Genomic DNA, 57,671 nt, shown 5'->3' with positions numbered 1-57,671 from the left:
CACCTTGAAGCCGCGATCAATTTCCGCGAACACGCCCATAACTTGTTGACCGGGCCGGAAAGTCCCTCCTAGCCTTTGATCAGTTTTTGCCGCAGGGCACGACGAGCGCGCGAGTTCCCCGAGATCGTCGTCACTGCGGCGGTTTCCGGGAAATGCCGCTGCTGCGGAAAAGAGAGGTCCATGAGCCCCCACGCGAATATCCAGACCCGACGTAGTGACACCTGCCTGACCACGCTGCTCGCCGAACAGGCGGGTGCCGCACCCCATCGGACGGCCGTGGTCCACGAGGACCGGAGCCTGACGTTCGCCGAACTGCTGGACCAGGGCAGACTGCTGGGGGCCCGGCTCAGGCACGCCGGGGTGACCAGAGGAAGCCGTGTCGGCGTGTTCATGGAGCCCTCGCTGGAACTGATGACGAACGTATGGGGAATCCTCTGGGCCGGCGCTTCGTACGTCCCGCTCTCCCCTGAATACCCCGAGGAGCGCATCGCATACATGATGGCGGACGCCGGGGTGGAACTCGTCCTGACCCAGGAATTACTTGATTCCCGCCTCCGCGAGATATCGCCTGCCGACGTCCGGGTCGTCACCACTGACTTTCTCCATGCGCCGGAGGAATTCGACGGGTGCATTTCTCCGGCGGCGGACGATTGCGGAGCGGCGGGTCCGGAAGACCTCGCGTACGTCATCTACACGTCCGGCAGCACCGGCAAGCCCAAGGGCGTGATGATCGAGCACCGGAGCGTCGTCAGCCAGATGCGATGGCTGACCGAAGCCTGCGGCATCGACGGCGGAAAAACGATCCTCCAGAAGACCCCCCTGAGTTTCGACGCCGCCCAGTGGGAGATCCTCGCCCCCGCCTGCGGCAGCACCGTGGTGATGGGCGCCCCCGGTATCTACCGGGACCCCGAGGCGATCGTGGCCACCGTCCGGCGGCACGGCGTGACCACCCTCCAGTGCGTCCCCACGCTCCTCCAGGCACTGCTCGACACCGAGACCCTCGCCGAGTGCGGCTCGCTGCGCCAGGTGTTCAGCGGTGGCGAGGCCCTGTCCCGCAGCCTCGCCGCCCAGTTCCTCGACACTGTGCCGGACTGCTCGCTCGTCAACCTCTACGGCCCGACCGAGTGCACCATCAACGCCTCCGCCTTCGTCGTCGACCGCACCGCGGTGGAGAACGGCCCCCGGGTCATGCCCATCGGCACCCCGGTCAGCGGCACCACCTTCCACGTCCTGGACGCGGCCGGCCGGCCGGCGGCGGTCGGCGAGGTCGGTGAACTGCACATCGGCGGCATCCAGGTGGCCCGCGGCTACCTCGGCCGCCCCGACCTCACGGCCGAGAGGTTCGTGCAGGACCCCTTCTCCGTCACCCCAGGCGCCCGCCTCTACCGCACCGGCGACCTCGCCCACTTCAACGCCGACGGGACGGTGCAGTTCGTCGGGCGCACGGACAACCAGGTCAAGCTGCGCGGCTACCGGGTCGAGCTGGACGAGATATGCCAGGCGATCGAGACGCACGACTAAGTCCGCAGCTCGGCCGTCCTGCTCAAGGACGACGAGACCACCGGCTTCCAGAACCTGGTCGCCTTCGTGGAGCTGAACCCCAAGGAAGCCGCCCTGATGGACCAGGGCAGCCACGGCGCCCACCACCAGTCCAAGCGCAGCAGGCTCCAGGTCAGGGCCCAGCTGTCGCACGCGGGCTGCCGGGACGCCGCGGACCTGGTCGGCCGCTCGGTGACCCCGCTGCCCGGCGCCGAGGCCAGCCCCGAGCAGCGTGCCCTGGCCTTCGCCCGCAAGACGTACCGCTGCTACGAGGGCGGCCCCGTCGACCGGGACGACATCCTGCGCCTGCTGGCACCGGCCACCCGCTCGGGCGTCGTCCCGCGCTCCCCGGAGAGCCTGACCCGGGCCGAACTCGGCGCGCTCCTCCGCAACTTCGGCCAGTACCTCAGCGACCAGCGGCTGCTGCCCAAGTACGCGTACGCCTCGCCCGGTTCGCTCTACGCCACCCAGCTGTACCTCGAACTCGACGGCATCGGCGGCATCGAGCCGGGCCTGTACTACTACCACCCGCTCCACCACCACCTGGTGCTGATCGGTCCCACCGCGCGGCGGTCCGCGCCGCGGGCGAGGATCCACTTCCTCGGCAAGCACGGCGCGATCGAGCCGGTCTACCGCAACAACATCCAGGAGGTCCTGGAGATCGAGGCCGGGCACATGGTCGGCCTCTTCGAGGAGGTGCTCCCCGCCTACGGCCTCGGCATCGCCGCCGCCGCGCACCGGCCCGCGGTCCTGGAGCGACTCGCCTGCGCCGAGGAGGACCACTACCTGGGCACGTTCGACCTCGTACCGCACGATGCGGAGAGCGGCGCCGACGCGCTGGACGTCTACGTCCAGGCGCATCCGGGCCGGATCGACGGCCTGCCGGCCGGGCAGTACCGGTACGCCGACGGGGACCTGGTGCGGATCTCGGACGACCTGGTGCTCAAGAAGCACGTGATCGCCATCAACCAGCGGGTCTACGAGCGGGCGGGCCTCGGCATCAGCCTGGTCGCCACCGGCCCGGACGCCTGGCGGCACTACCTCGACCTTGGCAGCAAGCTGCAGCGACTGCAGATGAACGGCCTGAACCTCGGCTTCATGTCCTCGGGCTACAGCTCCAGGACCGGCAACGACCTGCCCGCGGCCAAGCGGCTGAACAGGATCCTCACCGACTGCGGACTGCCCACGGGACCGTCGTACTTCTTCGTCGGCGGGCGCGTCAGCGACGAGCAGCTGCGCGGTGAGGACATGAAGGAGGACGTTGTCCACATGCAGGGGCCGGCCGAGCTGATCAAGGAGGACCTCGCCGGACTGCTGCCCCGCTACATGCTGCCCAACCGGATCGTCGTCCTGGACAGGCTGCCCCTGACCGCCCACGGGAAGATCGACAACAAGGCCCTGGAGGCCTCGCGGCAGGCCGAACTCTCGCTGGCCGTACGGGCCTTCGTCGCCCCCCGCACCCGTACCGAGCGCCGCATCCGCGACCTGTGGCAGAGCGTCCTGAAGCAGGAGCAGATCTCCGTCACGGACGACTTCTTCGAGCTGGGCGGCAACTCCCTGCTCGCCGTGGCCCTCGTGAACCGGATGAACAGGACGTTCGGTGGACAGGTTCCGCTGCAGGTGCTGTTCGACGCGCCCACCGTCGAGAAGCTCTCCGCCCGGCTGGATGCCGAGGCGTCGGAGCCCCTCACTCGGCTCGTCCCGCTCCAGCCCGAGGGCACCGGCGCCCCGATCCACTGCTGGCCCGGCCTGGGCGGCTACCCCATGAACCTGCGCCCGCTGGCCGCCGCCCTGGGCAAGGACCGGCCCGTCCACGGCATCCAGGCGCACGGCATCAACCGCGGCGAGGTGCCCTATGGCACGGTCGGCGAGATGGCGGCGGCGGACGTCGAGGCCATCCGCAGCGTCCAGCCCGACGGCCCCTACGTGCTGTGCGGCTACTCGTTCGGCGCCCGCGTCGCCTTCGAGGCGGCCCGGCAGCTGGAGCAGGCCGGGCAGCGGGTCGAGCACCTCTTCCTCATCGCCCCCGGCATGCCGCGGCTGCGCGAGGAGGACACGGCCGGCTCGACGGGCCGGGCGGACTTCACCAGCCGGGCCTTTCTCGCCGTCCTCCACTCCGTCTTCGCCGGCACCCTCAGCGGCCCGCAGCTGGACGACTGCCTGCGCACCGTCACCGACGAGGCCGGCTTCGTCGACTTCGTCACGGGCCGCATGCCCGGCCTCGGTGCGGAGCTGGTCCAGGCCGTCACCGGCATCGTCAAGCGCACCTACTCCCCGACGTACGAGTTCCACGAACTGGCCGGGCGACGCCTGAGCGCCCCCGTGACGCTCGTCAAGGCCAACGACGACGACTACTACTCCTTCGTCGAGCGCCAGGGCACCTTCTCCGTCACGCCGCCCGCCGTGCACCACCTGTCCTCCGGCCACTACGAACTGCTGCGCGAGCCACACGTCACCGCACTCGCCGCACTGGTCAACGACCGGCTGAGCGCCACCGCCAGCTCCCCGCTTCCGGGGCAGATCCCCCCGTCCCACGTCATCTCCCAGGAGGTCGGAGTGCCCCACATCAGCATCAAGCACTTCCCCGTCGCCCTCAGCGAGGCACAGGAGAAGGAACTCCTCGCCGCCCTCACCTCGGCGGTGAGCAATGCCTTCGGCTGCAAGGAGGACGTCGTCTCCATCGCCATCGAACCGGTCGAGCAGGAGGCCTGGCACGAACAGGTCTACGAGCCCGAGATACTCCGCCGCCAGGACCTGCTCCGCAAGACGCCCAACTACTGATCACCGCCCCTCCGGTTCCTGGAAGGAAACCCATGACGACACGCACACCAGGCTCGCATTCCGTCCCCCTCGTCTTCACGGCGGAGGTGGCCGCGGCCGTCGCCGACGGCGACCCGGTGGTGGCCCTGGAGTCCAACGTCATCACCCACGGACTCGCCTACCCGGACAACGCGGCCACCGCCCGGAAGGTGGAGGAAGCCGTACGAGCCGGCGGTGCGGTACCCGCCACCATCGGCATCGACGGCGGCCGGATCCTGGTCGGGATGACCGACGCGGACATCGAGCGCTTCGCCTCCACCCCGGGCATCCCCAAGGTCAGCAGCCGGGACCTGCCGGTCGTCCTCGCCTCCGGCGGCATGGGGGCCAGCACCGTCGCCTCCTCGCTGGTGGCGGCGGAACTCGCCGGCATCACGTTCTTCTCCTCCGCCGGCATCGGCGGCGTCCACCGCGGCGCCGAGACCACCATGGACATCTCCTCGGACCTGATCCAGTTCACCCGCTCCAAGGTGGCGGTGGTCTGCGCCGGTGCGAAGAAGATCCTCGACCTCCGGCTGACCATGGAGTTCCTCGAGACCCACTGCGTCCCCGTCATCTCCCACGGCTTCGACGACTTCCCGGCCTTCTACTGCCGTTCCAGCGGCCTGCGCGCCCCGCACCGGCTGGACGACGAGGCGCTCATCGCCCGTGCCGTGGACACCCACTGGGCCCTGGGCAACCCCGGCGGTGTCCTGATCACCAGCCCCACCCGGGAGGAGGACGCGATCGACGGGGACGACATCGAGGAGGCCATCGCCGCGGCGCTGCGCGGTGCCGAGGCCGACGGGGTGCGCGGGGGCGCTGTGACGAAGTACGTCATGCGTGCCGTGGACCGCGCCACCGAGGGCCGCTCCGCCGCGGCCAACATGGCCGTCCTCATCCACACCGCCGAGGTCGGCGGCCGGCTCGCCGCCGCCCACGCCCGGCTCCGGCGCGAGGAGTCGCAGTGAGCACCACCAGGGATACAGAAGAAAATGAGGAAGCCGTGACACACGTGGCCATGTTCGACCTGGACGGCACGCTCGTCGACTCCCCGCGGGCGATCGTCGAGACGTTCGCCGCCGCCTTCGAGGCGCTCGGCGAGAGCCCCCGGGAGGAGGCGGACGTCCGGGCCACCATCGGCCTGCCGCTGGAACAGGCGTTCGCCAAGCTGCTGGGCGCCCCGCAGGACGACCCCGTCGTCGCCGACGGCGTCGCCCGCTACCAGGAGGCGTTCCGCACCGTCATCCTGCCCCGCGCCCGCTCGCTGGTCTTCCCCGGCGTCGCCGAGGGCCTGGCCGAACTGCGGCGGCACGGCGTGACGTTGACGGTGGCCACGAGCAAGTTCCACCGCAGCGCCGACGCCCTGCTCGCCGCGGCCGGACTGCGTGAGCAGTTCGCCGTGCTGATCGGTGCGGACGACGTCGCCCACCCCAAGCCGCACCCCGAGTCGGGGCTGCGCATCCTCGAACAGCTCGGTGCCCGCCCCGAGGACGCCGTGATGGTCGGTGACACCACCCACGACCTGAAGATGGCGCATTCGGCCGGAACCGGGTCGATCGCGGTCACGTACGGAGTGCACGGCCGGGCGGAGCTCCTGTCGGCCGGGCCGTCCCATGTGGCCGAGACGTTCCCGGAGGTCGTGGCGTACATCCTCGGCATGCTGCCCGGCTCCGGCCTGGTCGACGGGCTGCTGGACGACCGCACGTACCACATCGAGTTCAACGGCCACCTGACCAACCACGTCAAGCACGCGGTGGTCGCGCTCGCCGGTCTCGGCGTCGCGCCGGAGCGGATCAGGGACTACCACGACAACTACATCCGGATGACGCCGTACGGCTGCGCGGTCGAGTCGGCCAGGCCGGCCGGGCGGACCATCGACGACGACAACTGGCTGGAGTTCGTCGGCAAGCGCCAGGACTGGGCCGCCTACTGCGAGTTCTTCGACCGGCGCGAGCGGGAACTGGGGATGCCCGAACTGCTGCGCCGCTACCTGCCGCAGCTGCTGCCCGGCTGGGCCGGAGCGCTCCAGCACGCGACCATCCACCTGGGCTGGGCACTGGCCGCAGGTCACCGCTGGATGGCCATCGAGGGCATCTCCTACCTGGCGTTCTCCTACGTGAGCTGCCATCCCGAGCGCTCGGTCCCCGCGGCCGCACAGGAAGCGGAGACGCCGAAGGACTCGCTGCTGCGGATCGCCCGCCACTGGGAGGCGAACCAGCCGCAGCTCGGCGCACAGGTGGAGAACCTGGTCGGCGAGACCTCGGCCGACATCCACCCGGAGCTGCGCAGGTCCGGCCTCCAGTACCGGATCGCCCGGATGCTCGGCGAGGGCCACCCCCTGATCCACGACGCTCCCGGCTGGATCGAGGGACAGGACCCCGCCGCCAGCTGGGACGAACTGGCCTACGCGGTCACCCTGCTGTACCTGGCGGAGCCGGGCGACTTCCTGCTCCTCCACCTCATCACCGCTCTGCACGCGATGCGGGCCATCTCCGATGCGCTCCCCGCCGAAGAGCGCCCCGGTGTGGTCAAGGCGTACTGGACCGGCATCCTGGGCGTGCTGTTCTCCCGCGGCCACTTCTCCACGCCCGGGAAGCTGACCGCGCTCGACGGCCTCTTCGACACCGCGACGGACGACCTCTCCGACCCGCGCTGGACCCGCGAATGGGACTGGCACATCGCCCGGGCCGTCGAGGAGGAGGAAGAGCACAACCCCAAGCTCGTCCACGTGATGCGCGAGTTGTGGCACCGCACGGGCGGCAGGTCGATCTACCGGGTCGCCGCGGGCCAGTTCACCGCGACGCCGGAGCTTCCGCCCACCTTCGAGCAGCCGCCGACCGACTGACCGCCCTCCCAGCCAAGGACCAGAGATGACCACCGCACTCCGGCAGACCAGCGACGCAGCCGCCTGGACCGGCCCCGCACCCGTCGCCTCCATCGAGCAGTACCTGGGCCGCAACGTCCACCTGCTGCCCCAGACCAACCAGCTCCGCGCCCTGCACACCGTCGTCCGGGACCGGGAGGCCAGCCGTCGAGACTTCGTGTTCCACGCCGGCCGGATCATCCGCCTCCTGACCGAGGCCGCCCTCGACCTCCTGCCCTTCGAGCCGTACGACGTCCGGACCCCGGTCGGCAGCACGTACCGCGGGCTGCGCTTCGCCGACGGGCTGCTCGCCGTGCCCATCGTGCGTGCCGGGGAGAGCATGGAGAGCGAACTGCGCGCGGTGATCCCGGGGATCAGGATCGGCAAGATCCTCATCCAGCGCGACAAGACAACCAAGCGACCGCACCTGTACTACCAGGCGCTGCCCGACGACATCGCCGACCGCCACGTCCTGCTGCTCGACCCGATGCTGGCGACGGGCGGCACGGCGGTGGCCGCCATCGAGCTGCTCCTCGAACTGGGCGTGCCCGAGGAGAACATCGTCTTCGTCAACTTCATCACCGTGCCGGAAGGCATCACGGCAGTGTGCGAGCGCTTCCCCGACGTACGGATCGTGACGTCCGCGATCGAGGAGAGGCTCAACGAGAACGCCTACATGGTGCCCGGCATCGGCGACTTCGGTGACCGCTACTTCGGCACGGACCGCTAGACCCGGACTTCGCGGGCCGTTCTTCTGGGTCTGTGGCCAGCGGATTCGCGTGATGTCGGGGTCGAGGAGGTCGCGAGCGGAGCACAACGGGGGTCGGTCATTCGGTACGGGACGCGCCCTCTTCGTCGTCACCCGCGTGTCCCCCCGGAAGCAGCGGCGCCCGGGCGGCGGGATGCCGATCCGGGGCGCCTCGGGGCAGGCGGCCGGTCATGACGGCGGGGTGTGGGTGAGGGCCCACACCTTGCCGTTCTTGTTGCTGTCCGTGGCGCGCGCCGCGTGGATGCCGCGTGCGCGGAGTGAGGGGGCGACTTGGCGGATACGGGCGCTTGGCACGGCGGGAGTCGTGGGCCGACCGTCGGCGGGGCCTCGCCCGTCGCGGCGCGGTGCCTGATGGAGTCCGGCCATGGTCCCCTGCCGTCTTCCGGGCGGGAACGCGTAGGAAGCGGTCCACTCGCGCAGTGCCCCAGCGGGGACGGGCCTTCCTGGCTCCGCCACCGGCACGCCGAAGCCTGCCCTCTGTGGCGGGCGGGCTCCTTCTGGCAGCGTGCTGTGCACGCCTCGCCCATGCCACATCCGACAGCGATCACATGCTGGACAGCGCGCAGCGGGCTCGGGGTGCGGCCCACGCCGCATCCAGGAGCGCACCGCCGGTGGGCGGTGCCGGCCGCCTGGACCGTTGATCCGGGACCTCTCGCCGTCGCTTGAATCAGCCGCAGTCGGCGGGACACGGGCATTCCGTGGCCTGACGAGCTGCATTTCACCGGTAGGTCTAGTACCCCGGTACCACCCGGCCGTCACTGATCACTCCCGGGTACCACCGGATCCGGCAGTTCGCGGGCTTAGCGTGACGGAGGAGGCGTCACGCGCTTTCGGGCGCCACGATCCGAGAGAGAGAAACCGGATGATCGAGGCACAGCAGCTCACCAAGAGGTACGGGGAGAAGACAGCCGTCGACGGGCTGGACTTCACCGTGAAGCCCGGCACGGTGACCGGCTTCCTGGGGCCCAATGGTGCGGGCAAGTCGACGACGATGCGCATGATCGTCGGGCTGGACGCACCGACGCGCGGCTCCGTCACCGTGAACGGACGGCGTTACGCCCGTCACCAGGCTCCGCTGCAGGAGGTCGGGGCGCTGCTTGAGGCGAAGTCGATCCATCCGGGCCGCTCGGCCTACAACCACCTCCGTGCGCTGGCGCTGACCCACGGCATTCCGCCCCGACGCGTCGACGAGGTCATCGAAGTGGCCGGTCTCGGCAGTGTCGCGAAGATGCGGGCCGGTGCCTTCTCCCTCGGCATGGGGCAGCGGCTCGGTATCGCGGCGGCCCTGCTCGGCGACCCGCAGACCGTGATGCTCGACGAGCCGGTCAACGGACTGGACCCCGAGGGCGTTCTCTGGATCCGGAACCTGCTGACCGCGCTCGCGGCCGAGGGACGCACAGTGTTCGTCTCCTCCCACCTGATGAGCGAGGTGTCCCTGGTCGCGGATCACCTGATCATCGTCGGGCGTGGCCGACTGCTGGCCGACACGACCGTGCAGGACCTGGTGCGCGAGGCGGGCGGCGACACCGTTCAGGTGGCGACGGACGACCCCGCGCACCTGCGAGACGTGCTGGCCGGGCCGGGCGTGGAGATCACCTGCCGCATCGGCTCCGAGGAACTGCAGGTGACCGGCCTGTCCGCCCGTGAGATCGGGTTGAAGGCGGCCGAGCACGGAATCCCTCTGTTCGAGCTGACCACGAAGGCGGTGTCGCTGGAGGAGGCGTTCATGGAACTGACCAGGGACGCCGTGGAGTACCACGGCTCCACGACCGGCGACGAGACCTCCGGGAGCGCGGCATGAGCACCCTCGCGGCAACCCCCGAGACTCCCGAGGCCGGCCAGGCCGAGTCGGCCCGGCCCGCCTACCGGGTGACCGGACGTCGCGTGCTCGCCTCGGAGTGGGCCAAGCTCTGGTCGCTGCGCTCCACCTGGATCACCCTCGGCCTGGGCCTGCTGTTCCTCGTCGCCTTCGGTGTCATCGCCGCGAGCCACTACACGTCGAATCTCGACTCCGGCCGGCACATGGACCGCGACTTCGCCACCGCGACGGCAGTGAGCCTGTCCCTCTCCGGCACGAACTTCGCCCAGCTGGCACTCGGCGTGCTCGGCGTGCTGGTCACGGCGGGCGAGTACTCCACCGGCATGATCCGCTCGACCCTGGCCGCGGTGCCTCGCCGGCTGCCCGTGCTGTGGTCCAAGGCGACGGTGTACGGGCTGGTCGCACTGGTCATGGCGACGGTCGGCGCCTTCGCAGCCTTCCTGGTCGGCAGCCGGATTGTCTCCGGCACGCCCGCCGCCATGAGTCTCGGCCATGCCGGCGTCGTCCGCAGCCTCCTGGGCGCCGGGCTCTACCTCGGCATGGTCGGCGTGATCGGCACCGCGCTGGGAGCGCTGCTGCGGTCCGTGGCCGGTGGCATCTCGGTGCTCGTGGCCGCGCTCATGCTCGTACCCGGGCTGGTCTCCCTGCTGCCCAGCTCGTGGCAGGGCGACATCGACTCCTATCTCCCCAGCCACGCGGGCGAGTCGATGTTCGCCCTGACCCATGACTCGACCTCCCTGTCGCCGGGCGCCGGGCTCCTGGTATTCCTCGGATGGGCAGCCCTGGCACTGGCCGGAGCGGCCTACCGGCTGCTGCGCAGCGACGTCTGAGCGGCAGCCACCCGCATCATGGTCTGATGACCACCGTGACCACCGAAGATCTCACCGGGATGGGGCCGCTGGTCGCCCGGCTCGGCCGGGCCGGCCAGCGGCTTCGGCACGCCGACCGGGCCCGTCCGTGGGTGCTGGACACCGCGGTGGTGGTTCTGGTCCTCCTGCTGTTCTGTCTCCCTGACCTGCTGCACGCGGTCGGCGTGCTCGGCAGGGACGACGACGGCGACGGCCCACGCCGCTTCCAGGTGGCGTTCACCCGGTTGCCCCTGGCGGGCATGCTGGTCCTGCAGGCCGGGCTGGTGCTGCCTCTGTTGTGGCGGCGACGGGCACCCGCCGCCGCCTTCGGCGCCGTCACGGGCGTGTTCGTCCTCCAGTGGGCGCTCGGCGCCGCACTTCGTGCGGACGTCTCCCTCTTCGTCGCCCTCTACAGCCTTGCCCTGCACGGCCGGCTACGGCAGCTTCCCCGGGCATGCGTGGTCACAGCGGGTGCGCTGAGTCTGGTCGCTGCGCGGGCCTCGGCGGCGGTGCCGGTCTGGGACGCGCTCTTCTTCCTGCTCAGCACAGCGACCGCCGCCCTCGCGCTCGGGCTGGTGATCCGCATCCGGCGGGCTCAGCTGGCCGGGCTGCGGGACCGCGCGGCCCGGCTGGAGACCGAACGCGACCAGCGCGGCAGACTTGCCGTCGCGGCCGAACGGGCACGGGTGGCCCGCGAGATGCACGACATCGTCGGCCACAACCTGTCCGTCATCATCACTCTCGCTGACGCGGGCGCCTACGCCACTGCCGCCGCCCCCGAGCGGGGGAAAGAGGCCCTGCACCTCATCAGCGACACAGGCCGCCAGGCTCTGGGGGAACTGCGGCGGGTGCTCGGCGTCCTGCGTGAGGCGGACGGTGTGCCGACCGAGCCCGAGATGAGCCCGCAGCCCGGTCTCACCGACATCGACGTACTGTGCGAGAGCGTGCGCGCTGCTGGCCTGGAGGTCGTCTACCGTAGGGCCGGAGACACCGATGCCCTGGACAACGGTGTGCAGCTGACGGTCTACCGCATCGTGCAGGAAGCCCTGACGAACACGCTGAAACACGCCGGCGCGGGTGCCCGTGCGAACCTGGCGATCGTCGTGGAGGACACGCGGCTGACCATCACCGTCCAAGATTCCGGCCCACTCACCCCGACCGGCCGTCCCTGCACGACGAACGAGGAAGGACACGGCCTGGTGGGCATGCGAGAACGAGCGGCACTCTATGGCGGGCACGTCAGCGCGAGCCCCGCGGGCGTCGGCTGGACAGTACGGGCCGACCTCGACCTGACTCCCCAGGACGGTGCGCGGTGACCACCGTGCTCGTCGTGGACGACCAGCCGCTCCAGCGGTACGGCTTCCGCATGCTCCTCGACTCCGTGCCCGAGACGGAGGTGGTCGGCGAGGCCGCCCATGGGGCTGAAGCCGTGCGCAAGGCCGCCGAACTGCGTCCCGACGTCGTCCTCATGGACGTACGCATGCCCGGCGTGGACGGCATCGAGGCCACCCGCCGGATCGTCGCCGCCGGCGACCGCTCCCGCGTCCTCATCCTGACCACCTTCGACATCGACGAGTACGTATACACCGCCCTGCGCGCCGGAGCCAGCGGCTTCCTCCTCAAGGACGCCCGCCCCGAGGAACTCCTGGCGGGCATCCGGGCGGTCGCTGTCGGGGATGCGGTGATCGCCCCCGCACTCACCCGCCGCCTCCTCCACGAGTTCGCTCGTCTCGTGCCGCCGGGCGACGACGGCTCCGCCGAGGACCTGAGACTGGGCTCTCTCACCGACCGAGAGCGCGAGATCCTCGTCGCCATCGGCAAGGGCTGGAGCAACGGTGAAATCGCCAGCCGATTCGTCCTGTCGGAGTCCACGGTGAAGACCCATGTCGGCCGCGTCCTGTCCAAGATCGGTGCCCGCGACCGTGTTCAGGCGGTCATCTTCGCCTACGATCACGGCCTGGTCCGCCCCCGTGCCGAGTGAGCCGAGGAAGACGCTCCGACGTAGCGGCAGACCGGCGCGCGAGGGTCTGCCGCAAGATTCGTGAGCCGGTCGCGCCTTGTAGCTGCTGATCTTCCGTCGAATGATGCGGAAGTCGCCTCGACATCGCTCCTCGTACGGATGGTGCGGCCGAGATTCGGAGACCGTGCACGAGGTGTGGTCCCAGTTGCAGGAGTTGTCGTTCCCGTGGATCCCAGGTGTCGCCGTCGTGTCCGTGCAGACGGCCGGCGAGGTGATACGCGTCGAGGCCCGATGCACGCCCAGCTGAGTCACCTGCCCGGCTGCGCCCATGGAAGCGAACTACGGCCACCACCCGCTGATGGGGTTCGTCGACCACGGGCCGGGCGGCACGGGTGAACCGGTCGCGACCCTCACCGCGGCCGGACAGCTCGTGACCACCGGCCGCCGGCGCATCCTCCGCCTGGCCCGGCACTGGCCCTGGACCGGTCAAATCACCGCAGCCCTCGACTCGCTCACCCAGCTGCCCGACCCTGACTGACCAGCAAATTCACCGCACAACGCCTGCCGATCCGGCGCCCGCAGCCGCCCCGCCACCAGCTTCGGCACCGGCACCGGCAGCAGCGGCTTATCAGCGACCACAGTTCATCCGACACGACCCTCGGCCGCGGCATTCCCTTCCCCACGCCGGAAACTACGAGCGAACAAGCCGACCGTCACCTGATCAACAATTTCCTCGGGACCTCTGAAGCCGGCGGCATGAACCATGCTTGCACATGGGCGACGTCCCCCTGCCGCGCCCTCCCGGGCAGGCGGACGCCGATCTGCTCCAGGTGCTGTGGTGTCCCTTCGACCACCCAGACCACCCCCACCCCAGCATCGCGCTGTTCTGGCGGTCGGCCGTCGCGGTCACCGATGTCCTCGACACATCCCCCGAGCCGCCCGCGGTCGAGTTCCCCGGCTACCTGCCCAGCCATGCCTCCTCTCGCCGGAGGAGGTCATCGAGCCCCCAACTTCATGGAGCTGAGCAAGGAGCTGCAGGTACAGCTGGCGGACTGGGACAGGTGGCAGGCCGCCGGGGCCGCGGCGGGCAGTTCCTACGCCGTGGCCCCGGGGAGTTCTGCATGAACAAGCTGTCCATCTCTCCCGGCTGGAAGGCCGGTGGCTGGACCCGTTGGCTCTCACCGACCCCGTGCCCCGGACCTGCCTCACGCGCGGCGCCGAGATGGACCCGCTGCTGACCATCGCCTCGACCGAAGGGAAGGGCAGTACCAAGAGCTGGGCCCCCGAAGGGGACCAGGCCAGCGACCTGCTTCCCCCTGGCGTCCGGTCGGCGAACCACACCCGGATCGCCCGTGCCCGAGGCTATGACCTGCAGCTCCACGCCTATCCGGCGTCCCCTGACCATCCGCACGCCGAGCTGGTGCAGTGAGGCGTTGCTGAAGTCTCCACGACCCGTGTACACCGCTTTCCGGGAAGCGGGCGTACGGGAGGGGGAGGCCTTGTCCCCTCTCGTCCCCTCTTCGGAGCGGTGCAGCGAAGGGGTGGTTGCCGCTGTCACAGACGCCGGGCCACGTCGGCGGCGAATGCGCTCATCCAGGCCAGGGCCGAGTTCCAGTTGATGGTGATCTCGTTGAGCGACCAGGCTTCGAGGTTGTCGACGTAGCACAGCTGCGGTGCGCAGCCGTGCAGCCATGACGAGGCGAGGGGGTCCTGGAGGCCGGAGTTCGGCCCGCCGGCGACTGTCCCGACCGGCGGGTTGGGCAGTGTCGCGTCGAAGGACTTCGCGTACCAGCGGCTGTGCTGGTTCTTCGCGTCGTTCGCACCGTATCCGGTGATGTACGACTGCCCGAGGGCGTTGCGGCCGAACAGGTAGTCGAACCCTTCGAAGACGGCGTCGGCGTACGCATCGCTGCCCGTGAGGTCGTACGCGGTGGCGAGGACCACCTGGTTGTTCAGCATCGACGCGTTCGAGCCCCAGTCGTACTTCCCGTCCGACGGGGTGTACGTCTGGCCGAACCGCTCGGCCCGCTGGAACGAGAGGAGACGGTCGGCGGCAGCCGTTACCCACGTCCCGATCTGCGCGTGCTCCGTGAGCCCGTCGCCGAAGCGTGCGAGGTCGAGCTGGGCGAGAGCGGCGACCGAGCCCCAGTAGAACCCGTTCTGGCTGAAGGCGGCTCCGGCCGTGTGGAACCGGCTCGCCCGGACGTCGTCGAGGTAGTTCCCCTTGTTCGTCGTGAGATAGAGCTCGGCTGCCGCCCAGTAGAACTCGTCCGACACGTCGTTGTCGTTGTACGGGCCGCCGCCGATGCGGTCCGCGCGGGGGGCATACAGCGCGGGCTCGGCCCGCGCCGCGGTGTAGGCGCGTTCGGCGGCGCTGCGCAGCCTGGTGGCGAAGCCCGGATCGAACCGCTCGTAGATCCTGGCTCCTTGTGCGGCGACGGCCGCGAGGTTGAGCGTCGCTGCTGTCGACGGGCGGTGCAGCTCCCGCTTCTTCTTGTCCTGATGGGGGAGCATCGGCGGGCCGGTCCAGGACTCGTCGTGCACCTTGTGGTGCACCATGCCGGCCAGCGGTCTGCCGTCCGGCACCTGCATCTTGAGCATGAACTCCAGGTTCCAGCGGGCCTCGTCGAGGATGTCCGGGACGCCGTTGCCACGCTCGGGAACGGCGAGCGTCGAGTCGCCGAGCTGCGCCTGCGAGCCCTCTGCGAGAGCCCGTTCCCACGCGGACAGCAGCTGATAGGTGGCGATACCGCCGTTGACGACGTACTTGCCGTGGTCGCCCGCGTCGTACCAGCCACCGGTCACGTCGAGCGTGTAGTCGCAGGTCCAGTTGTCGACGTACGGTTTAGGTGTCTGGCACGGCACCCGGGTGTCCCCCGTGTTGGGTGAGGAACCGACGTGTCCGGCAGGCCGAGCATACGCGGCTCCGGCGATCGCTCCGTCGATCGCGATGCCGCTGCGGTTGGTGTAGAAGAACCGCATCGAGTCGGTGCGGAGCGCATCGTAGAGATCCGGTCTGATGGCGAAGGAGTGGCTCTCCTCACTGCCGACAGCGAGCCGGAACTCGCCTGTGGCCGAGACGCCGCTGAAGTCGATCCTGTGCACCGAGGCGCCTGCGGAGCCGTCGAAGCCCGCGGGTTCCGTCGTACCCGTCGCGACCGTTCCACCGCCGACTCGCCGCAGCGTCCAGGGCAGCGGATCCGCCGCGGCGGTCGTCAGCGTGGCGTGCTTCGGACCGTTGGGGAGGTATCCGTGCTGGTTCACCTTCACCGCTGGTCCGGTGTCCGGAGCGTAGGCGAACTCCTTTCCGTCGAGCGACACGTCGTCCATGCAGAACTCGTACGGCTCGTCGGCCGCCCCGAGGCGGAACTGCAACTGCGACAGCACATACGCGTCGCTGTAGCCCGTCCTGAACGTGTACTCGTAGTGCTTCCAGGAGTCCCCCGTCGTGAATCCCCTGGCGAAGTACTCGATCTTTCCGGGATTGTCGAACGGCGCGACGCGCACGATGGGGTTCGCCGCTGCGCTCGTCCTCGCGCGGAACCTCAGCGTGTACGAACTTCCGCCAGGCAGATAGATGCTGTTGTGCCCGACGAGAACGTCCCACGGCTTCTCCGACGCCGGGGCATCGACGCAGAAGACACCGCCCTGGACCTTCGGACTCATCCCGGCGTTGACCCACCACGGCTTGAACGTCCCGGTGAAGTTGCTGTTCTGCAGCAGCCTGCCGTCGAGCAGTGGCCGTGGCTGCCCGCCGCTGTAAGCCGGGAGCGTGCCGGCCGGAAGCTCGGGGTGGTCCTGCGGGGGGCCCGACTGGCCGGGCCCCTGTTCACCGGAGCCGTACCGGGGCAGAAGCCAGCCGTCGACGCCCCCTGAGCCGCCGTTGAACAGCAGGAAGTCCGCGACGTGGTCAGCGTCGAGATCGGCGAAGACGCCTGCGGTGCCGGCGAACGCGTCGCCGGAGCGGATGGTGCCGAGTGCTCTCCAGCCGGTCGTCAGGCTCCATGGGCCGCCGGTGTTCTCCCAGGCGAGGACGTCACCCGACACGTACTCGACAAGTACCACGTCGGCGCGGTCGTCGCCGGTAATGTCCGCGAAGGACAGCTCTCCGCTCGGGCCTTCCTGGGGATACCCGAAGTCGATCTTCTTCCAGTCGCCCTCGGAGGGGAAGCCGTGCCCCGTGTTCTCCCACGCGGTGACGTAGTTGAGCCTTCCCTTCACGAGGAGGTCGTCGTCGCTGTCACCGTCGATGTCGACGAACAGCAGGTCTCCGGTGTAGCCCAGGTCGTTCGCGACCGTGCGCGGCTCCGCCCATTGGACCGCCTCGGCAGTGGACTCGTTGCGCCACACACGCATGCTCGCGAAGCCGGTCGGGGACTCGGCCGCGTCGAGGATCCTGACGTAGTCGTCGCGGTCGTCGCCGTCGACGTCGCCGAAGAACACCTGGCGCGGGTCCGCATCGTCCCGCACGGCGGAGTCCGGTGTGACGTCGCCCAGCGCGGACCAGTCCCCCACACCGACGTTCCGCCAGGCCTGGATCCGGCCGCCGGATCCGGCGACGATGCGATCGGCGTCTCCGTCACCGTCGAGGTCAAGGAACCGAGTCTGCGAGCCAGCGCCCGCAGCGTCCGCGACCTCGCCGAGCGGTGCCCAGGATCCGACGCCCCGCTGCAGCCGCTGGAGCGTTTCGAGGAAGCGTCGGGCAGCATTGCCGTTGAGTACGTCGGCCACGGCGCCGAGGGGGTTTCCCCAGTTTCCGAGCTTCGCCGCGTAGCGCCTCAGCGTGGTCTGGGCGTCGGCGACCAACGCGCTGGAGCCGGCGACGGCGAATTCCACCAGCGCTCCGGTGAATGCTCCGGCGAGCGCACCCCAGATCGCGGTGCCCAACGCGGCGCCCCAGACCTCCGCGTCGATCGGCTTCCCGTCCAGAGCCGCGCTCACCAGTTCGCTGACGCCCCCCGCCATGCCCCCGGCCACGGCTGCGCACACCGGTGCGGCCGCAGGCGCACCTACGTTGAACGCGGCCAGGCACAGCGCCCCGGACACGATTCCCGCAGCGGTGGCGGCCAGGCCGGTGACGAACTTCTTCCAGAAGCCGTCCCAGAAACCCGCGGTGCCGATCTCGGCCGTCGGCACCACGAACACGAGGCTGTCGCCGACGGCCCGGACGCTTCCCTCGTACCTGACGTCGTCGGCCGGCTGCTGGTAGTACCCCACGCTGTTCTGCTGGGCTCGACGCGTGAAGAACTCGCTCAGCGAGTGCCCATCGGCCTGGTCGGCCTGGGCGTCGTCGACCACCTGCTGCAACAGTTGCTGCAGCTGCTCCGGCCGGCCGACAGGACCGAAGTCGATGGCGGCCACGAGATCGTCGTCGTTCTGCGCCAGTGAGCGAAGGCTCCCCGCATCGCGCGCGCAGCCCATCCGCAGCGCCGCGCCCCCGTTCTCGGTCGGCTCGGTGGCGAAGGACGAGCCTGCCGCGGAACACCCGGTGCTGTCCGCTGCCGCGGCAGCGACGGGGCGGACGGACCCGACGGCCGTCAGCACCATCGAGAGGAGGAGCGCGACAAGCGCAGCACCCCCGGAGCGTGTTCTTCCTGCCGTTCCTGATCTGAGCGTGCTCTTGGGCACTCCCATTCCCTCCCAGGTCTTGCACACAGGTTCGCGAAGGCGCTTGCAGGGCCCGTCCCTTGGACGGTGCTCTCATCGCCTGTCCGACACGCGGGCACTCGGACTCCGACGCCGCTGAGGTCTCGCGTATGCGGCCCGCCCGCGACGGGGCCCGCGCCACCTCGATGACGGCATCGGTGCCGCCGCCCCATGGAGATCCCGCAGGAAGAGCGGAGCGCACGGCTGGATCGGTCGTTCGGCCACGGAAGAGCCATGTCCACGGAACGCGCACGCGCGTCCGGCGGCGACGAACCGATGCAGCCGTGACTCGGACGAGGCGCCGCCCGGTGCCGCCGGGGAAAGCGGCGGCACCGGAACGGGGGTGACCGCCCGGGGGTGCGGGTGGCGGCCACCCGGCACGAGGCAGCCGGTCCCCGGCCCTCCGCACACGGATCCGGCAGCCGCCCCGTGGCAGGCCCGGCAAGGAGCATGTGGGCGGGCAGGCGAGACCTTCCCTCTCAATAGATCTTGATCCACTCGATCTTGTGCACCCGGTTGCCGGGCTCGGACACGTCGTAGCTGTCCACGACCGGGTTGTAGGCGACCCACTTGCCGGCGCCTATCCGGTACCTGCGCGCATCGCCCTCAAGAGCCTGGAAGCGGAACTCCACCTTGTTGTTGCCCGTGGAGATCCAGTTCACGCCGTAGATGGCCACGTTCATCTCGCCGGCGTTCGCGAAGCAGAGCGTGCCGTGCACTGATTCGATCTTGAAAAAGTCCGTTCTGTTGCCGCACTCCGTCCTGTTGACGGCATGTGCGGGAAGGGCGGTCGTGACGGTGGCCAGCAGTGCCGCGCCGGTCACGCCGGTCAGGCGCAGGATGTGGCTGATCGAGCGATTCTTCACAGGGGCCCCGCAGTTGAGGAGGATATGGATCACCTGCAGAGACGGGACAGCACCGGATCAGGTTGCAAAGAGACGGCAAAGGACATCTCGCGTCGTTCGGCACGGTTCAGGCCGATCCGTCCGGGTGATCCGTTGAGCCTTCCAGCAGGTGTCGAACAGATCTTCTTCCAGTGCGCCGCGGGGGACGACGAACGCGGTGATGTCCGTCGCAGCATCCAGCATGCATCGTCTCGACCCTGCGGGATCAGACGCCCCGCCTGGAGACCCCTCCCCCTGGACCATCAAGTTCCACGGTCAGGTGTCCACCGCGAAGAAGGAGCCTCAGGCCCTGGCGTGCCCCTGCCGGGAGATCGCCTTCAGGGGGCACTCGGTTCAGGAGCAACGACCGGCCCGAGGCCGGACGGGACTGCCCCTGCTTCGGCTGAGCGCGGTTCAGGTACCGGCGACTCGCCCGGGGCCTGCGTCCGCGGCGAAGCGCGCCTGCACGTCAGGGCTGTCAAGGAGTCTTGCCGGGTAGCCGGGTCCGGTCCTCACCGCGACGTCCTGGTGATGCAGTGGTTCACCGCATGAGGAGCAGACGACCTCGGCCTGAGTGTCGTGGCCGCAGGCGGTGTGGTGCATGACCACGGGGATGAGGGGTGATGAACTCCACGCCTGCGAGCACACCGGCGGTCACCATGGAACGCGACGGCCACGTGCTGCTGATGGGCCTGAACCGGCCCGCCAAGCGCAACGCCTTCACCAAGCAGATGCTCAGCGAGCTGCCGGCCGCCCACGGTCTGCTGGAGTCCGACGACAACCTGTGGTGCGCGGTCCTGTTCGCCCACGGCGACCACTTCACCGGCGGCCTGGACATGCTCGATGTCGGCGCCGAGCTGGCCGCGGGCCCGAGTTCGCTCCACGCTCCGGCGGCGCGGGAGGACGGCGAAGCCCATGACGCCCGCCGGAGTTGGCAGACCGTCGGGCGCTCTGTGTCCGACGGTGGGCGGGACGCCTGCCCGTCCGTCGCGTCGGTCGGGCGTCAGTGGGCGATGCGGTAGCGGTGTTCCGGTCGGCCGGTGGTGCCGTAGCGGAGTTCCAGGAGGACCGTCCCCTCCTTGGCCAGGTAGGACAAGTACCGCTGGGCCGTGGCACGGGAGACGCCGGTCTTCTCGGCGGTCTCGGCGGCGGACAGGGCCGTGCCGGCGGCGCGCAGGGCGCGGTGGATCGCGGAGAGCGTGGGCGCGGAGTGGCCCTTGGCCGGGGAGCGGGGCACGATGGGTGGGCGGGCGGCGCTGAACAGGGCGTCCACGTCGGCCTGATCGGCGCCGGTGGCCCGGCTGAGGGCGTCCAGGCGGTCGTGGAGCTGGCGGTAGGAGGCGAGCCGTTCGGCGAGGTCGGCGGACCCGAACGGCTTCACCAGGTAGCCGACGGCACCGAGCTTCATCGCGCCACGCACGGAGGATATGTCGTGGTCGGCGGTGATCATGAGGGCATCGGGGCGGGATTCGCCCTGGTCCTGGCTGAGCCGGCGCAGGATGTCGAGTCCGCTGCCGTCGGGCAGGAAGACGTCGAGCAGCAGCAGGTCCGGGCGCAGCGTGCGTACCGCCGTGAGTGCCTCGGCCACATTCGCCGCCGTGCCGACCACGTCGAAGCCCTCGACCCGCCGCACATACTGACTGTGGATCTTGCCGACCCGGAAGTCGTCGTCCACCACCAAGGTCCGGATCATCGTCTCTCGCCTCCCATGGGCAGCGCCATCGTGAACAGGGCGCCCCGGGGCGCCGGCGTCGTGTCCGGCAGCGGCAGTGCGGCCGTGAAGACCGCGCCCGGGCCTTCGCTGACCGTGACGGTGCCGCCGTGCCGTTGCACCAGTCGGTGCACCATGGCCAGGCCCAGGCCGCGGCGCGCGGTGCCCCGGTCGGGGCGGGTGGACCAGCCGTCCTCGAAAATCGACTCGGCGGTGCCCGGCAGGATGCCCGGACCGTTGTCCGCGACGCGCACGGTGATCCGCGTCCTGCCTTCGGCCACCGTCAGCCGTACCCGGCGCCCTCCCTCGGGGGGCGGGCCCCCAGCCGTGGCGTCGACGGCGTTGTCGAGCAGGTTGCCGACGATGGTCAGCAGCCGGCGCAGATGCGGCGGGTCGGCGCTGAGTGAGGAGTCGCCCGTGAGGACGATCCGCACCCCGCGTTCGGCGGCGACCGTGGTCTTCGCCACGAGGAGCCCGACCATCAGCGGGTTGCCGATGTGCCGGCGCACATCCTCGGTCAGGGCCTGCCCGGAGCGGGCCGTCTCGATGGCGTACGCGTACGCGGAGTCGTGTTCGCCGATGTCGAGCAGCCCGGCGAGGGTGTGTATGCGGTTGGTGAATTCGTGCTGCTGGGCCCGCAGCGCGTCGGTCAGCCCTCGCACGGAGTCCAGTTCGCGCAGCAGGCCGATCATCTCGGTCCGGTCGCGCACGGTGACGACGGCACCCAGTTCGCGGCCGTGCAGGGTGACCGGCATGCGGTTCACGACGAGGCAGTGCTCGTCGGTCAGGACGCTGACGTCCGTGCCGGGCAGGCTGCCGTCCAAAGCGCGGCGCAGCCGGCCGTCGGGCAGCACTTCCTCCAGCCGGCGGCCGAGCGCGGTGCCGAGACCGAGCAGGCGCCGGGCCTCGTCGTTCACGACGGTGATCCTGCCATCGGGGTCGAAGGCTACGACGCCCTCCCGGATGCCGTGCAGCATCGCCTCGCGGTCCTGCAGCAGGCCGGCGATCTCCTCCAGCTCCAGACCGAACGTGGTCCGCTTCAGCCGCCGCGCCAGCAGGTAGGCCGCCGCCGCTCCGAGGGCGGTGGCGATGGCGGCGTACAACGCGAAGCTGGGCAGCTCGCGCCAGAGCTCCCCGAGCACGTCGTGCTCCGGGATGCCCACCGACACCTCGCCGACCAGCGCGCCGGAGGGGCCGTACAGGGGAGCCCGGCCGTTGGCGGACCGCCCGGTCGCGCCCTGGTCGACGCCGACATGCGAACGGCCGTCCAGCACGGTGAGCGGCTCGTTCGTCGGCTCGCCGAGCAGGGCCGGGATGGGGTGCGAGTGCCGTACGCCCTTCAGATCGATCACTACCACGTACGACGCCGCAGACGCCCGGCGGATCCGTTCGGCGACCGTCTGCACGACGTCACCGCCGCCGCCGTACTCCATGGCCTGCTGGATCTGCGGCTCAGCCGCCGTGGTCTGGGCGATCGCCAGCGCCCGCTCCTGGTAGGAGCGGTCGAGTTCGGCCCGTTGCGCGAAGGCGAACAGGACGAAGCCGATCAGGCCGGTGAGCGTGAGGATGACCAGTTGGTTGGCGAGGATCCGCGCGGACAGTCTCCGCTTCCCTCCGCGGCCGATCCGGAGACGGATGGGTGTCACAGGTGCCTCTTCGTCTCGGTCCCTCTTCGTCCCGGTACCTCTTCGGATCCGGTGTGCGTCGTGCCGGTGCGGGGTCGTGCCGGGCAGGCCCCTGCGCCGTACCCGTGGTGGCGCGATTGTGCCTGATGGCCGGGACACTGCCTACCCCTCATCCGCTGAGCAGAACGAGCAGAAGACGGGGTTACGCAACTTTCGCGGGATACCGCGGAAACAGCGACGTAACGGACGGCTGCCTCTAGCGTCTGCCTGGCCTCGACCTGCGAGGAAGGCGAAGGGCAGCGGAGGACGGAGACGGGCGGTGAGGAATCCGCGGGAGATCCGCGAGGACCTCCCTGACATCTCCGGAACCACCCGGATGCAGCCCCGCCATTCCTACGAGGAACTTCGAGGAACTCCGAGAAAGGGAAGGAGGCGGCCCCATGGCTTCGCGAAACGATGTCGCGACCAGCCCGGTCTCCGGTGCGACAGAACGTGCCGACGCACGCATCGAGATCTCCGGGCTCACCAAGCGATTCCTGACTCCTGCAGGTGAGGTGTTCACGGCGCTGCAAGGTGTGTCGTTCACCGTGGAGCCGGGACAGTTCTGCGCCGTGGTGGGTCCCACCGGCTGCGGCAAGTCCACGACGCTGAGCATGGTGTCGGGGCTCGACCGGCCCAGCGAGGGCTCGGTCAGGGTCGGCGGCCGCGAGGTGGACGGCATCACCGACGGCGTCAGCTTCATGTTCCAGGCCGACGCGCTGCTGCCGTGGAAGACCGTCCTCGGCAACGTGCTGATGGGGCCCGTGTTCCGGGGGGTGCCCAAGCAGCAGGCGCTCGCCCGGGCACGGGACTGGCTGCGCCGTGTCGGTCTCGCCGGCTTCGAGGACCGTTACCCGCACCAGTTGTCCGGCGGTATGCGCAAGCGCGTGGCGATGGCTGCGGCGCTGATCAACGAACCCAGGATCCTGATCATGGACGAGCCGTTCGGCGCCCTGGACGTGCAGACCAAGGCGATCATGTCGACCGAACTGCTGGACCTGTGGGAGCAGATACGCCCTTCCGTCGTCTTCATCACCCACGACCTGGACGAGGCCGTGGCGCTGGCCGACCGGGTGGTCGTGATGACGTCCAGCCCCGGCTCGGTCAAGGAGGTCTTCGACATCGACCTGCCCCGTCCCCGCGGCTCCGTCCAGGAGATCCGTTTCCAGCCCCGGTTCATCGAACTCCAGCACCAGATCTGGGACACCCTGCGCGAAGAGGTGGAGCGCGCCTACGCGAGCACCGCAGGAGGCAAGGCATGAGCACGATGTCCACCGCTCCCGTCCCCGCCGTCGCCGACGGCACGAGCGGCTCGCCCACGGCCGCTGCCCGCAGCGCCGCCCGGCGGCGTGTCGCCCAGGTCTGGGCGGGTCGCATCGGCCTCGCGGTCTTCGTGATCGGCGGCTGGCAGGCCTTCACCGCCTGGGGCCTCGTCGACCCGTTCTTCTTCGGACAGCCCTCGGGCATCGCGAAGCGCTTGGTCGAACTCTTCCAGGACGGCACCGGATTCGGGTCCTTCTACTCGAACATCTGGACCACCATCCAGGAGGCGCTCCTCGGCTTCGTCGTGGGCTCCCTCACCGGAGTCGTCTTCGGCGTCGCGCTCGGCCAGAGCCGCTACCTCGCCGATGTGCTGGGCCCCTACATCAAGATGGTCAACGCGATCCCGCGCATCGTCCTCGGCTCGATCTTCATCGTCGCCTTCGGCATCGGCGTGACCCCGAAGATCCTGCTCGCCGCGGTGCTGGTGTTCTTCATCGTCTTCTTCAACGCCTTCCAGGGCGTGCGCGAGGTCGACCGCAACATCCTCGCCAACGCCCGGGTGCTCGGCGCCTCCCAGCTCCAGATCATCCGGCACGTCGTCGTGCCCTCCGCGCTCACCTGGATCATCGCCAGCCTGCACAGCGCCTTCGGCTTCGCCATCGTCGGCGCGCTCGTCGGCGAGGTGCTCGGCGCGCAGAGCGGACTGGGCCTGGTCATCAAGACCGCGCAGAACAACTTCGACCCCAACGGCGTGTTCGCCACGATGCTCGTCATCTCGGTGATCGTGCTCGGTGCGGAGTGGCTGATCGGCAAGCTCGAACGCCGGCTCCTGTCCTGGCGTCCGCCGTCCCCCTCCGAGGCAGCCGGCCTCTGAGCCGCGTTGACCTCAGCACCCCTCAGCACCCCTCAGCCCCGCAGCCGGCTCCAACGCGCCCTCCCTCCGTCACCCCCCGCACCACCCCCTCCCCCGTCTCCCGCTCCCTTCGTCACCCGCTCCCCGCGTCGCCCGTCCCCGCGTTCTGCGCTCCGCGTTCCGCGTTCCAGGAAGACCCGAGGAACCCCGAGGAAGACCGAGCAAGATCTGAAAGGAAAGAGCCGCCATGCTCAAGAGAGCACTCACCGCATCGATCGCCACCGTCCTCACCCTCGGCGCGGCCACCGCGTGTTCCAGCAGTTCAGCAGACACCGCCTCGGGCGGCTCCGGCGGCATGCCGACCGTCAAGCTCATGGTCGGCGGCATCGACAAGCAGATCTACCTGCCCTACCAGCTCGCCGAGAGCCTCGGCTTCTACAAGAAGTACGGCGTCAAGGTCGAGCTGAGCAACGAGGCGAACGGCGGTGTCGGCGCCGACACCGCGATGGCCTCGGGGCAGGTCGACATGGCGGGGGCGTGGTACGTGCACGCCATCGACTTCGTGGCCAAGGGCAAGGGGATCGAGTCGATCGTCCAGTTGTCCGGCGCGCCGGGCGAGCGGGAGATGTGCTCGACCGGGAGCGGCGTGAAGTCGCCCGCCGACTTCAAGGGCAAGACGCTGGGCGTCACCGACATCGGCTCGGGCACGGACACCCTGACCAAGTTCATGGCCGCACAGAACGGCATCAAGGACGACCAGTTCCACCGCATCGCGGTCGGCGCGGGCTCCACCGCCATCGCCGCGCTGCAGAACGGCAAGGCCGACTGTGTCATCACGACGCAGCCGACCGTCTCCGCGATCGAGAAGAAGGGGGTCGGCGCCTCCGCAATCAACCTGGCCACCACCGACGGCGCCAAGGAGACGCTGGGCGGCGCCTGGCCTGCGGCGAGCGTCCTGGCCCGCACCGACTGGGTGAACTCGCACAAGGACACCGTGCAGAAGGTCGTCGACGCCCTCGTGGCCACCATGCACTGGATGGACACGCACAGCGCGGCCGACATCGCGAACAAGCTGCCGTCGTCGTTCACGGAGAACGAGTTGGTGACCAAGGACGACTACATCAGGGCCCTGGAGCAGGACAAGGGCCAGTTCCTGCCGGACGGGATCATGCCGGCCGGCGGGCCGAAGACCGTGCTGGCGACCGAGGTGATGGTGGGCAAGGCGACCTCGTCGTTGGAGCTCGGCAAGACGTTCACCAACGAGTTCGCCCTTGCGGCCAACAAGAAGCTGGGCTTCACCGCCACGACCACCCCGGCCGGGTCCGACGGCTGAGTCGCCGACGCGGACGGGGCCACCCGGGCGCCTGCCGCCCGGGCAGCCCCGTGCCGAGCGCACCGCGGGTCACGAACCGTGGACCACCGTATGCTCACCCCGCCGCCTCGCGAAGGAGACCATGGATGAAGCCCGTCCACACGTCGTTCCTCGCCAGGCACCCCATGACCGCAAGGACCCTCAGGACCCCCAGGTCCCCTGAGACCGCAAGAACCGTAGGAGCCTTCAGGAGCCCCAACGACTCCAGGAACCACAGGACCGTACGGATCGCGAGGACCGATCGGACCGCCTGGGCCGGCCGGACCGTCGTCGCCGCCCTCACCGCCTTCGCCCTGCTGGCGCTGGCCGCCTGCGGCGGAGGGTCCGGTACCGCGACCGCGAGAACCACGGTCAGCGGCGCAGCGCCACCGGTGCGCATCATGGTCAGCGGCCTGGACAAGCAGATCTACCTGCCGGTGCTGCTCGCCCAGGAACTCGGCTACTTCGAAGCGCAGGGTGTGGCGGTGACGCTCGCCGACGTGCCGGCCGGCGTGGAGGCCGAGACCGAGTTGCTGTCCGGGCAGGTCGAGGCGGTGGTCGGCTTCTACGACCACACCATCGACCTGCAGTCCAAGGGCAGGTCGGTGCAGTCCGTGGTCCAGCTGTTGCGAGCCCCCGGCGAGGCGGTGATGGTGCGCGACGACGCGGCGGCCGGCATCAGGAGCCCGGCCGACTTCGCAGGAAGGCGTCTCGGCGTGACCGGGCTCGGCTCCTCCACCAACTTCCTCATGCGGTACCTTGCGGCGAGGAACGGCGTCTCGGCGAGGCAGGCCACATCGGTCGCCGTCGGCGCGGGTGCCAGCTTCGTCGCCGCGATGCGGAGCAAGAGGATCGACGTCGGCATGACCACCGAGCCCACCATCTCGCTTCTGGAACAAAAGGGGCTGGGCGGGGTGCTCGTCGACCTGCGCACCGTGGCCGACGCGAAGGCGGTCCTGGGTGGGACGTACCCGGCGTCGTGCCTGTACCTGACCACGGCGTACATCCGCGAGAACGCGGCGACGGTGCAGAAGCTCGTCAACGCGCTGGTCGAGGCGCTCCACTGGGTCGGGTCCCACACCGCCGACGAGATCACCGACAGGCTGCCGCCCCGCTACTACCAGGACATCGGCAAGGAGGTCTATGCCAGGGCTCTGGAGCACCAGAAGGACATGTACTCGCCCACCGGGTTCATGCCCGCCGACGGTCCGCGGACGGTCCTGAAGGTCCTCTCCGGCTTCGACCCCACGGTCGAGGGCCACAGCATCGATCTGTCCCGGACCTTCACCGATGATTTCGTCGCCCGGGCTTTCTGACCAGTGCCCGGGGGACGGCGACCGGACAGCGCATGGGCGCCCGACCCCCGCGACCGCCCGACGCGCTCATGGCCCGAACGATCTCGAAGACCCCGCACCGAACAGCCAGCCCCGGCAGGACCGCTCCACCGCACTGTTCACCCTCGCCGCCGAACTGCCCGCCGCCATCCTCGCCCGGGTGCTCGGCGTCCATATCCAAATCGCCGTCCGATGGCAGAAGGCATCAGCCGGCGACTGGGCCTCTTACACCGCCGATGTCAGCCCCGTGTCTCGGAGAACCAATGAAGCTACCCATCACCATCCACCAAGCACGGCTCGGATCCACGGAGTTCAAGGTCATCCGACCAGCCCGGCCCCTGGTCCACGCAGTGCTCATCGACCACGATCGGCACCTGGACACCTACCTCGATCAGGACGCCGCCCAGCGGATCGGTGGGCTATGGACGCTCGCCGCCTCTTCACCGCGCTCGCTGGTCCACCTGCCGATGCGGGGGAACCGTGGCCCCTCCCACGCGCTGCCAGAAGACGGCACACGGCAGCTTGATCTCGTGCTGCTGCACCACTCGCTCCAGTTCGCACCCTCACGCTGGAAGGAAGTACGAAGACGGCTCGGCCCAGGGCGTCCGCAGACGGTGACGCTGCCTGGCGCAGGACACACTGACGAAGCCGTGACTGACCACGAGGCACGGCACTACCAGGAGAACCGGGATCTGTTTCACCAGCATCTCCACGCCGAGACCCTGTTCATGACCGGCAGCGCGAAGGTGTTCAGGGACACCGCCCGGCACTTCTTCGACGTCGCCCGAAACGGCCCCGGATACGCCCCCGTCCATCCGAGCTATCCGCACTTCTGCTCCGAACTCCACTCCAACGACGGCACTCTCGGTGACGCGCGCGAGATCCACATCGAGTACTGCGGCCAGTGGGACGCATGACCCCGACCGACGACAAAGCCAACGCCCCGCCCACCTCTCCCACGCCCCGGCCGACCCGCTGGTGGCGCTGGTCGCTCGCCTGCGCTCGGACCGCGTCATGCTCCGCGACTCCGGCCGCGCCCGCTCCGGACCACGCCGCCCGGAGCGGGGTGGACGGAGACGAAGGGGCCCGTGGTCGGGGCGTGGAGGCGGACGTCCATGGGGACGGCGCCGTTGGATGTTTCGGTGAGCGCTGCTTTGCGCCGGGCCGGACGGGGCGGGCGGGGTCGGTACCGGGCAGCAGACCAGGCTGCCGTATGCGGCGTAGGTGTCGACCACCGGGGCGGCGCTGACCACGAGCGGGACCGGAGGGGCAATGTCGCTGTGCGGGTTGGACAGTTGCAGGACGACGTCACCGATCGCGGTGTTGGCAGCGGTCGGGGGCGGCGGAGATGCTCGCTCAGGCGGGGGCGCCGAAGTGGCTGCCGGTCATCTGTCCGTCCTCCGTGCCGGCCGCGGCGACACAGCGGAAGACACGGAGCCCGGCGTCCCACTGCGAAGCGCTCGGCGGAACGACCGTGATCTGCCACTCGTCGGCGATGTCCGCGCCGTGCGGGGACCTGGTCTCGGCCATGACCTGCTGGCTGCACAGTGCGCGGACATCGGGGTGCTTGATGAGATCCCGCGCGTTGTTCGTCATGCCGTCCGCGGGCAGGGAGGCGACGGCGAAGGTCTCCCACACGTGCTTCACATGGCAGTCCGCACGGCTGACGGTGACGATCCCCGATACGTCGAGGATGCCGCTCCAGCACTCGGGAGTGGTCACACACCGGCCGCCCACACCCTCCACAGCCGCCGCGGGGCAGTTCTCGGTGGTGGTCGACACCCCGAAGCCGGGTGAGGAGGGCGAACTGCTTCCTTGGCCTGTTCCCGCCGTTGAGGGCGCGGCGTTCGAGGAGGAGTCCGCTCCCCCGCTCGACTGCCCGGTCCGGGAGACCACCACGGTCACCGACACCGTGACCGAGACGGCCACCGCCGCCAGGACGGCGAGCAGCCGGGGGCGCCACCGTTTGGATTCTCGGTCGTCTGCTCCCGTGGTCGTCTCCCCGGTCCCGGGTGCCTCGCCCGGGTGTCCCGGAGCTGTCCCGGCCGGAAGGGGGTTCGGCATGGTCTCGGGCCACGGAGCCGTGTCCTGAGGCGAGGTGTGGGGCGCCGCGGAGATGTCCCGGTACTCCCGGTGGACATGACCGCCTGCGGTGGTCGTGCCGGGTGCCGGCCCGAAGCGACCGAGATCGACGGTGTCGAGGTCGACGGCGGCGAGACCGTCCCGCAGCGCCTCGGCGTGGGACAGCCGGTGCACCGGGTCCGCCGACAAGGCCTGTCCGAGCACCTCGTTGAGGGCTGCCGGTACGGCGGGCAGGGCGGGATAGGGCCAGGTGTGCCGCACGATGAGTTCGGCAAGGCCGAGTTGGCCGCCGTCCGCGGGGAAATGGGGCGGGCGTCCCAGCAACAGGGCGTACACGGTCGCGGCGAGCGAGTACACGTCCCCGGCGGGCGACGGCTCCGCCATGCGGAACGCCTCGGGTGGCGCGTACGCCGGAGTCAGCGCCTCCCTGGTCACGGACAGTTCCTGATCCGGCCGCGGCACGGCGGCGAGCCCGAAGTCGGTCAGGGCCACTGCGCCGTACTGGTTGACCATGATGTTGCCCGGCTTGATGTCGCGGTGCAGCACCCCGGCGGCGTGTGCGGCTGCCACCGCGTCGGCGATGGCCACACCGATGTCGCGGGCCTCTTTCACCGGCAGCGGTCCGTCCCGGTGCAGCCGTTCGCCCAACGAACCGCCGGGACACAGCTCCAGCACGATGTACGGGCGGTTGTCGTCGAGCACACCGGCGTCGTACACGGCGACCACGTGCGGATGCCCGGACAGCCGCCCGGCCGAGGTGACCTCTCGCATGAACCGCTGCCGGTCGCGATGGGTGGTCAGCCGTCGGCTGTCCACCTTGAGCGCGACCTCCCTGTCCACCATCAACTGACGCGCCCGGTACACCGTGGCGAACCCGCCCTGTCCCAGGACCTCCTGGACGTCGTAGCCGGGAAGCTCGAATTGTCCGGGGCGCATGCGCCGCCTCCTCCAGTGTGCATCCCCCGGAGCCGGCACGCCCGGCCCAGAACGGGTGCCGCGACTGTAGCCCAGCGACGCGACCGCCTCGACAGCAGCATGTGCGCGGCGATCACCCGCGAGCACCCGGACCCGATCACCAAACGCCATGCCCGTGCTGAGCCCCGAGGACTGGAACCGCGGCAGCACCGTCCCGCCCGGGTGCGCACCGTTTCACAGGAGCTTCCAGGCGTTGGGGTGCACCGACGTCGCCTGGGCGACGGCTGCGCCATGGAATCACGACGCGGTACCGACGGGTGGCCTGCTTGCACCGGGCCTGTCTGCTGCCCCGTTGCGGGGCAGCAGACAGGCGTCCGACTCGCGTTCTTGACATCGTTGTCTAAAAGCGGCTCTACGAGCGCAGCACGCTACGGAACGTGGCAGGCTCGCCGAGGGGTCGGCATACGCGAGGGCGCCCGGGTGCCCTACGGAGTGTAGACGGTGTCACTGCCGTACAGCTCCCTGGTGAACGCCGAGACGTCGGCGCTGCGATCGGCGCCGTCGAGGTTGTACGTGAGATAGACGCCGTATCCCTCGGCGACGGTTCGGCGGGCGAGGTCGGCGGACGTGCTCTGCGAGGTGCGGCCGATCTCGACGGCCGCCGGCGACAGCTGCGACTTGGGCAGTGCGACGCCGGGGACCTGCCAGGTGCCGTAGTACGGGTTCCAGGCGTAGTCGAACTTGGAGGAGATGTCGACGCCGTCATAGGACAGGCGCGACGCGGCCGGGCCGATGTTGTAGAGGCTGATGATCTTGTCCGGCATGTTCGCTCTCAGTGCCGTCACCAGGTGCACGAACGAGCTGTCGTTGGGCTGGGCCGTGCCGTTCCTGCCGTACTCGGCGTATTCGTCGTCGAAGTCGATGCCGTCGAGGCCGTACTGGGCCACGGCGTCCGACATCTCTTCCGCGAACGCAGAAGCCGCCTGCTGTGACGTGAAGTTGGCGAACCCTGCGCCCTGGTGATTGCCGAGGACCGAGAGTACGACCTTGATGCCCTGCTGCTGCAACGGCCGAATCTGCGTGGCTGCGTTGTCGAGGACGCGCTGCACGTTCTCGTTGAAGTACAGATACGCCGTCTTCGTGCTGGTGTCGTAGTTGATGTTCGCGGCGAAGATCACAGCGATGTCGAAAGCGTTGCCACCGCCCTCGGCGAGCGTGTACTTGCCGACGTTGAGGATGCTGTTGCTGTTCACTTCGATGTAGGCCACCGAGGTCGGCCCCTGCTTGGCGCAAGCGGGAGCCGCTGCCGCTCCGGTCGCGCCGAAGGCGAGGGCCATGACGGCCGAGAGGGCGAGCGCGGCCGCCCGCGCTCTGTTCCGTACCAGAATGAACATCGTTGGTCGATCTCCCATCAGCTGGTTGGCGCCCGATCTGCTCGGAAGCGCCGAGTGGACTCTCCGCGTCTCTGCTGCTGTGGCAAAGCGCCGAGGATCGTGAAGGAAACGTCTTCACGACTCCCCCGCCTGACCGACCACAACCTTATTGCTGGACACATGAGTTGGCCGGGGTGGTGTTTGCGCCAAAGGTGGCAGCAGAGGAAGTCGGGGCCACAGCCGCTCAGGAGGGCGTCGACGGCAGGCCAGGCCCCACGGTGGCCGTCGCGGAGATGACGTCGTGTCGGCGGGGCTTCGAGCCAGCCGTGGGACTTTCAGGCAGGGGTCATTCCGGAACGACTGATTCCGAAATGATCCGCCGACCCGCGGGCACCACGCCGACGACTCCCGCGTAGAGGGAGCCCCGGGTCAGCGGCCGTCGCGGCGCCACTCGTAGCGCCAGGCCACGCCGAGGCAGTGCTCCTCGCCGGGGAATTCGGGCCGCGGAGGGCCGAGGCGGCGGGCCGCGTCCACACAGCGGTCGTCCTCGTGAAGGGCGAGCCCCTGCACAGCGGCGAGCTGGACCCCACGCTCCGGGTCGTCCAGCAAGGCGGCCATCGCCTCGGTGAGGACAGAGGCACGGTCGCCGCCCAGTCCGACGGTGAAGCACGCATCCTGACGTACCGTCGCGTCCCCGTCCGTCATCAGTACCAGCAGCGCCTCACGCATCTCGTCGGGATGGGCAAACGGCTCGCGTCCCGTGCCGAGTCCGGCCGCGACGGCGCGCCGTACACGCCTGTCGGGATGGCCGGCGTGAGGCAGGAGGGCCGCCTGCGAGCGCGGAGCGACGTGCTCTCCCAGTGCGATCAGCACTTCGGCGAGGACGGCGGGATGTGTCTCCCTTGTCGACCAGTCGGTGAAGATGTCCAGTGCGGGGCCGGCGAAGGCGTCCGCATCGCTGTCGTCGAAGAGGTGCGTCAGTCTGAGAACCTGGGCGCCGAACAGCCGGTGGGCGGGGGCGGGATGCGTCCGCAGAGCCGCGGCCGCCGCCCAGGTCTCCCCGTCGCGGCGGCGCGCCAGAGTGATGGTGGACCGTGACCAGGCGGCGTGATCCTGATCGTGCCGAAGTGCGCGTGCCGCCAGTTCCTCGAACGAGGCGCGGATGCCGAGTATCTTCTCCAGGTCCGTGAGGATCGCCGCGTGCCCGTCGCGGACCGACACCCCGCCGAGGGTGGTCTCGACGATGCTGTCGAACTCGTCGTCCTGGACGCGGGCGCGGACAACGGCCGTCCTGGCGCCCGTGCGACGCCGGAGTCCGGCTTCGGGCCCCGCCTCGTGAAGGCGCCGCGCGAGGTCCCGCATCTCCCTCAGCTCGGACTTCGGGTACCGGTCCCGGATCCGCTCGTGCAGGAGGGCCCCGACGAGTGCGGGCGACCCCGCCTCGACCGCCTCGCTCAGCGGGGGCAGCTCTCCGGGCCTGCTCCTGCCGGGATCCGCGCCGTGCGCGAGCAGCAGTTGGGCCATGTGTCCGGCATGCATGCGGACCGCCAGGCAGAACGCGGCGTCCACCAGGGCGGGATCGCTGTCCTGGCGGAGGAGGCGGTGCACCAGGGCGGCGTCTGCCGCCCGCACCGCAGAGAGCAGGGCGGACTCGCCGTCCGCGGCACTGTCCGTGTCCATGCCCGTCCCCCGTCCCCCGTCCCCCGTCCCCCGTCCTGCGGTCTCGCGGACGAGTGTATGCGGGAGTCGGGGACCGGGACGTCACCTTCCCGCTCTGCCGAGGGCGGGGCGGGCCACCGATCGCGGGCGCAGCTCCGCCCGACGGGGCCGACCGCCCCCGACCGTCCCGGAAGGGCCGCGGACCGTCCCGGCGCCCATCGGCGAACCGTCCCAGGAGGCGAGACAGCCACGAGGCGTCCCAGAAATCGACGCAGGGCGTCCCACATCCGTGACGTGCCCCGTGGATCTCCGCGCCCTGCACAGATCGGCGCATCCTGCCGCTGGACGGAGCGCCGACCCGGCCGGTTCACGGAGACGTGGGGGCAGCCTGCGCGCCGCCGCCCGCTCGCACCCCACCGCCGCTCCCGCTCCGCCGCCCGTTCGTGCTCCGTCAACTGTCCCGGAGCGAGTCCCCGCGTCCCAGAGCATCCCGCTCTGCTGTTCACGGTGGTGGGACGGAGGGGCTGTGGCCAAGGACGGTCGTCGCCGGCCGGCACCGTTCCACCCTCCATCCGTCCCTCCCGGGCATGTCCCGGAGAAGCAGGAAGAGATTCCCTTTGTTCCCAACGACCCTCCGAACACCAACGCGTTCGGTCGGCGCCCGTGTCACGTCGCCGACACTCGCCCTGGCCGCGATACTCGTCGGTCTGCTGCTCGGCCCCCGGTGTCACCCAGGCTCACGCCGTCACCGACGTTCTCCAGCGTGACCTCGCCGGGCTCGGATACGCCCCCCCTCAGCGGTGTCGACGGCATCTACGGGCCGCAGACCACCGAGTCGGTACGGCACTTCCAGAGCGACAACGGCCTGGACGTCGACGGCGACGCGGGCCCCCGCACCATGACCTCGCTCACCGCGAAGGTGCAGGGTTGGCGTGGTCAAAGGTTGCTCATGGGCAGCATGGTGACGCTGGCGATGGCTTGGCAGGTGGTGCGGTCGACGGCGGATCCGCGTGCGTTGTCCTGGGGGATCGCACCTCTGAGGATGCGGGGGGGGCCGGCGAACAGGCCGAAGCCGTCCGCCCCATCCCCCAACCCCTGCGCTACCGGGCCCGGCCTTCGCCTCGCTGACGAGTTGCTCCGGCTCCGGCTCCCGGAGGTGTTGTACTCGCGTGGGGCAGATGTCCCCCTGCTCCACGCCGGTGAACGCCCGCAGCGGAACGGCTCTGCGAGCATGGTCGTATGACGGCGAGAATGAACAACGCACGTGGCCTGTATCTTGACGGCATCCGCGACGGCAGGGCACGCGAAGCGCTCGATCGATACACCGGGGACCGGTACACGCAGCACAGCACGGGAGTGGCCGACGGCAAGGAAGGATTCCTCGCGTTCTTCGAACCCTTCCTCGCCCGCAATCCTCGACGTGACATCGAGGTGGTCCGCGCGATCGAGGACGGCCAGTACGTCTTCCTCCATGTGGCACAGACGCTGGGGGGTGTGACGCACTGGGTGACCGCGGATCTGTTCGACACCGACGACAACGCCCGGATCGTCGAACACTGGGACACGATCGCCCCCGGCGGACTGATCAGCCCGTCGGGTCACACACAGACCGACGGCGCGACCGAGGTCGCCGATCTCGACCGCACGGAGGAGAACAAGCAGAAGGTCTCCCGCTTCATCGCCACGGTCCTCCAAGACGGACAGTTCGAGCGCGCTGCCGAGTTCATCTCGCAGGAATCGTACGTGCAGCACAGCCCCGAGGTCGCGGACGGCATCGACGGCTTCACCGCGTTCGTCGCCGAGCTCACCGCCGAAGGCAAGCGGCTGACGTACACAAAGGTGCACCGGCTGATCGGCCAGGGGAACTTCGTCGTCACCCTCAGCGAGGTCGACCAGGCCGGCACTCCCATGGCCGTGTTCGACATCTTCCGGCTTCAGGACGGTGTCATTGTCGAGCACTGGGACGTGGCGGAAACCGTTCCCTCCCCCACCGAGGCGAACAACAGCGGCAAGTTCTGACAGCCGCCCGGCCGGGCGGCGGCGACCGACATGGCCTCGGCTCCCTCGCAGCGCCACGGAGCAGTGTTGGACCGAGGCCCGTCGCCTTCTTCCCCAGCCCTTCCTTCCCCTCTTGGAACCCGGGGCCACTGACACCAGACTCTCCCCTATGACGACCACCACCGAAGAACGTTGGGAGCCCGCCCACGGCGCCCCCTACCACCCGGTCCCCTACCGCCCGGAGCGCATGGAGCCCGCTGAGTCCCTCACCCGCTCGGCAGAGCTGCGCGACCGGATGCGGCAGCGGCGCTCGGTGCGCCAGTTCTCCTCCGATCCCGTGCCGGAGCAGGTCGTACGGGACGCCATCGCCTGCGCGGCCACGGCACCGTCCGGTGCCCACCAGCAGCCATGGACCTTCGTACTGGTCCGGGATCCGCAGATCCGCAGGCGCATCCGCGAGGCAGCCGAGCACGAGGAGCGGACCTCCTACGACGGCAGGCTCGGCGAGGAGTGGCTCGCCGCCCTGCGCCCGCTGGGCACGGACGCGGTGAAGACGCACCTCACGGACGCCCCGGCGCTGATCGTGGTCTTCCAGCAGCGGTACTGGCTGGGTGCGGACGGCGCCAAACGGAAGCACTACTACGTGGACGAGTCCGTGGGCATCGCGGTCGGCATGCTGCTGTCCGCCCTGCACCTGTCGGGCCTGGCCGCGCTGGTCCACACGCCGAGCCCGATGCGCTTCCTCTCCCAGGTGCTGGGACGGCCCGAGAACGAGAAGGCCTTCGCGGTGATCCCGGTCGGCTATCCGGCGGAGGACTGCCAGGTGCCGGGCCTGAAGCGCAAGGCGCTGGACCAGGTGATGGTGGAGGTCTGACGGACTTGTGAGGGCAAGACCTGCACCGCACAACAACGGGAGACGGATCGCTCCGGGTTGATCGCGTGGACGGTGGGCGGCACGTCCAGCACGGCGGCGGCCGCAGCCTTCCTGCTGCGGCGCCGCCGGTGGAGTCCCTCGGGTAGCCGCAGGTTGTGACGCCATGCGCCGTTCACGTGCCCGAATCCCCGATCGCGACCCGTGCTCTGCAGGACGCCGTTGGTATGCGTCGCCATGCTGCTCATCGCCGTCACCCCACCGAGCGCGACGTCGGCGACCTCGGCCCGGTGTGGCGCTGCTGTCGCTGCGCGGTCGGCGGCCCGCGGCTACACGCGGTGCCAGCCGGGCCCAGCCGTCCCTCGCGCCCGTCGGTGCCGCCGCTCGGCACGCGCAGCACCTGGGACACGTCGACCCGAAGCCCGGTGGAATTCAGATCCTGAGGGCACTGTGCCCGGGAACACCTGGCCTCGGGGCAATGGTCCGGCCACGACGCGGCGAGCTCACGGATCGACTCCCCCGTCGTCGGCCGGCGAAGGGGCCGCCGCCCAGGCGACGGGTCCCCTCCGGTGAGGGGAGCGCCGCTGCGTCACGTGCCGGCTGGCCGGCAGCCGGTCGCACGTGAGGAGCGGCGATCCTGACCCGTCGGCCGGCGCCGTTGGATGCAGGTCGCGCCCGAGTCCCCAGTCGGCTTTGTCGCGAAGAGCGCCGGGCGCGGCATTTTCTTGTCAGGCCTGCGGGGTCCAGGCCGCCACGAGGTCGACGAGGCCGGGGAACCGGGCGTCGAGGTCGGCAACGCGTACATGGCTGCGGCGCTCCAGCCCGTACTGGCGCTGACGGGTGATCCCCGCCTCGCGCAGTGCCTTGAAGTGATGGGTGAGCGACGACTTGGGTCGGTCGAGCCCGAACCAGCCGCAAGGATGGTCGAAGCCCTCCGACTCCAGGAGCAGTTTCCTGACGATGGTCAAACGCAGCGGATCGCTGAGCGCACCGAGGACGACCTCCAGGCGCAGATCGTCGACCGCCGGCTCCGGCAGGGGTTCGGGCAGGTCGGGCGGCTCGGGGAACACCTTGACGACGGGCTCGGCGGCCGTGGTCCTGGGCATAGGCGACTCCTCATATCGCAATCCCTATATACGAGTTCGATCGTACTGCATGCTAAGTTCGACTCGACTCGTACTGCTGGAGCCGGCAGGAAAGATCGGGAGGAACACTCATGTCCGAGACACGGACCAGAACCGTCCAGGCCATCGACGCACGGCGACGTGACCCCGGCACGGATGCCGGCGAACGGTCCGTCGCGCCACTGTGGTGGGTGTGGCTCGCCGCCTGGCCGGTGACAGCCGTCTTCGTGCTCTCGAACGCGGCGACGCCGCTGTACGTGCTGTGGCAGCACGACATCGGCTTCTCCAAGGGCACCCTGACCGTGGTGTTCGCCTTGTACATCGTCGGCCTCATCGGCTCGCTGCTGGTCTCCGGAGTCGTCTCCGACCGGGTCGGCCGCAAGCCCGTCCTGCTCCCCGCGCTGGCGCTCGCCCTCGCCGCCTGCCTGATCTTCGCCACCGCCGGCAGCGTGGCCGCGCTGATCGTGGCCCGGCTGTTCACCGGGATCGCCGTCGGCGCCGTCGTCTCGGCCGGCATGGCCGCGGTGACCGACGTGGCCGGACCCGAGCGCAAGCGGATCGCCGCTCTGCTCGCCTCCTGCGCGATGGTCTTCGGTGCCGGACTCGGCCCGCTGGTCGCCGGCGTGCTCTCCGAGACGGCACCGGGGCCGACCGTCACCGTCTTCATCGTCGAGGCAGCGCTCCTGGTCACCGCGGCCCTCGCCGTGCTGCGGATGCCGCTGCGCCGCCCCGAGACGCGCGCCGAGGGCGCCTGGGTGCGGGTGCCGGGCGTGCCGCGCGGCAACGGCCGCCAACTCGCCCTCGGCGTAGCAGTGTTCGCGCCCGGCATCACCGCCACCTCCTTCGTCCTCTCGCTCGGCCCGTCGCTGCTGTCCGGACTGCTCCAGACCACCAACCGGATCGTCGCGGGAGCCATGGCGTTCGTCATGTTCCTCGCCGCCACCGGGGTGCAGTTCGCCGTCCAGCGGCTGCGCCGCCGCACCATCCTCACGGCCGGCGCGGCGAGCACCACACTCAGCATGATCACGCTGATCTTCGCCGTGCACACCTCGGTGGTGGCCCTGCTCATCCTCTCCGCGCTACTGGCCGGCGCCGGCCAGGGCATGGGCCAGCTCGGCGGCCTGTCGCTGCTCAACTCCACCATCGCGCCGCAGCGCCTTGCGGAGGCCAACGCCGCGCTCAACGTGGGCGGTTACATCCCCGCCGGCGCCCTGCCCGTCTCCGCCGGCTACCTCAGCGACGCCGTGGGCCTGACCACCGGCGCGACGATCTTCGGCGCCGTTCTCGTGGGCCTGGCCGTCATCGGTGGCCTGGTCGTCCTCTCCACCCGGCGCCAGGTGACGGACCCGGCCTGACGGGCGCGGCGGGAGAAGACCGGCCTGACGGTCTGCCACAGGGTGCCGCAGAACCGTTCACGGACTGCGACAACTGCGGCACGACGAACATGCTCCCGGGGAGCGGTGCACCGCCGGACGGCAGCGGTGCACCGCTCCCCGGGCTCGTGCGGGCACGTCCGGGGCCCCGCCGCGCACACCCGAGGGGACTCCGTTCGCGGACCTGCCCGGCCCCTGGGCTCCAGCCCGCACCGCACCCCGCGCCCGGCCGCTCAGTCCGCCCGGATCGCCCGGAACAGCAGGTCGCTCAGGTCCCGCCAGCGCTCCACCACGTCCGCACGTCCGCTGAGGACGTCGGACACGTGCTGGGAGCCGAAGAAAGCGGAGACCAGGGAGCGCGCGGCCCGCCCCGGGGTGACGCCGGGACGCAGCTCGCCCAGTTCCTCGGCGGAGGTGAGCATCGACTCCAGGAGCGAGACCCAGTCGACGTACGGGGTGGGAAGTTCGGCGTCTATGTGCGGGCGCTCCAACTGCAACCGGGCGCCCGCCTGCACGATCACGTCGTCCCGGAACGCGGTGGCGGCCCGCTCCAGCACACGTGCGGCGGTACCCAACGGGCCGAACCCCTCCTCGACGACCTCGTCGAGGACTTTCGGCCAGCGTGCGTAGTGCTCCTCCACGATGGCCACGGCCAGGGCTTCCTTGGTCGGGTAGTGGAAGTACACGGCGCCCTTGGTCATCTCGACCCGGTCCGCCACATCCTTGACCGACGTATGGCGGAAACCACGCTCGGTGAAGAGCTGCGCGGCGCCCATCAGGACGCGCAGACGGGTCCTCGCCGAACGCTCCTGTTTGGGGTCGGAGCCCCTTCTGACCGGAGTTCTGTGCGGGGTGAACGCGGTCGGCTGCGGCTCTGGCATGAAAGGCGGTCCCCTGTCGGTCGGCGTATCGGCTCATCCACCGATATGTGACGGCATGTTCGCTTGTACGTGGTGGCGGAAAACGACCCCGGCAAATACCTTCCTGAAGGTATATTTCTGCAGGGGTCGCCGCCATGGGCTGCGCCGGGACGATACCGGTGCGGGGGAGGTCACGGCGACCACGGGGAGGAATCCACTGTGTACGTCATGCCTGGACCTGGGACACGTGCAGGACGGCCGGAAACACAGCGCCACCGGGGAGGGCTGGAATACGACCGGAGCGTTCCGCGTGAGTCCGTCCACAAGGCGGCCGACGCGGAAGTGCTGCTCACGGACGCAAGGCGGCTCGACGACGAGCGCTTCGCGGTGGCGGCCTCATGGCACAGGGACCACTATCTCGCTCACCACGGCGGCTCCGCGGCCGACCCGGTGCTGCTGGTGGAGACCGCGCGGCAGGCCGCGATCCACCTGTCGCACCGCTTCCTCGACGTCCCGCACGGAATGCCGTTCGTGCTGAGCACGATCTCCGTCGACCTGGTGGAGGCGCTCCCCCCGGTGGGCACCGACCGGCTGGCAGTCGGGCTCGACGCCGTCTGCCGTTCTCCGGCGCAGGGCGAGCGGCGGCTGCGCTTGGAGCTGGAAGCGGACGTTCTGGTACAGCACACTTCCGTGGGGCGGGTGCGGGTGCGCTGGGAGCCGATGGAGCCCCGCCGCTACACCATGCTGCGCCGGCGAGGGGAGCAGGCGCCGGAGGCGGTGCGACCGCCCGCGCTGCCGCCGGCCGTACCGTTGCCGCCGTTCCGGGTCGGGCAGTGCGCCGAGCGAGATGTGCTCCTCGCCGCCGAACCGCTGCGAGGGGACGGCTGGTGGCTGCGGCTCGACCGGGAGCACCCCGTCCTCTTCGACCACGAGTCCGATCATGTGCCGGGCATGGCGCTCGTGGAGGCGTTCCGTCAGGCAGGCCAGGTCACTGTGGGGGACAGCAGGCCGGTCGCGAACGCCGTGACACTGCTCGACGTGAGGTTCACGGCCTTCGGTGAACTGCACCTGCCGGTGTGGATCACTGCGGAACCGGCCGGCCCGGACGGAAACGTCCTCACCGTCCGCGCCCGGCAGGGCGACCGGGACCTGGCCCACGCCACGCTCCGCCGCGGCGCTGCGGAGTCCGCCCTTCCCCGGCTGGACACGGCATGCTGAGCGCACAGCAGCGGTCCACCGCGCCCGACCTGCGACGGACCGAGACAGACAGTCGACTCGGCGGGCGGAACGGCCGGGGCGAGCAGCGCCATGGGGACGGGGAGGACCCGTTCGGCCTGCTCCTGGGGGCCGCGGAGCGGGACGCACGCAGTGCCGACGAGCGGCGCGCGCTGGGCCCGGGCGTGGCCGCCGCCATCGTCGACGCGGGGTTCCCACGGCACTTCGTACCGGCCAGGTGGGGCGGCGCAGCCGGAAGTTTCGGCCGGCTGCTCCGCGCCGCGTCGGCCGTCGCGGAGGCCTGCGCCTCCACCGGATGGTGCGCCGCCCTGTACGCGGCGCACGGCCGACTCGCCGCGTACCTGCCCGAGCAGGGGCAGCAGGACCTCTGGGCCGGTGGCCCGGACGTACGGATCGCCGCGTCGGTCGTTCCCCCGCAGGGACGCGCCACGGCAGTACCCGGCGGCTGGCGGCTCGACGGAGAGTGGCGGATGGCCAGCGGGGTCGCCCACGCGGAATGGCTGCTGCTGGCCTCCTGGGCACCGGGGCCCGAGGGTGTGCGGGAGCACAGGTTCTTCGCCGTGCCACGCGCCGAGCTCTCCGTCCTGGACACCTGGGACTCCGTCGGCCTGCGGGGAAGCGGCAGCAACAGCGTGACGGGCGACGGGATCGTCGTACCCGCCCACCGCTCGTTCGTGTTGGACGCGTTGGTGCGTCCCCTGCCCGACGGGGCCCGCTGCCACCGCGTCCCCTACCCGATGGTGGCCTCGCCGATCTTCGCGGCGCCGGTGCTGGGCAGCGCGCGTGCGGCGTTGCGGGCCTGGACGGCCGAGTGCCTGGAGCCGGGTCCGGGCAGGCCGGGCCGCGACCTGCTGCTGACCCGGGCGTCCGCGCGGCTCCACGCGGCGGGTCTGCTCCTGGAGAGTACGGCCCACCGCGCGGACCGGGGGGAGATCACCCCGCTCGCGGTGGCCGAGAACCGCAGGGACGCGGCGACCGCGGCGGAGTTGTGCCGCGAGGTGGCCCACGACCTGTTCGCCGCCTCGGGGCTGCGCGGACAGTCCCCGGAGAGCCGGTTGCAGCGGGCCTGGCGGGACGTCACGACGGCGGCGTCGCACGGGGCCCTCGGCCTGGACGCGGCGGCCGACGCGTACGCGGGCGCGGCGCGGGCGGACGGAGGTGGCCGATGACGGCGGCGGCCCGGCCGGGGCGCTCCACCATCGCCTTCTTCGATGTCGACGAGACCGTGATCGCGGAGAAGAGCCTGATCGACTTCTGGCGGCACTGGACGGCCCGGCATCCGGCGCGGATCGCCCCAGGGCTGCCGGACCTGCGGGCCGAGGCAGCAGCGACGCGGGATCGCGAGGCGCTGAACCGCAGCTACTACCGGCGGTTCGCGGGCGTTCCCCTGGCCGTTCTGGCGGCCGCCGGCCAGCGGTGGTTCGACGGCTACCGCCGCGGCGCTGCGGCCTTCATGTCGGCCGCGGTCGATGCCGTCGCCGCACACCGGGCCGCAGGCCGCGAGGTCGTGCTGGTGTCGGGGTCGATGCGGCCGCTGCTGTCCCCGCTGGCGGAGGAGTTGGGGGCATCGGCGGTCGTCTGCACCGAGTTGGTGGTCGGGCCCGACGGGGTGCTGACCGGGGAGGTGCACCGCCCGATGATCGGAGAGGCCAAGGCGGAGGCCGCGGTCCGGCTCATGCGGGAGCGGGGTGCCGATCCCCGGCACTGTTACGCCTACGGGGACCACGAGAGCGACCTGGCCCTGCTGCACGCGGTGGGCAGGCCGGCGGTGGTGGGAGGCTCGCCGACGTTGAGGGAGGAGGCGGAGCGCCTCGGCTGGCCGGTGGCCCCCGCCCGCCGGGGCCCGCTGGAGAGCATGTGAGAGGCCCGGCTGGCCGGGACGCCGCGAGGGCGCTCCGCACCGGTGGTATGCATGTGCTCTCTTGACGATGGAGGGCGCAGACATGGCCAAACAGGAACGGGCACGGCGCACGAGGGAGAAGGTGCTGACGGCCGCGGCCGAGGTGTTCGCCTCACAGGGCTACAGCAGGGCCACGCTCAGCGCGGTGGCCGAGCGCATCGGGATGACGAAGGGTGCACTCTACGGGCACTTCCCCTCGAAGAGGTCGCTGGCCGGGGCTCTGATCGACGAGTCCCGGCAGTCCTGGACGAGCCTGCGGGCCACGCACGACACCCCGGGTGCCGACGCCCGGCACGTTCTGGAAGGCACCGTCGCGGCATTCGCCGAGCGGTTGCAGTCGGACGTGCGGCTCCGGGCCGCGGTACGGCTCGCGGACGACTGCCCGGTCCTGGCGCGGGCGCTCTCCGAGGTCATGGCCGAGGTGCGCGCCGCGCTGGTCGAACTGGTGCGCCGGGCACAGCGCGACGGTGGCTTCGCCCCGTACCCGCCGGCGCTGGTCGTCCAGTTGCTGGTGATCGTGACGTACGGGCTGCTGCACACACCGGCCGGGTGCGCGGGGAACGACTCCGACGCCGGCGGGGAGCCGCTGTGGCGGCTGCTCTTCACCCTGCTGTCGGCGGGCGGGAGGCCCGGGCTGCCGGAGGCCGAGGCGCCGGGATCGGAACGCGGAGGAGAGCGACCCGGTTCAGGCCCCTAAAAAATACCTTTGCGAACGAATTTTTCAGCCATCCTGCGGTGGCGACTTGGGGAGGAAGCGCATGAGCGTGCTGGACGAGTGGACAGGTCGGCACGCCCCGGGGCGTGCCGACCTCGACAGACAGGGACCGGACCCGACGGGCGACGCCGTACACCGCGCGATGTCCGACGCACGCGACGTCGACGACTTCGACATGAGGCATCTTCGCTATTTCCTGACCGTGGTGCGCGCCGGAACCGTGTCGGCCGCGGCCCAGGAACTCCGGATATCGCAGCCGAGCCTCAGTCAGCAAATTCGGCGCCTTGAACAACGCATCGGCGCGGCGCTGTTCATCCGCAGTTCGCGTGGTGTTGAACTGACGAGCGGTGGTCGGGCCTTCCTCAGGGAAATCCAGGGAATTCCCGGTCAGCTGCGCTCCGCCATCGCCGCGGCGGCTCCCGCACCGCGGGTCTGGCCCGTGGGGGTGTGCGGCGCGGTGCCGGCGGACGTCCTCATCGACGTGCAGAACGTGTTGTCGGCAAGCCGCACGGACAGCGACGCCGCCGTCGACGCGCGGCTGCGGATGCGCTCAGTGGACACGGCGGACCAGGGCGAGCTGTTGCGGCACGGCGAGATCGCCTTCGGCATCGTGCGGCTGCCGATCCCGATGCCGCACGTGGTGCGCGCGGTGGTTCGGGACGAGCCGCTCGGCGTCGTCCTGGCGCGGGAGCATCCTCTCGCCGCCCGCACCGAGCCGACCTGGAGCGAGCTCACCCGGCAGCGACTGCTCTGGTACGAGGAGGGCTGCGCGCCGGGATTCGCGGAGACCGTGCCGGCGCACCTGGCCAGGCTCGGCTGGAACGCGGTGCTCCACCCGGTCAACCAGGACCAGCACGCCCTGTTCGTGCACGCGCTGCAGACCACGTCGGATCTCGTGGCGCTGCGCCCGCACCGCGCGGTGGAGCGCGAGCCGCACCTGGTCTGGCGGCCCCTGCCCACCCTCAGGCCGCCGCGCGAGCGCCTCGCGGTCATCGCTCTCGCGGGCAGCCGCACCGCCCGCATCCTGCAGGACGTCTCGGCGAAACGCGGCTGGACCTTCTTGGCCGAGTGACCGGCCCCTGCCCCTGACCGCGTGTGATCCCGGCCCTCCCCCAGCCGGGATCACACGCCTTTTCCGTTTCCACCGTTCGGTGTTTCCACCGCTCTTTCCACTGCCAGGCACTATAGGCGCCCGGTTATGGCAGGCACGCGCTTCTCGTCTTGGACGTGCCATGGAGAACAAGGCTAGCCTCATGGACATAAAGCAGCGGGCCTCTTTCCGCGACGGTTTCAACCCATGGGCACCCCGACTGCTTTCCGCGCCGAATTCAGTGTGGAATTCGGCAGCGGTCCCTTCCCCTCCTCGGCCCGCCGGGCCGTGCCATGCCAGCGAACCGGACCAAGGGAGCATCGTGATCTCGACCAAGCTGACCGAACTGCTGGGCATCGACCACCCCGTCGTCTGTGCCCCGATGGGTTCCGTCTCCGGCGGCCGGCTCGCCGCCGCCGTCACCCGGGCGGGAGGTCTCGGCCTCGTCGGCGTCAGCTACGGCGACGCGGCGTTCATCGACGAGCATGTGGCCCGGGCCGCCGAGGCCGGCGGTGTCTGGGGCGTCGGGTGCGTCATGTTCACCTTCGACACCCGGCCCGGCCTGTGGGACAAGGTACTCGGCTACGCCCCGCCGGTCATCGCCCTCTCCTTCGGTGACGCCGATCAGGTCCGCAAGTACGTGGTGTCCGCAGCAGACGCCGGCTCCCACGTCGTCGTCCAGGTGCACGACCCCGAGCAGGCCCGTGTCGCCGTGCAGGCCGGGGCCTCGGTACTCGTCGCCCAGGGCGCCGAGGCCGGTGGCCACCACGCGTCGCTGGCCACCCTGCCCCTCGTCCCCGCCGTGCTCGACGCCACCCGGGGCGCGGTGCCCGTGGTCGCGGCCGGCGGTGTCGCGGACGGCCGCGGCCTGGCCGCCGCCCTCGCGCTCGGCGCCGACGGCGTGATGATGGGCACCCGGTTCGCCGCGACCGAGGAATCACTGGCCACCACCGGGTTCAAGTCCCACCTGGTCTCCGCGCACACGGCGGACACCGTCGACACCCGTGCGTTCGACGTCGTGCGCGGCATCCCGTGGGACGAGTCCTACCGGGCCCGCTCCATCGGCAACGACTTCACCCGCACCTGGACCGGGAGGGACGCCGAACTCGCCGCCCGGAGGGCCGAGGTCGAGCCCCGGTGGACCGCAGCCGTCGCCCGCGACGACACCAGCCAGCGGGCGATGTTCGCCGGCGAGGTCCTCGACCTGATCCAGGACATCCAGCCCGCCGCCCAGGTTGTCCGCGACATCGTGGCCGGCGCGCAGGACGTCCTGGCCGGGCTCGCCCGGCGGACCGGCGCCCCCGCCGCCTGATCCGGCCGGCGATTCCGCCCCGCCCCTTCCCCTTCCCCTTCCCCTTCCACCACACCGGGAGTACCCGATGATCCACGTATTGACCCTCACCTACCTGACGCCGCGCGAGACCGTCGTCGCGCACATGGCCGAGCACAAGGCCTGGCTGCGCGAGCACGCAGACCGGGGCCGCATCCTGCTCAGCGGCCCGCGCCCCGAAGGCGGCGCCGTCATCGTGACCGCCGACCTCGACGACGCCCAGGCGCAGGAGTTGGTCGAGAGCGACCCCTGGCACAAGCTGGGCATCGCCTCGTACGAGCGGACCTCCTTCGAGGGCCGCAACACCAGCCCGGGTGTGGTCACCGCTCCCGAACCCGACGACGGCGTGCTGCTCATCAACGTGGCCACCACCGACGACGCGCCCGCCAGCGTGGCCGCGCTCGCCGAAGCCGTCGACCACGTCTCCGCCACCGCCGACGGATTCCGCGGCTCCCGCCTGCTGACGAGCGTCGACGGTGACGCCATCGTCAACCTCGCGGCGTGGACGGACCGGCAGCGGTTCGACGCGATCTTCCGGGACCCCGAGTTCACGCGCCGCTACGAGGCGTTCGCCAGGACCACGACCGGCGCCAAGTACCGGCTCTACCGCACCAGCCGGGTCATCACGCCCAACCGCTGAACCCGTACCGCCCCGCCCGGGCACCCCTCCGTTCCGGCCCCTTCCGATCCCTTCCTGGCCCTTTCCAAGGAGAACTCATGTCAGGCTCGAACACTCCGCCACAGTACGACCTCATCGTGATCGGATGCGGCGCGGCCGGCCTGTCGGCAGCCCTGTCCTTCGCCGAGGCGACCGAGACCCGGCGGATTCCTGCCCGGATCGCCGTACTCGAGCGGTCCCGCGAGGACGAGCGCGGCGGCGCCACCCGCTGGACCGGCGCGTTCCTGCGGATCGACCGGGACCGGCGGCTGGACACCGACTGGGCCGAGCACGTCGGCCGGGTCTCCGCCGGCCTCGCCGACATCGACTACTGCCGCACCGTCGAGCGCGAGACCCCGCAGACCCTGGCCTTCGTCGAGAAGCACGGCGTCGAGATCGCCTTCGAGGAGTTCCCGCTGCCGCACACCTTCGACGGCGGCACCCCTTCCATGTCGCCTCCGGCCAGCCCCCGCGGCGGCGGCGCCTCCATCGTGGAGCACCTGGGTGCCGCCCTGGACAGCGATCCGCGCGTCGACATCCGGTACGAGACGGAAGCGCTGCGCCTGACGACCTCCGACGACGGCTCCGTGGACGGCGTGCTGGTCCGCACCGCGGACGGCCGTACCCAACGGCTCTCCGGCCACGCCGTCGTCCTGGCCTGCGGCGGCTTCGAGGGCAACGCCGAGATGCTCACCCGCTACGTCGGCGACAAGGCCTGCGACCTGCCGCTGATCGCCCCCGGTATCGCCAACAACCGCGGTGACGCGCTACGCATGGCCCTCGAACTGGGCGCCGACACCGCGGGCCAGTTCGACGGCATCCACGCAGAGCCCGTCGACCGCCGCACCCGCAAGGCCGACGCCGTGCTGTACGGCTTCAGCACCGGCATCTTCGTCAACGGCAGGATGGAACGCTTCTTCGACGAGGGGCGCGACACCTGGGACAACACCTTCGAGCACGTCGGCTACGAGATCTGGAAGAACCAGGACCAGGAGGCCTACTGGATCGCCGACGCCAAGACGCTCGCCGTCCCCGGCATCCGGAACGCGCTGCTCAGTGACGTGGACCCGGAGCAGGCCGACACCCTGGAGGAGCTGGCCGGCAAACTCGGCATCGACGCCGAGGGTCTGGAGAAGACCGTCGCCGAGTTCAACACGGCCGTCGGCCCCGGCGAGTTCGACCCGACCCGTCTGGACGGCAAGGCCACCGTGGGCATCGTGCCCGAGAAGTCCAACTGGGCCGTGCCGCTGGACACCGCGCCGTTCATCGGCGTCCCGCTCACCGCCGCCATCTGCTTCACCTACGGCGGTGTCCGCACCGATTTCGACGGCCGGGTCGTCACCCCGTCCGGCACCGCCATCCCCGGCCTGTACGCGGCGGGCGAGGCCACGGGCCTCTTCTACCACGCCTACCCGCCGGCGACCTCCGTGCTGCGCTCGCTGATCTTCGGCCGGCTCGCCGCCCACCACGCCGCCGCCCAGCAGTCCGCCTGAACCCGAACTCACCTGGAGGAACCATGAGCATCGTCAACATCGACGTCACCCTCCGCGACGGCGGGTACCGCAACGGCTTCCACTTCCCTCCGGAGTACGCGCTGAAGCACGCCAGGCTCAGCGTCGAGGCGGGTTTCGACTGGGTCGAGATCGCCTACCGCAAGGGCTCGCTCCTGCCGATCCCCGACCTGGGGCTCACCGGCCGCGGCGACGACGAGTTCATCGCCGCCGTGGCGCAGGAGATCGGCGCCCACAAGACCGCGATGATCCTGCACCCGAAGAACATCACAGCGCACGACCTGCCCGCCATGTACGCCGCGGGTGCACGTCTGGTCCGTATCATCCTGCCGTCCCAGGGCTACGAGCGCGGGCTCGAATACATACGCCAGGCCAAGGACATCGGCTTCACGGTCGGTGTGAACTTCGCCCGGATCAGCCAGTGGCCGGGCCGCGGCATCGTGGACGTGGCCACCGCCGCCACCGACGCGGGCGCCGAGTTCGTCTACCTGGCCGACTCCAACGGCAGTCTCTCCCCCGTGGACACCACCGACCTGACCACCCTGACCAAGTCGGTCACTGGCGGCCCGGTCGGCCTGCACGCCCACAACAACCTCGGGCTCGCCCTGGCCAACGCGATCAGCGCGGTCGCCGCAGGAGCGACATGGATCGACTCCTCGATCCAGGGCATGGGCAAGGGGCCGGGCAACCTGATCGCCGAGCAGTGGCTGGCGCACCTGGACCGCACCGACGCCGGGTCCGCGGCCGGGCTCCACCTGGAGGCTGCTCTGGAGCTGGCCGACCTTCTCCTCGCCACCATCCCCGAGGGCACTCCGTCCCTGCCGCTCCACGACCTGGTCCTGGGCCGCTACGACCTGCCGGTCGAGCACCGCAAGGAGCTTCTGGGCGGCAGTCACCGCGAAGGCATCGCCACCGCGCGCACCCTCGCAGGCGTCCGTTGACCCGCACCGGACCCACCGCGCCGGCGGCGGTCTTCGCACCCGGGGCCGCCGCCGGCCCGGCACACGTACGGTCCGCCGCCGCTTCCCGGCACGCCCTGGTCCTCGCCCCGGTCATCCCCCGCTGGGACGGTGGAGCGTTCTTCGCCCCCGTCACCCGGGTCCTGGTCGGCGCGGGCCTGCGGGTGACCGTGGTCGACACGCTGTCCCTGTGGGACGAGGAGATCGACTCGCTGGACTCCCTCGCCGCCCGCTGGCGCGCCCTCCTCACGCGGTGGGGCCCGGTGGACCTGCTCTGCGGAAACGCGCTCGGCGGCGCGGTGGCCCAGGCGCTGCTGCCCGACGTGCCCCACGACACCGCCGTGCTGCTGGTCTCCGGACCGGCCCGCACGGACGCCCTCCTGGAGACCAGACTCACGGAGATCGCCGAGCTGGCCGCGGGCGGCCGGTCCGGCCAGGCGCTGGCGCTGCTCGACCAGCGCGTCCAACCACACGGCCACCGCCCCGCTGCCGAGGGCGGCACCCCGGCACCGCACGACCCGAGCGCCGGGCGCCGACTCGCCGCCGGGATGCGGATGCTGTGCGGTGTCGACGTCACGGACACGGTACGGGCCCACCGCGGGCCGCTGCTGCAGATCGTCGGAAGCCACTCCCAGCTCGTCACCGACCGCCACACCGCGGCCGCACCGCACCACCGGGTGGCCGTCATCCAGCGGGCCGGCATGCGCCCCCACTTCGAACGCACCGCGCAGGTGTCCGCCCTCGTCGGAAACTTCCTGCAGGAGAAGAGACTCACTTGACTTCCTCCCCCCTCCTTCAGGAGGGGGGAGTCCTACGGCTCGCGCCGCAGGGGTTTCTGCTTCACCGCCGACCGCCCGCCCGGAGTGCTCCGTTGAGGTCCCGCACCAGTTCCACAGACGCATCAGTCGCATGGAAGCGGTACTTGAACGCCCGCTTCACATGGGTGGTCTTCACGGACTCACGTACCACCGAATCAATTTGTGACGCCCTGCGGGTCGTTGGAGGTGGACGCAGGACCGTCCCGGCGGCGAACCGGCTTTGCCTGCCCTGCTCCGCAGGATTTTCGTTTCCTCCCCCGGCTGACGCCGGGGGTATCCACGAAGGAGAAACTCGATGAAGAGCATCGCTGTCCTTCCCGGCGACGGCATCGGACCGGAGGTCACCACCGCGGCCCTCGACGTCGTGGACGGACTCGGTCTCCCCCTCGACCTCCGCTTCGGTGAGATCGGCTGGGAGTGCTGGCGCCAGGAGGGCGACCCGGTCCCGCAGCGCACCTGGAAGCTCCTGGAGGAGACCGACACCTGCCTGCTCGGCGCGATCACCAGCAAGCCGCTGCGCGAGGCCGAGACCGAACTCCCCGCCGACCTGCGCGGCACCGGCCGCACCTTCGTCTCCCCCGTCATCCAGCTGCGCCAGCGGCTCGGCCTGTACGCCAACATCCGCCCGGTCGTCGATCTGGCCGACCGGCGCTTCGACTTCACCGTGATCCGCGAGAACACCGAGGGCCTGTACGCGGGGTTCGACATCAACGGTGTGGGCGACGCCCTGTGGGACGTGGTCGGCGACCACCCCAACGCCCGGGCGTCCGGCCCGCACGCGACCTCCGTCACCCTGCGCCTGCAGACCGAGTTCGGGATGGACCGGCTGCTGCGCCACGGATTCGCCCACGCCCGCTCCCGCGGGTACACCCGGCTCACCCTGGCCGACAAGCCCAACGTGCTCCGGCAGAGCAGCAACCACCTGCGCGAACGCCTCGAACTGATCGCAGGCGACTATCCCGACATCGAGACCGAGATCCTCAACGTGGACGCGGTCGCCCTGTGGCTGGTGCGCCGTCCCGAGCGGTTCGGGGTGCTGGTCGCCGAGAACATGTTCGGCGACATCCTCTCCGACCTCGGCGCCGGCGTGATGGGCGGCCTGGGGCTCGCGCCCAGCGGCAACATCGGCGACCACGGCAGCTACTTCGAACCGGTGCACGGCAGCGCCCCCGGCATGGCCGGACAGGATCGCGCCAACCCCATGGCGATGATGCTCGCCGTGGCGCAGATGCTCGACCACCTGGACCTCGCCGTCCCGGCCGACGAGTTGAGGGCCGCGGTGCGCACGGTCGCCGCACGGCGCACGACCGTCACGTACGACATGGGTGGCACGAGCGGCACCCGGGAGGTGGCGCGGGCCGTGGCCGGCGAACTCACCCGGACGTCGGAGGAAGACGTGGTGGAACGGCTCGCCCGCCTCGACACCGCCTCCGTCTCCGACGCGCTCGACAGCCTCGGTGTCGGCGGCGTCCTCACCGGGATCACCGCGCGCGTCCCCGGCGCCCGCGCCGCCGGCCGGGCGTTCACCGTGACGTACCAGCCCGTCGACACGGCCGCCCAGGGCTTCCGCAACGCGGCCGACTACCTGGACGACGTACCCGAAGGTTCCTTCATGGTGGTCGACAACGGCGCCAGCACCACCTGCACCAACTGGGGATCGCTGCTGACCAGGCTGGCGCAGCGGCGCGGGATCCGGGGCACCGCCCTGCACGGCTCGGCCCGGGACCTCTCCGAGATCCGGGCCGCCGGATATCCGCTGTTCAGCACCGGCGTCACCATGGTCAGCGGCAAGAACCGGGTGGAGCTGGCCGCGACCGGACAGGACGTCGTCATCGGTGACGTCACCGTACGGCCCGGGGACATCGTCGTCGCCGACGACAACGGAGCCCTGGTGGTTCCGGCCGAGCAGGCCGCCGAGGTCGCGGACCGGGCAGACCGAGTGGAACGGACCGAGGGCGCCATCGCCGAGGCGGTCACCGCGGGGCTGCGCCTGGACGAGGCCCGCCGCCGGTTCGGGTACGCCCGGCCCTGGGACGGCGCCTCCCGGCCCGCCCATGGCTGACCTGACGGGGCGCGTGGTGGTGGACGTGCACTACCACGCGGGCCCCGACCTGTACCGCCGCCGCCTCACCTCGACGGGCGCGGGCCGCGCGTACGCGGAGATCGGCGGCTGGGTGGTGCTCAAGAGCCATCTCACCTCCACCGCCGCCCGCGCCTGGGAAGCTCGCCAGGAGGGGCTGCCGGTCTCGGGCGCGCTCGTCCTCAACGAACTGGCGGGCGGCATCGGGCCCCGGGCCGTGGAGCAGGCCGTCTACGCACACGGCCCGGCCAGCCCGGCCCGCCTCGTCGTCCACCTGCCCACCCTGGTCGGCCCCGCCCACCCGTCCCCCCTGCGCCGCACCCGGTTCCACCACTTGCTCGACGCCGACCGGTGGCGGACGGGCCGGGTCCTCGACGCCGACGGGCGGCTGCGCCGGGACGTGTGCGAAGTCCTGCGGGCCGCCCGTGACCTTCCCGTCGTGGTGGCGACCGGGCACTGCGACCGGGAGGCGGCCCTGCGCGTCGTGGACGAGGCCGTACGTCTCGGCGTGCCCCGGCTGCTCCTCACCCATGCCACGCACCCCATGTCCGGCTTCACCCCCGGCGACCTGACCGATCTGTCCGGTGTCTCGGGCCTGTACGTGGAGATCACCGCGCTGACCCTGCTGCTCGGACACCGCGATGCCACCCACCTCGCCCCGGTCGTACGCGCCCACCCCCGGGTGGTGTTCAGCTCCGACCTCGGCCAGCCAGGCCAGCCGGAGGTGAAGCAGTGGCTGGAGCTGAGCAAGCAGTGGTTCCGGGCCGCCGGCCTGACGGGCCGGGAGGTCCGGGCCGTCACCTGGGCGAACGCCACGCACATGCTGACTCCGTGACGGCCCCTCACCGCTTTCCGTCCGGAAGCGGTCACGAACACCTTCAGGCATGGCGACTGAAGGCGGACTTCTTCGCTCACGACGACGGCGGAAACCCGCTGCTCCTTCCCGGCGACGGTGGGTGGCCGGGGTCGTGCTTGTCACTGTTCGTGGTGGGCAGCGTGGCGGAGCAGGTGGCGCGGCCGTAGGCGCCAGTGGCGGTGGCGCTCTGGATGTGGTGTCCGCGGATGGCGAGGGCAGCTGCAACGGCCACACCGACGTCGACGCGCTGACCGACAAACGCGGTGACACCAAGGCCACGTACGGCTACACCGCCTACGGAAGCGACGACACCTCCGAGTTCACCGGCATCGACAAACCCGACGCCCAGAACCCCACCAAGGAGGACTACAACCCCTACCGCTACAACGGCAAGCGCTGGGACGCCCAGTCCGGCACCTACGACATGGGCTTCCGCGACTACGACCCAGGCCTCAACCACTTCACCACCCGGGACATGTACACCGGCGCACTGGCCGACATGGGCCTCGGTGCCGACCCGTTCACCGGAAACCGCTACGCCTCGTGATGCGGTGCCTGCGACGCAGCCGCACACGGGTCATGCCGATACTCCGCATCACGCGTGCGACCCGCTTGTGGTAGACACGCTCCCCCGTCTCGCGGAGCCCGGCGGTGATCCCGGGGACGCCGTGGGTGCCGTCCGATTCCCGGTGCACCACCCGTATCCGGCCGGTGCAGCGCCTCCGCGTCCGCCTTGAACTGCGGCGGACAGTTCTTCATGACCACAGGATGTCCGTTCTCAGATCCCCGGGATCCGGTGTCTCGCGTGTCCAGGATCAGGAGCCGAGGCCCGTTCACTCGTGACCGCCTCCTTGATCGCATGGCGCGGCCGGGACGACGGTGCCAGCATGGTAAGGAGTGCTGTGTGCCGCTCCGAGCTCTGCGAGGAGGGATGGTCGTGGCCAAGCGTCTGGTCGTCTGTTGTGACGGCACATGGAACTTCGCCGACCAGCCGAGCAAGACCAACGTCGCCAAGGTCGCCCTGTCGGTGCGTCCGGGCGCGACCGCGGGGAAGGAGCAGCGGGTCTACTACCACAGTGGGGTGGGCACGCATCGGCGGGAGCGACTGCGCGGCGGGGCGTTCGGGGCGGGCCTGTCACGGAACATCATCGATGCCTACCGGTTCCTCGTGGCGACGTACGAGCCCGACGACGAAGTGTTCCTCTTCGGGTTCAGCCGCGGCGCGTTCACCGTTCGCAGCCTGGCGGGGCTCATCGACAACAGCGGGATTCTGCGCCGGGACCACGCCGACAGGATCCCGGAGGCGTGGGCGCTGTACCGGGACCGGATCGAGCAGCCCAACGGCGCGGCGGCCACGCTGTTCCGCCGCTCCTACGCGCGGGAGACGGAGATCCGGTTCATCGGGGTGTGGGACACGGTCGGTGCCCTCGGAATCCCGGTGCCGAAGGCCGCCTGGCTCCAGCCGGCTGTACACCGCTTCAACCGCCGCTGGGCGTTCCACAACCCTGCGCTGGGCGACGCGGTCGGTGCGGCCTTCCATGCTCTGGCCGTCGATGAGGAACGCTCGGCGTTCGTGCCGACCCTGTGGCATCAGCACCCTCACTCTGCCGAGCGCGGCCAGGTGCTGAAGCAGGTGTGGTTCGCCGGTGTGCACTCCGATGTCGGCGGTGGCTACGGGCAGACGGGGCTGTCGGACATCGCGCTGCTGTGGATGGTCGCTCAGGCCCGCCGCTACGGCTTGGAGTTCGACGAGGAAGTGCTCGGCACGGCCGGGCCGAAGGTGATGAAGCCCGAGGTGAGCACCGAGTTCCGGGTACGTCCGGATCCCTTGGGCACGCTGCACTCCTCCCGCAAGGGCGCATACCTGCTGTCCGAGGCGCTGCACCGGCCGATCGGAGCGGCCGCGAATGCCGAACACGAGCCCGACGGCAACGAATTCCTGGCAGTGCCCGCAAAGGAGCGCTTCGACCGGCACCCCGCCTATCGGCCGCGGAAGCTGACGGAGTACCTCGACCGGCAGGACCGGATTCGTCTGGAGCCCGTCCTGCTGCCGGGCCTGGCGGCCGGTCTGCCTCTCATGCCTTCCTCGGAGCACACCACCCCACCTCGGTGAGAGATCCGGGGTACTCAACTCCGCACGCTTCGGGGCGATGCGCTGCCGGAGGAGATCATGCAGGGCCGGAATGGCACCTCGCGGACGTGCAACTCCAGGGTCCGCTCCCTCACAGAGCTGTCTGTGAGGCCGACGGCATGCTCAGTTGGTGGCTCGTCGGGATTCCCGCGACCGGGCGAAGTCGGCGAGCGTGTGGAAATCGTCCTCGCGCAGACCGACACGCGGGTTGACGTGGTGCAGAAGCCCTGCCCCACGGTGGCGGACGGCCACGTACGCCTGATCCGGATCGCTCTGTTCGTCGTCCACCCAGGCGAAGGCACGGCCGTTGGCGTACTCCACCAAGGGGCCGGTCTTCCAGTGAACCCCGTCGGGGCGTTCTTGCATCAGGGCGTCACCGAAGTCGACGAAAGGGAGTTCGGGAAGGCCGAGCACCGGGGCGATCCACCGGTTGGCCTCGTCCATCCATGTGGTGGCCCAGCACAGGTCGTAGCCGAGTTCGAGCAGGGAGCGCCCGTGCTCCGGGTTGAGCCAGACCCGCAGGGGTCGGCGCCGGGCCGAGAGGACCCTGTGTTCGTCTCGGGAGAAGCTGTCCCGGGGCACTCTGAGCGTGGTGTAGCCGTCGGGACGCTTCTCCGGCTTGGCCGCATAGGGGTTGAGGGGACCGTCCACGTCGAGGAACAGCAGTGGCCGATTCACGATCTCCTCCTGTCTTGCTCGACGCCGGCTGCCCATCGGAAGCGTAGCCGCTGAGACGCGTGTGTTCAGCAGGCGCACACGCCGGGAAGCCGTGGGGCCCGGCGGGCGTCGCGATGGTCGGCGGTCAGGCACCCGACCCTACGGACGGCTGCAGCAGCGCGGTCAGTCCGCCGGTGGCGGGCAGCGTATCGAGGCCGAGAACGGTCTCCTCCAGGGCCTGGCTTCTCGCACGCTCGATCGACCGTCGGGTGAGGGCGCGGTACTTCTCGACGATCTCCGCGTTGCTGAGCCGGTTGTCGCCGACACCACGCGGCTGGACCACCACGGTCTCGTGCACCGTCCCGTCGCCGAGCGTCAGCCGTAGCCGCGTGGTCAACTGCTGCTCCAGACCGCCCTCGTCGTACACCGGATCGTGACGGATCTCGGTGCGCTCGATCAGCCGCCACACGTCCTCGCGGTCGGCGCGTTCCCTGGTGAACTGGTCGAACAATCCGGCCCCGTCGACGAGGACGACCGCCACCGCGTACGCGACGTTCATCTGCGCACCGATCGGCTCGAGGGGCCGGCTCGGCGTCCAGCCGCACTTCTCGTACATCCCCCGGGCGAGATCGATGCGGATGCCCGCGATGTTCTCGATGTCGTCAGGGGACAGCCGCAGTTCCTCGCGCAGTTGCAGCGCGGCGTCCATCGCCGCGTGCAGGCCCCCGCAGGCCGCGTAGGGCTTGACCGCGATGCGTTCCGTCTCCCAGATCTCGTCCAGCGTGCCGGCGATGAAGGACGGGTCGGGGTGCTGCCCCTGGCCGAAGACGGTGAGGAAGCCCCCGTACTCCCGCTCGAAGACCCGTTTGATCCCGGTGTACCCGGAGGCGGCGAGAACGGCGGCGACCAGGCCGTTGCGGGCCGCGAAGCCGTGATGCATGCGCTTGACCATGGACTCGAACTGGACGGCCATCAGGCCCCCCGCCTGGGTGCAGGCCATGCCAAGGGCATCCTCGAACCCGACGGCATCCAGGTGGTACAGCGTCCCCGCAGCCGCGGCGGCGGCGGGCGGGCCGAAGACGGTGCCGGAGTGCCATCCGTGGATCATGATGTCCGCTCCGTGCAGTGCCATGCCCACCCGGGGGCCGACCTCGTAGCCGAGGATCGCGCCGAGCAGGAACCGCGCGCCTGTCGTCTCCGGGCGGTGCGCGGTCGCGGCAAGCAGTGCGGGCAGGACGACGGCGTTGCTGTGCAACGGTCCGAGGGGATGGTAGTCGTCCAGCTCGAAGCCCTGGATGAAACCGGAGTTGAGCATCGCCGCGGTCAGCGGTCCGGTGGTGAGCCCTCCCCACCCGATGATCACGGAGTCGCCCGCGCCGTCGAGAGCTGCGAGGGCCTCCACGGCGATCCGGGAGGCCGGCAGTTTCGCGCCTACGAAGGCGCACGCGATCCCGTCCAGCAGCAGATGCTTGGCCCTTTCGCGCACCGCATCCGGTACGGCGTCGAGGGTGGTGGCGGCCAGCCAGTTCGCCAGCTTTCCGGTCGGCCCGTCCGGATCGGTCGGCCCGCCCCGGGAACCGGGGGTGGAGCCGTCGGCGGGGGAAGCGGGCTTGAGGGTCACGGGTAACGACCTCGTCTCGCAGGGCGGCCTGTGTTCTCGTGCACGGACGTGACGACGTGACGGACGCCTTCATTGTCGGAACATGGGCGGGGCCGAGCGGACGAGACGCTCCGTCGCGCTTGCCGGTTTCCCTCCCTCGGCCGCATCCGGGCAGGGTCGGAGGATGCTCCCTACGAACCGTGACCAAGGGGCCTGCCCTCGGAGCGGGCGGGTCAACGCCTCGACCGGCCCGTCGGCGACGGCCACAGGCGGACCCGGACGACGGGCGGTCACCTTGGTTCCTGAGCACGTTAGTTCGCTCCTGGCAGCGGCCTGCGGCCAGCTCCCGGGGATCAACCCACACCGTCGCTGGAATTGACGAGCTACCGACAATTGATCAATTTTGATCGTAAGCCGCCAAAGAGCGAAGAATCACCATATCGTCGGACTGCCGTTCTTTATGATTTCCTCCACCAAGCAGGGACATTCGAGGGAGGCTGCATGGCCATTGACCGGGGCACACTGAACAGGGCAGCACAGAACACGAATGTCCGGCTGTTGATGGTGCCGCC

The 57,671-nt window shown here is 70.4% G+C and carries 47 protein-coding genes and 1 pseudogene; 35 read left to right on the top strand and 13 right to left on the bottom strand.

The genetic code is table 11. The features are described from left to right. Positions 1-180 precede the first annotated feature (180 nt). The 5 genes from JS756_RS36955 to upp all read left to right on the top strand — a co-directional run bounded on the left by JS756_RS36955 (position 181) and on the right by upp (position 7,931). A complete protein-coding gene (locus JS756_RS36955) occupies positions 181-1,521 on the top strand; it encodes a non-ribosomal peptide synthetase (RefSeq protein WP_240204277.1) in 1,341 nt (446 codons plus the stop codon). A gap of 66 nt (positions 1,522-1,587) precedes the next feature. Beyond that, positions 1,588-4,320 (top strand): thioesterase domain-containing protein, encoded by a 2,733-nt coding sequence (locus tag JS756_RS24315; protein WP_307791007.1) that lies wholly within the window; start codon positions 1,588-1,590, stop codon positions 4,318-4,320. A 32-nt stretch (positions 4,321-4,352) separates the two neighbouring features. Further along, complete coding sequence (locus JS756_RS24310; RefSeq protein WP_205385306.1) at positions 4,353-5,306, top strand: pseudouridine-5'-phosphate glycosidase; 954 nt, start codon at positions 4,353-4,355, stop codon at positions 5,304-5,306. Positions 5,307-5,341: 35 nt separating this feature from the next. After that, positions 5,342-7,183: an HAD-IA family hydrolase gene (locus JS756_RS24300; protein ID WP_307791005.1), complete on the top strand. Its 1,842-nt coding sequence runs from the start codon at positions 5,342-5,344 to the stop codon at positions 7,181-7,183. Positions 7,184-7,208: 25 nt separating this feature from the next. Further along, positions 7,209-7,931 carry a uracil phosphoribosyltransferase gene (gene upp / locus JS756_RS24295; RefSeq protein WP_205385305.1) on the top strand — a complete coding sequence of 241 codons (723 nt, stop codon included), beginning with the start codon at positions 7,209-7,211 and terminating at the stop codon, positions 7,929-7,931. A 207-nt stretch (positions 7,932-8,138) separates the two neighbouring features. Here upp and JS756_RS37590 read toward each other — a convergent pair whose 3' ends face one another. Continuing rightward, the gene (locus JS756_RS37590) at positions 8,139-8,264 is read right to left on the bottom strand and encodes a hypothetical protein (protein ID WP_275892723.1); all 126 of its coding nucleotides are present in this window, start codon (positions 8,262-8,264) and stop codon (positions 8,139-8,141) included. Between the two features lie 568 nt (positions 8,265-8,832). Here JS756_RS37590 and JS756_RS24290 point away from each other — a divergent pair. From JS756_RS24290 to JS756_RS24265, 6 genes are all read left to right on the top strand, one after another. After that, on the top strand, positions 8,833-9,771 hold the full coding sequence (locus tag JS756_RS24290; protein WP_205385304.1) for an ABC transporter ATP-binding protein: 939 nt from the start codon (positions 8,833-8,835) through the stop codon (positions 9,769-9,771). After that, complete coding sequence (locus JS756_RS24285) at positions 9,768-10,619, top strand: ABC transporter permease (protein ID WP_205385303.1); 852 nt, start codon at positions 9,768-9,770, stop codon at positions 10,617-10,619. The genes JS756_RS24290 and JS756_RS24285 overlap by 4 nt, the downstream gene beginning before the upstream one ends. A 26-nt stretch (positions 10,620-10,645) precedes the next feature. After that, complete coding sequence (locus tag JS756_RS24280) at positions 10,646-11,953, top strand: sensor histidine kinase (protein ID WP_205385302.1); 1,308 nt, start codon at positions 10,646-10,648, stop codon at positions 11,951-11,953. Next, positions 11,950-12,618, top strand: coding sequence for a response regulator (locus JS756_RS24275; RefSeq protein ID WP_205385301.1), 669 nt, complete (start codon positions 11,950-11,952; stop codon positions 12,616-12,618). The genes JS756_RS24280 and JS756_RS24275 overlap by 4 nt, the downstream gene beginning before the upstream one ends. A gap of 307 nt (positions 12,619-12,925) precedes the next feature. Continuing rightward, entirely contained in the window at positions 12,926-13,135 is a 210-nt protein-coding gene (locus JS756_RS37585) for a hypothetical protein (RefSeq protein ID WP_205385322.1), read from the top strand. 633 nt (positions 13,136-13,768) lie between these two features. Further along, positions 13,769-14,026, top strand: a complete 258-nt coding sequence (locus JS756_RS24265; protein ID WP_205385300.1) for a hypothetical protein — start codon at positions 13,769-13,771, stop codon at positions 14,024-14,026. A 125-nt stretch (positions 14,027-14,151) separates the two neighbouring features. On the opposite strand, the gene JS756_RS24260 is transcribed toward JS756_RS24265, so the two are convergent. Next, on the bottom strand, positions 14,152-18,144 hold the full coding sequence (locus tag JS756_RS24260; protein ID WP_205385299.1) for a glycoside hydrolase family 9 protein: 3,993 nt from the start codon (positions 18,142-18,144) through the stop codon (positions 14,152-14,154). Positions 18,145-18,722: 578 nt separating this feature from the next. Then, positions 18,723-19,109, bottom strand: a complete 387-nt coding sequence (locus tag JS756_RS24255; protein WP_307791001.1) for a beta/gamma crystallin domain-containing protein — start codon at positions 19,107-19,109, stop codon at positions 18,723-18,725. A gap of 641 nt (positions 19,110-19,750) precedes the next feature. Here JS756_RS24255 and JS756_RS24250 point away from each other — a divergent pair. Then, positions 19,751-20,149, top strand: a complete 399-nt coding sequence (locus JS756_RS24250) for an enoyl-CoA hydratase-related protein (RefSeq protein ID WP_205385298.1) — start codon at positions 19,751-19,753, stop codon at positions 20,147-20,149. Here the strand turns inward: JS756_RS24250 and JS756_RS24245 are convergent. Then, positions 20,131-20,820 carry a response regulator gene (locus JS756_RS24245; protein WP_205385297.1) on the bottom strand — a complete coding sequence of 230 codons (690 nt, stop codon included), beginning with the start codon at positions 20,818-20,820 and terminating at the stop codon, positions 20,131-20,133. The genes JS756_RS24250 and JS756_RS24245 overlap by 19 nt on opposite strands. Further along, positions 20,817-22,484, bottom strand: a complete 1,668-nt coding sequence (locus tag JS756_RS24240) for an ATP-binding protein (protein WP_307790999.1) — start codon at positions 22,482-22,484, stop codon at positions 20,817-20,819. The genes JS756_RS24245 and JS756_RS24240 overlap by 4 nt, the downstream gene beginning before the upstream one ends. Positions 22,485-22,903: 419 nt before the next feature. Here JS756_RS24240 and JS756_RS24235 point away from each other — a divergent pair, with 419 nt between their 5' ends. The 5 genes from JS756_RS24235 (at position 22,904) to JS756_RS24215 (ending at position 28,220) form a co-directional block, all read left to right on the top strand. Then, a complete protein-coding gene (locus JS756_RS24235) occupies positions 22,904-23,764 on the top strand; it encodes an ABC transporter ATP-binding protein (RefSeq protein ID WP_205385296.1) in 861 nt (286 codons plus the stop codon). Next, entirely contained in the window at positions 23,761-24,639 is an 879-nt protein-coding gene (locus tag JS756_RS24230; RefSeq protein WP_240204276.1) for an ABC transporter permease, read from the top strand. The genes JS756_RS24235 and JS756_RS24230 overlap by 4 nt, the downstream gene beginning before the upstream one ends. 226 nt (positions 24,640-24,865) lie before the next feature. Continuing rightward, a complete protein-coding gene (locus JS756_RS24225) occupies positions 24,866-25,951 on the top strand; it encodes an ABC transporter substrate-binding protein (RefSeq protein WP_205385295.1) in 1,086 nt (361 codons plus the stop codon). A 125-nt stretch (positions 25,952-26,076) separates the two neighbouring features. Then, on the top strand, positions 26,077-27,285 hold the full coding sequence (locus tag JS756_RS24220) for an ABC transporter substrate-binding protein (protein ID WP_240204275.1): 1,209 nt from the start codon (positions 26,077-26,079) through the stop codon (positions 27,283-27,285). Positions 27,286-27,566: 281 nt separating this feature from the next. Further along, the gene (locus JS756_RS24215; RefSeq protein WP_205385294.1) at positions 27,567-28,220 is read left to right on the top strand and encodes a hypothetical protein; all 654 of its coding nucleotides are present in this window, start codon (positions 27,567-27,569) and stop codon (positions 28,218-28,220) included. 439 nt (positions 28,221-28,659) lie between these two features. Here JS756_RS24215 and JS756_RS24210 read toward each other — a convergent pair whose 3' ends face one another. The 3 genes from JS756_RS24210 to JS756_RS24200 all read right to left on the bottom strand — a co-directional run bounded on the left by JS756_RS24210 (position 28,660) and on the right by JS756_RS24200 (position 33,353). Further along, positions 28,660-30,321, bottom strand: a complete 1,662-nt coding sequence (locus tag JS756_RS24210) for a serine/threonine-protein kinase (RefSeq protein ID WP_205385293.1) — start codon at positions 30,319-30,321, stop codon at positions 28,660-28,662. Between the two features lie 464 nt (positions 30,322-30,785). Then, positions 30,786-31,694, bottom strand: a complete 909-nt coding sequence (locus JS756_RS24205) for an endo-beta-N-acetylglucosaminidase H (protein WP_205385292.1) — start codon at positions 31,692-31,694, stop codon at positions 30,786-30,788. A 408-nt stretch (positions 31,695-32,102) separates the two neighbouring features. After that, entirely contained in the window at positions 32,103-33,353 is a 1,251-nt protein-coding gene (locus tag JS756_RS24200; protein ID WP_205385291.1) for a hypothetical protein, read from the bottom strand. On the opposite strand from JS756_RS24200, the gene JS756_RS38090 reads away from it, so the two are divergent. The 3 genes from JS756_RS38090 to JS756_RS24185 all read left to right on the top strand — a co-directional run bounded on the left by JS756_RS38090 (position 33,352) and on the right by JS756_RS24185 (position 36,204). Beyond that, positions 33,352-34,575: a peptidoglycan-binding domain-containing protein gene (locus JS756_RS38090; protein ID WP_368861113.1), complete on the top strand. Its 1,224-nt coding sequence runs from the start codon at positions 33,352-33,354 to the stop codon at positions 34,573-34,575. The two genes, JS756_RS24200 and JS756_RS38090, sit on opposite strands and share 2 nt — an antisense overlap. 8 nt (positions 34,576-34,583) lie before the next feature. Then, positions 34,584-35,351, top strand: a complete 768-nt coding sequence (locus tag JS756_RS24190; RefSeq protein WP_205385289.1) for a nuclear transport factor 2 family protein — start codon at positions 34,584-34,586, stop codon at positions 35,349-35,351. Between the two features lie 148 nt (positions 35,352-35,499). Next, positions 35,500-36,204: a nitroreductase family protein gene (locus JS756_RS24185; protein ID WP_205385288.1), complete on the top strand. Its 705-nt coding sequence runs from the start codon at positions 35,500-35,502 to the stop codon at positions 36,202-36,204. Between the two features lie 725 nt (positions 36,205-36,929). Here JS756_RS24185 and JS756_RS24180 read toward each other — a convergent pair. Then, positions 36,930-37,307 carry an ArsR/SmtB family transcription factor gene (locus tag JS756_RS24180; RefSeq protein WP_205385287.1) on the bottom strand — a complete coding sequence of 126 codons (378 nt, stop codon included), beginning with the start codon at positions 37,305-37,307 and terminating at the stop codon, positions 36,930-36,932. A 110-nt stretch (positions 37,308-37,417) separates the two neighbouring features. Between JS756_RS24180 and JS756_RS24175 the strand changes: the two genes are divergently transcribed. Next, complete coding sequence (locus JS756_RS24175; protein ID WP_205385286.1) at positions 37,418-38,680, top strand: MFS transporter; 1,263 nt, start codon at positions 37,418-37,420, stop codon at positions 38,678-38,680. A 251-nt stretch (positions 38,681-38,931) separates the two neighbouring features. On the opposite strand, the gene JS756_RS24170 is transcribed toward JS756_RS24175, so the two are convergent. Then, the gene (locus JS756_RS24170) at positions 38,932-39,579 is read right to left on the bottom strand and encodes a ScbR family autoregulator-binding transcription factor (RefSeq protein ID WP_205385285.1); all 648 of its coding nucleotides are present in this window, start codon (positions 39,577-39,579) and stop codon (positions 38,932-38,934) included. A 207-nt stretch (positions 39,580-39,786) separates the two neighbouring features. On the opposite strand from JS756_RS24170, the gene JS756_RS24165 reads away from it, so the two are divergent. From JS756_RS24165 to JS756_RS24105, 13 genes and pseudogenes are all read left to right on the top strand, one after another. Beyond that, positions 39,787-40,776 (top strand): ScbA/BarX family gamma-butyrolactone biosynthesis protein, encoded by a 990-nt coding sequence (locus JS756_RS24165; RefSeq protein WP_275892722.1) that lies wholly within the window; start codon positions 39,787-39,789, stop codon positions 40,774-40,776. Next, positions 40,770-41,963 carry an acyl-CoA dehydrogenase family protein gene (locus JS756_RS24160; RefSeq protein WP_205385283.1) on the top strand — a complete coding sequence of 398 codons (1,194 nt, stop codon included), beginning with the start codon at positions 40,770-40,772 and terminating at the stop codon, positions 41,961-41,963. Before JS756_RS24165 ends, JS756_RS24160 begins: the two co-directional genes overlap by 7 nt. Then, positions 41,960-42,655 (top strand): HAD family hydrolase, encoded by a 696-nt coding sequence (locus JS756_RS24155; RefSeq protein WP_205385282.1) that lies wholly within the window; start codon positions 41,960-41,962, stop codon positions 42,653-42,655. The genes JS756_RS24160 and JS756_RS24155 overlap by 4 nt, the downstream gene beginning before the upstream one ends. Positions 42,656-42,737: 82 nt before the next feature. Beyond that, positions 42,738-43,391 (top strand): TetR family transcriptional regulator, encoded by a 654-nt coding sequence (locus JS756_RS24150; protein ID WP_205385281.1) that lies wholly within the window; start codon positions 42,738-42,740, stop codon positions 43,389-43,391. A gap of 61 nt (positions 43,392-43,452) precedes the next feature. Next, positions 43,453-44,481, top strand: coding sequence for a LysR family transcriptional regulator (locus JS756_RS24145; protein WP_205385280.1), 1,029 nt, complete (start codon positions 43,453-43,455; stop codon positions 44,479-44,481). Positions 44,482-44,821: 340 nt separating this feature from the next. Next, a complete protein-coding gene (locus JS756_RS24140) occupies positions 44,822-45,811 on the top strand; it encodes an NAD(P)H-dependent flavin oxidoreductase (protein ID WP_205385279.1) in 990 nt (329 codons plus the stop codon). A gap of 67 nt (positions 45,812-45,878) precedes the next feature. Further along, positions 45,879-46,469 carry a YciI family protein gene (locus JS756_RS24135; protein WP_205385278.1) on the top strand — a complete coding sequence of 197 codons (591 nt, stop codon included), beginning with the start codon at positions 45,879-45,881 and terminating at the stop codon, positions 46,467-46,469. Between the two features lie 77 nt (positions 46,470-46,546). Further along, positions 46,547-47,980 carry an FAD-binding protein gene (locus JS756_RS24130; protein WP_205385277.1) on the top strand — a complete coding sequence of 478 codons (1,434 nt, stop codon included), beginning with the start codon at positions 46,547-46,549 and terminating at the stop codon, positions 47,978-47,980. A gap of 23 nt (positions 47,981-48,003) precedes the next feature. Next, positions 48,004-48,939 (top strand): hydroxymethylglutaryl-CoA lyase-like TIM-barrel protein, encoded by a 936-nt coding sequence (locus JS756_RS24125; protein ID WP_205385276.1) that lies wholly within the window; start codon positions 48,004-48,006, stop codon positions 48,937-48,939. After that, positions 48,936-49,736, top strand: a complete 801-nt coding sequence (locus tag JS756_RS24120) for an alpha/beta fold hydrolase (protein WP_205385275.1) — start codon at positions 48,936-48,938, stop codon at positions 49,734-49,736. The genes JS756_RS24125 and JS756_RS24120 overlap by 4 nt, the downstream gene beginning before the upstream one ends. Before the next feature lie 334 nt (positions 49,737-50,070). After that, positions 50,071-51,837 carry an isocitrate/isopropylmalate family dehydrogenase gene (locus tag JS756_RS24115; RefSeq protein ID WP_205385274.1) on the top strand — a complete coding sequence of 589 codons (1,767 nt, stop codon included), beginning with the start codon at positions 50,071-50,073 and terminating at the stop codon, positions 51,835-51,837. Continuing rightward, positions 51,830-52,690 carry a DUF6282 family protein gene (locus JS756_RS24110; protein ID WP_205385273.1) on the top strand — a complete coding sequence of 287 codons (861 nt, stop codon included), beginning with the start codon at positions 51,830-51,832 and terminating at the stop codon, positions 52,688-52,690. The genes JS756_RS24115 and JS756_RS24110 overlap by 8 nt, the downstream gene beginning before the upstream one ends. A 244-nt stretch (positions 52,691-52,934) precedes the next feature. Beyond that, positions 52,935-53,252 (top strand): annotated as a pseudogene (locus JS756_RS24105) (RHS repeat-associated core domain-containing protein); the annotation flags it as partial. Here the strand turns inward: JS756_RS24105 and JS756_RS24100 are convergent. Then, the gene (locus JS756_RS24100) at positions 53,233-53,406 is read right to left on the bottom strand and encodes an IS3 family transposase (protein WP_205385271.1); all 174 of its coding nucleotides are present in this window, start codon (positions 53,404-53,406) and stop codon (positions 53,233-53,235) included. The pseudogene JS756_RS24105 and the gene JS756_RS24100 sit on opposite strands and share 20 nt — an antisense overlap. A 242-nt stretch (positions 53,407-53,648) precedes the next feature. Between JS756_RS24100 and JS756_RS24095 the strand changes: the two genes are divergently transcribed. Continuing rightward, positions 53,649-54,824 carry a T6SS phospholipase effector Tle1-like catalytic domain-containing protein gene (locus JS756_RS24095; protein WP_205385270.1) on the top strand — a complete coding sequence of 392 codons (1,176 nt, stop codon included), beginning with the start codon at positions 53,649-53,651 and terminating at the stop codon, positions 54,822-54,824. 141 nt (positions 54,825-54,965) lie between these two features. Here the strand turns inward: JS756_RS24095 and JS756_RS24090 are convergent, their stop codons facing one another. Both JS756_RS24090 and JS756_RS24085 read right to left on the bottom strand, forming a co-directional pair. Then, positions 54,966-55,520, bottom strand: coding sequence for a hypothetical protein (locus JS756_RS24090; protein WP_205385269.1), 555 nt, complete (start codon positions 55,518-55,520; stop codon positions 54,966-54,968). A gap of 124 nt (positions 55,521-55,644) precedes the next feature. Further along, positions 55,645-57,120 carry an MmgE/PrpD family protein gene (locus tag JS756_RS24085; protein ID WP_205385268.1) on the bottom strand — a complete coding sequence of 492 codons (1,476 nt, stop codon included), beginning with the start codon at positions 57,118-57,120 and terminating at the stop codon, positions 55,645-55,647. Positions 57,121-57,671: the final 551 nt, after the last annotated feature.

The organism is Streptomyces actuosus, assembly GCF_016921115.1.
Taxonomy (GTDB): Bacteria; Actinomycetota; Actinomycetes; order Streptomycetales; family Streptomycetaceae; genus Streptomyces; species Streptomyces actuosus_A.
The sequence above is the reverse complement of the archived record's forward strand: the minus strand, read 5'-3'. Positions and strand labels throughout refer to the sequence as shown.

Coding starts and splice junctions, on each gene's coding strand:
- JS756_RS36955 (WP_240204277.1), top strand. CDS start 181: ATGAGCCCCCACGCGAATATCCAGACCCGACGTAGTGACACCTGCCTG.
- JS756_RS24310 (WP_205385306.1), top strand. CDS start 4,353: ATGACGACACGCACACCAGGCTCGCATTCCGTCCCCCTCGTCTTCACG.
- upp (WP_205385305.1), top strand. CDS start 7,209: ATGACCACCGCACTCCGGCAGACCAGCGACGCAGCCGCCTGGACCGGC.
- JS756_RS24290 (WP_205385304.1), top strand. CDS start 8,833: ATGATCGAGGCACAGCAGCTCACCAAGAGGTACGGGGAGAAGACAGCC.
- JS756_RS24285 (WP_205385303.1), top strand. CDS start 9,768: ATGAGCACCCTCGCGGCAACCCCCGAGACTCCCGAGGCCGGCCAGGCC.
- JS756_RS24280 (WP_205385302.1), top strand. CDS start 10,646: ATGACCACCGTGACCACCGAAGATCTCACCGGGATGGGGCCGCTGGTC.
- JS756_RS37585 (WP_205385322.1), top strand. CDS start 12,926: ATGGAAGCGAACTACGGCCACCACCCGCTGATGGGGTTCGTCGACCAC.
- JS756_RS24260 (WP_205385299.1), bottom strand. CDS start 18,144: ATGGTGCTGACGGCCGTCGGGTCCGTCCGCCCCGTCGCTGCCGCGGCA.
- JS756_RS24250 (WP_205385298.1), top strand. CDS start 19,751: ATGAACTCCACGCCTGCGAGCACACCGGCGGTCACCATGGAACGCGAC.
- JS756_RS24245 (WP_205385297.1), bottom strand. CDS start 20,820: ATGATCCGGACCTTGGTGGTGGACGACGACTTCCGGGTCGGCAAGATC.
- JS756_RS24235 (WP_205385296.1), top strand. CDS start 22,904: ATGGCTTCGCGAAACGATGTCGCGACCAGCCCGGTCTCCGGTGCGACA.
- JS756_RS24230 (WP_240204276.1), top strand. CDS start 23,761: ATGAGCACGATGTCCACCGCTCCCGTCCCCGCCGTCGCCGACGGCACG.
- JS756_RS24225 (WP_205385295.1), top strand. CDS start 24,866: ATGCTCAAGAGAGCACTCACCGCATCGATCGCCACCGTCCTCACCCTC.
- JS756_RS24220 (WP_240204275.1), top strand. CDS start 26,077: ATGAAGCCCGTCCACACGTCGTTCCTCGCCAGGCACCCCATGACCGCA.
- JS756_RS24215 (WP_205385294.1), top strand. CDS start 27,567: ATGAAGCTACCCATCACCATCCACCAAGCACGGCTCGGATCCACGGAG.
- JS756_RS24210 (WP_205385293.1), bottom strand. CDS start 30,321: ATGCGCCCCGGACAATTCGAGCTTCCCGGCTACGACGTCCAGGAGGTC.
- JS756_RS24205 (WP_205385292.1), bottom strand. CDS start 31,694: ATGTTCATTCTGGTACGGAACAGAGCGCGGGCGGCCGCGCTCGCCCTC.
- JS756_RS38090 (WP_368861113.1), top strand. CDS start 33,352: ATGCCCGTCCCCCGTCCCCCGTCCCCCGTCCCCCGTCCTGCGGTCTCG.
- JS756_RS24200 (WP_205385291.1), bottom strand. CDS start 33,353: ATGGACACGGACAGTGCCGCGGACGGCGAGTCCGCCCTGCTCTCTGCG.
- JS756_RS24190 (WP_205385289.1), top strand. CDS start 34,584: ATGAACAACGCACGTGGCCTGTATCTTGACGGCATCCGCGACGGCAGG.
- JS756_RS24185 (WP_205385288.1), top strand. CDS start 35,500: ATGACGACCACCACCGAAGAACGTTGGGAGCCCGCCCACGGCGCCCCC.
- JS756_RS24180 (WP_205385287.1), bottom strand. CDS start 37,307: ATGCCCAGGACCACGGCCGCCGAGCCCGTCGTCAAGGTGTTCCCCGAG.
- JS756_RS24175 (WP_205385286.1), top strand. CDS start 37,418: ATGTCCGAGACACGGACCAGAACCGTCCAGGCCATCGACGCACGGCGA.
- JS756_RS24170 (WP_205385285.1), bottom strand. CDS start 39,579: ATGCCAGAGCCGCAGCCGACCGCGTTCACCCCGCACAGAACTCCGGTC.
- JS756_RS24165 (WP_275892722.1), top strand. CDS start 39,787: ATGCCTGGACCTGGGACACGTGCAGGACGGCCGGAAACACAGCGCCAC.
- JS756_RS24160 (WP_205385283.1), top strand. CDS start 40,770: ATGCTGAGCGCACAGCAGCGGTCCACCGCGCCCGACCTGCGACGGACC.
- JS756_RS24155 (WP_205385282.1), top strand. CDS start 41,960: ATGACGGCGGCGGCCCGGCCGGGGCGCTCCACCATCGCCTTCTTCGAT.
- JS756_RS24150 (WP_205385281.1), top strand. CDS start 42,738: ATGGCCAAACAGGAACGGGCACGGCGCACGAGGGAGAAGGTGCTGACG.
- JS756_RS24145 (WP_205385280.1), top strand. CDS start 43,453: ATGAGCGTGCTGGACGAGTGGACAGGTCGGCACGCCCCGGGGCGTGCC.
- JS756_RS24135 (WP_205385278.1), top strand. CDS start 45,879: ATGATCCACGTATTGACCCTCACCTACCTGACGCCGCGCGAGACCGTC.
- JS756_RS24130 (WP_205385277.1), top strand. CDS start 46,547: ATGTCAGGCTCGAACACTCCGCCACAGTACGACCTCATCGTGATCGGA.
- JS756_RS24125 (WP_205385276.1), top strand. CDS start 48,004: ATGAGCATCGTCAACATCGACGTCACCCTCCGCGACGGCGGGTACCGC.
- JS756_RS24115 (WP_205385274.1), top strand. CDS start 50,071: ATGAAGAGCATCGCTGTCCTTCCCGGCGACGGCATCGGACCGGAGGTC.
- JS756_RS24110 (WP_205385273.1), top strand. CDS start 51,830: ATGGCTGACCTGACGGGGCGCGTGGTGGTGGACGTGCACTACCACGCG.